General features: G+C 65.5%; 53 protein-coding genes, 3 tRNA genes and 2 pseudogenes (2 of these 58 running past the window's edge). 33 read left to right on the top strand and 25 right to left on the bottom strand.

The genetic code is table 11. From position 1 onward, the window contains the following. From flgL to BJP62_RS04615, 6 genes are all read left to right on the top strand, one after another. Positions 1-250 carry the final stretch of a flagellar hook-associated protein FlgL gene (gene flgL / locus BJP62_RS04640; RefSeq protein ID WP_083300705.1) on the top strand. Its footprint begins 1,082 nt before the window's first position, so the window shows 250 of its 1,332 coding nt (coding positions 1,083-1,332); its start codon lies off the left edge, out of view; the stop codon is at positions 248-250. 313 nt (positions 251-563) lie between these two features. Next, positions 564-1,925: a DNA repair protein RadA gene (radA, locus tag BJP62_RS04635; RefSeq protein WP_070527128.1), complete on the top strand. Its 1,362-nt coding sequence runs from the start codon at positions 564-566 to the stop codon at positions 1,923-1,925. 139 nt (positions 1,926-2,064) lie between these two features. Further along, complete coding sequence (gene trxA / locus BJP62_RS04630) at positions 2,065-2,391, top strand: thioredoxin TrxA (protein ID WP_070527125.1); 327 nt, start codon at positions 2,065-2,067, stop codon at positions 2,389-2,391. Positions 2,392-2,569: 178 nt separating this feature from the next. Continuing rightward, positions 2,570-3,826 (top strand): transcription termination factor Rho, encoded by a 1,257-nt coding sequence (gene rho, locus BJP62_RS04625; RefSeq protein ID WP_070527122.1) that lies wholly within the window; start codon positions 2,570-2,572, stop codon positions 3,824-3,826. 87 nt (positions 3,827-3,913) lie between these two features. Beyond that, entirely contained in the window at positions 3,914-4,171 is a 258-nt protein-coding gene (locus tag BJP62_RS04620) for a type B 50S ribosomal protein L31 (RefSeq protein WP_070527120.1), read from the top strand. Between the two features lie 171 nt (positions 4,172-4,342). Further along, positions 4,343-5,977, top strand: a complete 1,635-nt coding sequence (locus BJP62_RS04615) for a glycosyltransferase family 39 protein (RefSeq protein ID WP_070527117.1) — start codon at positions 4,343-4,345, stop codon at positions 5,975-5,977. On the opposite strand, the gene BJP62_RS04610 is transcribed toward BJP62_RS04615, so the two are convergent. The 8 genes from BJP62_RS04610 to argF all read right to left on the bottom strand — a co-directional run bounded on the left by BJP62_RS04610 (position 5,950) and on the right by argF (position 12,184). Next, a complete protein-coding gene (locus BJP62_RS04610) occupies positions 5,950-6,147 on the bottom strand; it encodes a DUF3149 domain-containing protein (RefSeq protein ID WP_070527114.1) in 198 nt (65 codons plus the stop codon). The genes BJP62_RS04615 and BJP62_RS04610 overlap by 28 nt on opposite strands. 63 nt (positions 6,148-6,210) lie before the next feature. After that, positions 6,211-8,094, bottom strand: coding sequence for a diguanylate cyclase (locus BJP62_RS04605; protein WP_070527111.1), 1,884 nt, complete (start codon positions 8,092-8,094; stop codon positions 6,211-6,213). 11 nt (positions 8,095-8,105) lie between these two features. Continuing rightward, on the bottom strand, positions 8,106-8,600 hold the full coding sequence (locus BJP62_RS04600) for a YajQ family cyclic di-GMP-binding protein (RefSeq protein WP_070527110.1): 495 nt from the start codon (positions 8,598-8,600) through the stop codon (positions 8,106-8,108). Between the two features lie 57 nt (positions 8,601-8,657). Continuing rightward, positions 8,658-8,975, bottom strand: coding sequence for a pyrimidine/purine nucleoside phosphorylase (locus BJP62_RS04595; protein ID WP_373295725.1), 318 nt, complete (start codon positions 8,973-8,975; stop codon positions 8,658-8,660). 11 nt (positions 8,976-8,986) lie between these two features. Further along, entirely contained in the window at positions 8,987-9,208 is a 222-nt protein-coding gene (locus tag BJP62_RS04590; RefSeq protein WP_236943662.1) for a DUF2788 domain-containing protein, read from the bottom strand. A 143-nt stretch (positions 9,209-9,351) separates the two neighbouring features. After that, entirely contained in the window at positions 9,352-10,569 is a 1,218-nt protein-coding gene (locus tag BJP62_RS04585) for an argininosuccinate synthase (RefSeq protein WP_070527104.1), read from the bottom strand. Between the two features lie 70 nt (positions 10,570-10,639). After that, positions 10,640-11,263, bottom strand: coding sequence for a leucine efflux protein LeuE (gene leuE / locus BJP62_RS04580; RefSeq protein ID WP_236943661.1), 624 nt, complete (start codon positions 11,261-11,263; stop codon positions 10,640-10,642). Positions 11,264-11,269: 6 nt separating this feature from the next. Further along, positions 11,270-12,184, bottom strand: coding sequence for an ornithine carbamoyltransferase (argF, locus tag BJP62_RS04575; RefSeq protein WP_070527101.1), 915 nt, complete (start codon positions 12,182-12,184; stop codon positions 11,270-11,272). Positions 12,185-12,396: 212 nt separating this feature from the next. On the opposite strand from argF, the pseudogene BJP62_RS04570 reads away from it, so the two are divergent. After that, positions 12,397-12,684, top strand: a pseudogene (locus BJP62_RS04570) (DUF3579 domain-containing protein); the annotation flags it as partial. Between the two features lie 147 nt (positions 12,685-12,831). Then, positions 12,832-13,572, top strand: coding sequence for a beta-ketoacyl-ACP reductase (locus BJP62_RS04565; protein ID WP_070527095.1), 741 nt, complete (start codon positions 12,832-12,834; stop codon positions 13,570-13,572). A gap of 55 nt (positions 13,573-13,627) precedes the next feature. On the opposite strand, the gene BJP62_RS04560 is transcribed toward BJP62_RS04565, so the two are convergent. Both BJP62_RS04560 and BJP62_RS04555 read right to left on the bottom strand, forming a co-directional pair. Further along, positions 13,628-14,752, bottom strand: a complete 1,125-nt coding sequence (locus tag BJP62_RS04560; protein ID WP_070527093.1) for a murein L,D-transpeptidase family protein — start codon at positions 14,750-14,752, stop codon at positions 13,628-13,630. Positions 14,753-14,766: 14 nt separating this feature from the next. Further along, positions 14,767-15,807, bottom strand: a complete 1,041-nt coding sequence (locus BJP62_RS04555) for a tetratricopeptide repeat protein (RefSeq protein ID WP_168163794.1) — start codon at positions 15,805-15,807, stop codon at positions 14,767-14,769. Between the two features lie 389 nt (positions 15,808-16,196). On the opposite strand from BJP62_RS04555, the gene upp reads away from it, so the two are divergent. Next, positions 16,197-16,823, top strand: coding sequence for a uracil phosphoribosyltransferase (gene upp, locus BJP62_RS04550; protein ID WP_070527088.1), 627 nt, complete (start codon positions 16,197-16,199; stop codon positions 16,821-16,823). Between the two features lie 96 nt (positions 16,824-16,919). Beyond that, the gene (locus BJP62_RS04545) at positions 16,920-18,161 is read left to right on the top strand and encodes a uracil-xanthine permease family protein (protein WP_070532299.1); all 1,242 of its coding nucleotides are present in this window, start codon (positions 16,920-16,922) and stop codon (positions 18,159-18,161) included. Between the two features lie 58 nt (positions 18,162-18,219). Here the strand turns inward: BJP62_RS04545 and BJP62_RS04540 are convergent, their stop codons facing one another. Further along, the gene (locus tag BJP62_RS04540; protein ID WP_070527085.1) at positions 18,220-18,789 is read right to left on the bottom strand and encodes a Yip1 family protein; all 570 of its coding nucleotides are present in this window, start codon (positions 18,787-18,789) and stop codon (positions 18,220-18,222) included. Positions 18,790-18,985: 196 nt separating this feature from the next. Here BJP62_RS04540 and BJP62_RS04535 point away from each other — a divergent pair, with 196 nt between their 5' ends. The 5 genes from BJP62_RS04535 (at position 18,986) to BJP62_RS04515 (ending at position 26,417) form a co-directional block, all read left to right on the top strand. Beyond that, on the top strand, positions 18,986-20,671 hold the full coding sequence (locus BJP62_RS04535) for a glutamine--tRNA ligase/YqeY domain fusion protein (protein WP_070527082.1): 1,686 nt from the start codon (positions 18,986-18,988) through the stop codon (positions 20,669-20,671). Beyond that, a complete protein-coding gene (locus tag BJP62_RS04530) occupies positions 20,671-21,063 on the top strand; it encodes a hypothetical protein (protein ID WP_070527079.1) in 393 nt (130 codons plus the stop codon). Before BJP62_RS04535 ends, BJP62_RS04530 begins: the two co-directional genes overlap by 1 nt. A 66-nt stretch (positions 21,064-21,129) precedes the next feature. Then, on the top strand, positions 21,130-22,851 hold the full coding sequence (locus BJP62_RS04525) for an ABC transporter ATP-binding protein/permease (RefSeq protein ID WP_070527076.1): 1,722 nt from the start codon (positions 21,130-21,132) through the stop codon (positions 22,849-22,851). 17 nt (positions 22,852-22,868) lie between these two features. Beyond that, positions 22,869-23,933, top strand: a complete 1,065-nt coding sequence (hemE, locus tag BJP62_RS04520; RefSeq protein WP_070527074.1) for a uroporphyrinogen decarboxylase — start codon at positions 22,869-22,871, stop codon at positions 23,931-23,933. Positions 23,934-24,236: 303 nt separating this feature from the next. Further along, positions 24,237-26,417, top strand: coding sequence for a primosomal protein N' (locus BJP62_RS04515; RefSeq protein WP_236943660.1), 2,181 nt, complete (start codon positions 24,237-24,239; stop codon positions 26,415-26,417). Between the two features lie 142 nt (positions 26,418-26,559). Here BJP62_RS04515 and BJP62_RS04510 read toward each other — a convergent pair whose 3' ends face one another. From BJP62_RS04510 to gspL, 4 genes are read right to left on the bottom strand one after another with little or no spacing between them, the layout of a single operon-like run. Beyond that, on the bottom strand, positions 26,560-26,898 hold the full coding sequence (locus BJP62_RS04510; protein ID WP_070527068.1) for a P-II family nitrogen regulator: 339 nt from the start codon (positions 26,896-26,898) through the stop codon (positions 26,560-26,562). A gap of 54 nt (positions 26,899-26,952) precedes the next feature. Beyond that, positions 26,953-27,678: a type II secretion system protein N gene (gene gspN, locus BJP62_RS04505; protein ID WP_070527066.1), complete on the bottom strand. Its 726-nt coding sequence runs from the start codon at positions 27,676-27,678 to the stop codon at positions 26,953-26,955. Continuing rightward, positions 27,675-28,142, bottom strand: a complete 468-nt coding sequence (gene gspM, locus BJP62_RS04500) for a type II secretion system protein GspM (RefSeq protein WP_168163793.1) — start codon at positions 28,140-28,142, stop codon at positions 27,675-27,677. The genes gspN and gspM overlap by 4 nt, the downstream gene beginning before the upstream one ends. A gap of 5 nt (positions 28,143-28,147) precedes the next feature. Next, a complete protein-coding gene (gspL, locus tag BJP62_RS04495) occupies positions 28,148-29,188 on the bottom strand; it encodes a type II secretion system protein GspL (protein ID WP_083300702.1) in 1,041 nt (346 codons plus the stop codon). Between the two features lie 207 nt (positions 29,189-29,395). Between gspL and BJP62_RS04490 the strand changes: the two genes are divergently transcribed. From BJP62_RS04490 to BJP62_RS04450, 9 genes are all read left to right on the top strand, one after another. Next, positions 29,396-29,480, top strand: a tRNA-Leu gene (locus BJP62_RS04490). Between the two features lie 99 nt (positions 29,481-29,579). Next, positions 29,580-30,887, top strand: a complete 1,308-nt coding sequence (gene tig / locus BJP62_RS04485) for a trigger factor (protein ID WP_070527058.1) — start codon at positions 29,580-29,582, stop codon at positions 30,885-30,887. A 124-nt stretch (positions 30,888-31,011) separates the two neighbouring features. Then, positions 31,012-31,638 carry an ATP-dependent Clp endopeptidase proteolytic subunit ClpP gene (gene clpP, locus BJP62_RS04480; RefSeq protein ID WP_070527055.1) on the top strand — a complete coding sequence of 209 codons (627 nt, stop codon included), beginning with the start codon at positions 31,012-31,014 and terminating at the stop codon, positions 31,636-31,638. 83 nt (positions 31,639-31,721) lie between these two features. Then, positions 31,722-33,008, top strand: a complete 1,287-nt coding sequence (clpX, locus tag BJP62_RS04475; protein ID WP_070527052.1) for an ATP-dependent protease ATP-binding subunit ClpX — start codon at positions 31,722-31,724, stop codon at positions 33,006-33,008. Between the two features lie 117 nt (positions 33,009-33,125). Next, positions 33,126-35,555, top strand: coding sequence for an endopeptidase La (lon, locus tag BJP62_RS04470; RefSeq protein WP_070527050.1), 2,430 nt, complete (start codon positions 33,126-33,128; stop codon positions 35,553-35,555). An 84-nt stretch (positions 35,556-35,639) separates the two neighbouring features. After that, entirely contained in the window at positions 35,640-35,912 is a 273-nt protein-coding gene (locus BJP62_RS04465; protein ID WP_070527047.1) for an HU family DNA-binding protein, read from the top strand. A gap of 38 nt (positions 35,913-35,950) precedes the next feature. Continuing rightward, positions 35,951-36,027, top strand: a tRNA-Val gene (locus BJP62_RS04460). A gap of 84 nt (positions 36,028-36,111) precedes the next feature. Further along, positions 36,112-36,188: transfer RNA gene (locus tag BJP62_RS04455), tRNA-Asp, on the top strand. 147 nt (positions 36,189-36,335) lie between these two features. Continuing rightward, the gene (locus tag BJP62_RS04450) at positions 36,336-38,177 is read left to right on the top strand and encodes a peptidylprolyl isomerase (protein ID WP_070527044.1); all 1,842 of its coding nucleotides are present in this window, start codon (positions 36,336-36,338) and stop codon (positions 38,175-38,177) included. 51 nt (positions 38,178-38,228) lie between these two features. Here BJP62_RS04450 and BJP62_RS04445 read toward each other — a convergent pair whose 3' ends face one another. Continuing rightward, the gene (locus tag BJP62_RS04445) at positions 38,229-39,017 is read right to left on the bottom strand and encodes an enoyl-CoA hydratase-related protein (protein ID WP_070527041.1); all 789 of its coding nucleotides are present in this window, start codon (positions 39,015-39,017) and stop codon (positions 38,229-38,231) included. A 483-nt stretch (positions 39,018-39,500) separates the two neighbouring features. Between BJP62_RS04445 and BJP62_RS04440 the strand changes: the two genes are divergently transcribed. Further along, on the top strand, positions 39,501-40,334 hold the full coding sequence (locus BJP62_RS04440) for a dienelactone hydrolase family protein (RefSeq protein WP_070527039.1): 834 nt from the start codon (positions 39,501-39,503) through the stop codon (positions 40,332-40,334). On the opposite strand, the gene BJP62_RS18970 is transcribed toward BJP62_RS04440, so the two are convergent. Together BJP62_RS18970 and BJP62_RS18965 are read right to left on the bottom strand one after the other, a co-directional pair. Continuing rightward, a complete protein-coding gene (locus BJP62_RS18970) occupies positions 40,288-41,307 on the bottom strand; it encodes an electron transfer flavoprotein subunit alpha/FixB family protein (protein ID WP_236943693.1) in 1,020 nt (339 codons plus the stop codon). The genes BJP62_RS04440 and BJP62_RS18970 overlap by 47 nt on opposite strands. Continuing rightward, positions 41,296-42,030, bottom strand: a pseudogene (locus tag BJP62_RS18965) (electron transfer flavoprotein subunit beta/FixA family protein); the annotation flags it as partial. The gene BJP62_RS18970 and the pseudogene BJP62_RS18965, both read right to left, overlap by 12 nt. A 60-nt stretch (positions 42,031-42,090) precedes the next feature. Between BJP62_RS18965 and BJP62_RS04430 the strand changes: the two are divergent. The 6 genes from BJP62_RS04430 (at position 42,091) to BJP62_RS04405 (ending at position 47,343) form a co-directional block, all read left to right on the top strand. Continuing rightward, positions 42,091-42,510: a MaoC family dehydratase gene (locus BJP62_RS04430; RefSeq protein WP_070527033.1), complete on the top strand. Its 420-nt coding sequence runs from the start codon at positions 42,091-42,093 to the stop codon at positions 42,508-42,510. Positions 42,511-42,611: 101 nt separating this feature from the next. Continuing rightward, the gene (locus BJP62_RS04425; protein ID WP_070527031.1) at positions 42,612-43,514 is read left to right on the top strand and encodes a D-hexose-6-phosphate mutarotase; all 903 of its coding nucleotides are present in this window, start codon (positions 42,612-42,614) and stop codon (positions 43,512-43,514) included. 93 nt (positions 43,515-43,607) lie between these two features. Continuing rightward, a complete protein-coding gene (gene ubiD / locus BJP62_RS04420; RefSeq protein WP_070527028.1) occupies positions 43,608-45,131 on the top strand; it encodes a 4-hydroxy-3-polyprenylbenzoate decarboxylase in 1,524 nt (507 codons plus the stop codon). An 11-nt stretch (positions 45,132-45,142) separates the two neighbouring features. Beyond that, complete coding sequence (locus BJP62_RS04415) at positions 45,143-45,520, top strand: DnaJ family domain-containing protein (RefSeq protein WP_070527026.1); 378 nt, start codon at positions 45,143-45,145, stop codon at positions 45,518-45,520. 15 nt (positions 45,521-45,535) lie between these two features. Then, positions 45,536-46,366, top strand: a complete 831-nt coding sequence (locus BJP62_RS04410; protein ID WP_070527023.1) for a CheR family methyltransferase — start codon at positions 45,536-45,538, stop codon at positions 46,364-46,366. Between the two features lie 341 nt (positions 46,367-46,707). Continuing rightward, on the top strand, positions 46,708-47,343 hold the full coding sequence (locus tag BJP62_RS04405; RefSeq protein WP_070527020.1) for a hypothetical protein: 636 nt from the start codon (positions 46,708-46,710) through the stop codon (positions 47,341-47,343). Positions 47,344-47,346: 3 nt separating this feature from the next. Here the strand turns inward: BJP62_RS04405 and BJP62_RS04400 are convergent, their stop codons facing one another. The 3 genes from BJP62_RS04400 to lysA all read right to left on the bottom strand — a co-directional run bounded on the left by BJP62_RS04400 (position 47,347) and on the right by lysA (position 50,639). Then, positions 47,347-47,901: a DJ-1 family glyoxalase III gene (locus BJP62_RS04400; protein ID WP_070527017.1), complete on the bottom strand. Its 555-nt coding sequence runs from the start codon at positions 47,899-47,901 to the stop codon at positions 47,347-47,349. Positions 47,902-48,090: 189 nt separating this feature from the next. Further along, on the bottom strand, positions 48,091-49,293 hold the full coding sequence (gltS, locus tag BJP62_RS04395; RefSeq protein WP_070527014.1) for a sodium/glutamate symporter: 1,203 nt from the start codon (positions 49,291-49,293) through the stop codon (positions 48,091-48,093). A gap of 110 nt (positions 49,294-49,403) precedes the next feature. After that, entirely contained in the window at positions 49,404-50,639 is a 1,236-nt protein-coding gene (gene lysA / locus BJP62_RS04390; protein WP_070527011.1) for a diaminopimelate decarboxylase, read from the bottom strand. Positions 50,640-50,733: 94 nt separating this feature from the next. Here lysA and BJP62_RS04385 point away from each other — a divergent pair, with 94 nt between their 5' ends. Beyond that, on the top strand, positions 50,734-51,630 hold the full coding sequence (locus tag BJP62_RS04385) for an ArgP/LysG family DNA-binding transcriptional regulator (RefSeq protein WP_070527010.1): 897 nt from the start codon (positions 50,734-50,736) through the stop codon (positions 51,628-51,630). After that, positions 51,624-52,577: a D-2-hydroxyacid dehydrogenase gene (locus BJP62_RS04380; RefSeq protein WP_374749749.1), complete on the top strand. Its 954-nt coding sequence runs from the start codon at positions 51,624-51,626 to the stop codon at positions 52,575-52,577. The genes BJP62_RS04385 and BJP62_RS04380 overlap by 7 nt, the downstream gene beginning before the upstream one ends. Before the next feature lie 56 nt (positions 52,578-52,633). Here the strand turns inward: BJP62_RS04380 and BJP62_RS04375 are convergent, their stop codons facing one another. The 4 genes from BJP62_RS04375 to BJP62_RS04360 all read right to left on the bottom strand — a co-directional run. Beyond that, positions 52,634-52,900, bottom strand: coding sequence for a hypothetical protein (locus BJP62_RS04375; RefSeq protein ID WP_070527004.1), 267 nt, complete (start codon positions 52,898-52,900; stop codon positions 52,634-52,636). A gap of 31 nt (positions 52,901-52,931) precedes the next feature. Next, positions 52,932-53,258, bottom strand: a complete 327-nt coding sequence (locus tag BJP62_RS04370; RefSeq protein WP_145927103.1) for a hypothetical protein — start codon at positions 53,256-53,258, stop codon at positions 52,932-52,934. Between the two features lie 73 nt (positions 53,259-53,331). After that, positions 53,332-54,741: a multidrug transporter subunit MdtD gene (gene mdtD / locus BJP62_RS04365; protein WP_070526999.1), complete on the bottom strand. Its 1,410-nt coding sequence runs from the start codon at positions 54,739-54,741 to the stop codon at positions 53,332-53,334. Then, positions 54,738-55,989: the 3' portion of a monovalent cation:proton antiporter-2 (CPA2) family protein gene (locus BJP62_RS04360; protein ID WP_070526996.1), read on the bottom strand. Its footprint extends 539 nt past the window's final position; only the last 1,252 of its 1,791 coding nucleotides appear in the window; its start codon lies off the right edge, out of view; the stop codon is at positions 54,738-54,740. Before BJP62_RS04360 ends, mdtD begins: the two co-directional genes overlap by 4 nt.

Genomic DNA, 55,989 nt, shown 5'->3' with positions numbered 1-55,989 from the left:
CCATCTCTCGAGCGCGCTCGACAACGTGCTGTCGACGCAGGCGTCGATCGGCGCGCGGATGAAGGAAACCGAGTCGGTCCGCGATACCAACGACGATCTGGCGCTGCAGTACAGCCAGACGCTGTCCGGCCTGCAGGACCTCGACTACACCAAGGCGATCAGCGATTTCGCGATGACGCAGACGCTGCTCGACGCGGCACGGGCGACGTTCTCGAAGGTGCAGGGAATGAGCCTGTTCAAATACCTCTGACCAACCTGCCTCATTGGCGCGGCTGACAGAACCCTGCTGGCGGCGTTGTACTTACTTGTCGTATGCCTTGCCAGCACCGTTGCACTGGGTTTTGTTCGCCGCTCTTAGGCGGCTGCGCCGGCGCATTTCGTCCCCGTCCGATGCTCGGACCCCCGCAAGGGGACTTCCGGCGGGCGCCCTCGCTTCGGGCGAGAACGAACCGCTCTGGCTCGCTCGCCTACCGAGGTAGGTTTTGCATGGCCGGCCCGCGAACGCGGGCCGCTTGCATTACGGCTGCTAGAATGGCGATCGATCGTTCGACTACGAAATCATCATGGCCAAGGAAAAATCCGTCTTTAGCTGCAGTGCCTGCGGCGCGCTCTCGCCGAAATGGCAGGGCCAGTGCCCGGGCTGCGGCGAGTGGAACACGCTGACCGAAACCGTTGCCGAAACCAAGCCGGGCAGCAGCGGCAACCGCTTTGCCGCGCTCGCCGCCGACGGCCAGGTCAGGCGGCTGGCCGATGTCGATGCCGAAGCCTTGCCGCGCACGCCGACCGGCATTGCCGAGCTCGACCGTGTGCTCGGCGGCGGCCTGGTGCCCGGTGGCGTGGTGCTGATCGGTGGCGATCCCGGCATCGGCAAGTCGACGCTGCTGCTGCAGGCGCTGACCCGGCTCGCCGATTCGGCCCGGGTGCTCTACGTCTCGGGCGAGGAATCGGCGCAGCAGATCGCGCTGCGTGCCAAGCGGCTCGATCTGGCCGACGCGCCGCTGTCGCTGTTCGCCGAGATCGGCCTCGAGCGCATCCTGACCATGCTCGACCGCGAAAAACCGCAGGTCGTCGTCATCGACTCGATCCAGACCATGTACACCGAGGCGCTGACCAGTGCGCCGGGCAGCGTCGCGCAGGTGCGCGAATGTGCGGCGCAGCTGACGCGTTTTGCCAAGCGCCACGGCACGACCATCCTGCTCGTTGGCCACGTGACCAAGGAGGGCGCGCTGGCCGGGCCGCGCGTGCTCGAGCACATCGTCGACGCGGTGCTGTACTTCGAGGGCGATACGCACTCGAGTTTCCGGCTGATCCGGGCGATCAAGAACCGTTTCGGCGCGGTCAACGAACTCGGCGTGTTCGCGATGACCGACAAAGGGCTCAAGGAGGTCACCAACCCGTCGGCGCTGTTCCTCAGCCAGCACAAGGAGCCGGTATCGGGCTCGTGCGTGCTGGTCACGCAGGAAGGTTCGCGGCCGATGCTGGTCGAGGTGCAGGCGCTGGTCGACGACGCGCATGCGCCGCAGGCGCGGCGGCTGGCGGTCGGCGTCGAGCAGAACCGGCTCGCCCTGCTGCTGGCGGTGCTGCACCGGCACGCCGGCATCGCCGCTTTCGACCAGGACGTGTTCATCAACGCCGTCGGCGGCGTGCGGATCAGCGAGCCGGCGGCCGACCTGGCGATGCTGCTCGCCATCGTCTCCAGTCTCAAGGACCGGCCGCTGCCGGCCAAGCTCGTCGTATTCGGCGAAGTCGGCCTCGCCGGCGAGGTGAGGCCGGTGCAGCGCGGCCAGGAGCGGCTGCGCGAAGCGGCCAAGCTCGGCTTTACCCACGCGATCGTCCCCAAGGCCAACCGGCCGCGCCAGCCCATCGACGGCATGACCGTCACCGCGGTCGACCGGCTGGCCGATGCCGTCGGCGCCGCGCTGTAAGCATCAAGCCTGCGGCTATCGCGGTGATTGAATCGTTTTTCCCGTCGCCCGGTTGAATGACGATAAAATGGCCCCATTGAATCGGTGAAGTCGCACTGGCGGCACATCGATCGACCAACACTACCAGCGGAGATTTTTCATGAGCGAACATATCGTGCAAGTTACCGACGCCAGCTTCGACGCCGACGTGCTGCAGGCACAGACCCCGGTCCTCGTCGACTACTGGGCCGAATGGTGCGGTCCTTGCAAGATGATCGCCCCGATCCTCGACGAAGTCGCCGGCGAGTACGCGGGCAAGCTCAAGATCGCCAAGCTCAACATCGACGAAAACCAGGCTACGCCGCCGAAGTTCGGCATCCGCGGCATTCCGACCCTGATGCTGTTTGTCGGCGGCGAAGTGAAGGCGACCAAGGTCGGCGCGCTGTCGAAGTCGCAACTGACCGCCTTCCTCGACAGCAATCTGTAATACCGGCCCGCCGACCGCGTCGGCTGGCCCAGGGCGGGTGATCGGTGGATCACCCGCCTTGACATTTCGTTTTGTAGGCATATACGCTTACAACTATTCTTTGCGCCGGGGTTCTCCCGCGCAGACCGTTCCCGCAGCCAGTCCCTGATCCCTCAGCCCTTATTACATCGGCCCCGCTATGCATTTGTCCGAACTGAAGCCCTTGCACGTTACCGAACTGGTCGAAATGGCCACCAAGTTCGAGATCGACGGTGCCAACCGCTTGCGCAAGCAAGACCTGATTTTCGCCCTGCTGAAAAATCAGGCCAAGAAGGGCGAGACCATCTTCGGCGACGGCACGCTGGAAGTGCTGCCGGACGGCTTCGGCTTCCTGCGCAGCCCGGATACCAGCTATCTGGCCGGCCCGGATGACATCTACGTCAGCCCGAGCCAGATTCGCCGCTTCAACCTGCATACCGGCGACAGCGTCGAAGGCGAAATCCGCACGCCGAAGGAAGGCGAGCGCTACGTCGCGCTGGTGAAGGTCGACAAGATCAACGGCGAGCCGCCGGAAGTCTCCAAGAACAAGATCCTGTTCGAGAACCTGACGCCGCTGTTCCCGAACAAGCGCCTCAACCTCGAGCGGGCGATCAAGGCCGAAGAAAACATCACCGGCCGGGTGATCGACCTGATCGCGCCGATCGGCAAGGGCCAGCGCGCGCTGCTGGTCGCGCCGCCGAAGACCGGCAAGACGGTGATGCTGCAGAACATCGCGCATGCGATCACCGCCAATCATCCGGACGTCGAACTGATCGTGCTGCTGATCGACGAGCGCCCCGAAGAAGTGACCGAAATGACGCGTTCGGTGCGCGGCGAAGTGATCAGTTCGACCTTCGACGAGCCGGCCACGCGTCACGTCCAGGTCGCCGAAATGGTGATCGAAAAGGCCAAGCGCCTGGTCGAGCACAAGAAGGATGTCGTCATCCTGCTCGACTCGATCACCCGGCTGGCGCGTGCGTACAACACCGTCGTCCCCGCGTCGGGCAAGGTGCTGACCGGTGGTGTCGATGCCAACGCGCTGCAGCGGCCGAAGCGCTTCTTCGGCGCGGCACGCAACATCGAGGAAGGCGGCAGCCTGACCATCATTGCCACCGCGCTGATCGACACCGGTTCGCGCATGGACGACGTGATCTACGAGGAATTCAAGGGCACCGGCAACAACGAGATCCATCTCGACCGCCGGATGGCCGAGAAGCGCCAGTTCCCGGCGATCAACATCAACCGTTCGGGTACCCGTCGCGAAGAGCTGCTGATTCCGCAGGAACAGTTGCAGAAGATCTGGGTGCTGCGCAAGCTGCTGTACCCGATGGACGATCTCGAGGCGATGGAATTCCTGCTCGACAAGATCAAGGCGACGAAGACGAACAACGACTTCTTCGATTCGATGCGCCGCTAAGCCCGGTCTTGCCGCCTGCGGCGCGATCTGGAATAATGCTGCGTCTTGCGCCGGCACAATCCCGGCGCGCAAACCCTAGGAAAAACCATGAAAGCCGATCTCCATCCCGAATACAACGAAGTCATCTTCTTCGACGCGAGCGTTGACTTCAAATTTCTGACCCGTTCGACCATGAAGCCGAAGGGCGGCGAAACCATGAAGTGGACCGACGGCAAGGACTACCCGGTCGTGCGTCTGGACGTGTCGTCGGAATCGCATCCGTTCTACACCGGCAAGCAGAAGATCGTCGACACCGCCGGCCGTATCGAGAAGTTCCGCAACAAGTACGCGATGTACAGCAAGTAAGCCGGAACCCGGTCAGACAAAAAAGGCAGCTTTACGGCTGCCTTTTTTGTCTTCTGCGTTTAGAGTGGCTAACTAATCCTGCTGGCAGTGTTGCACTGTGCCGGCCAGGAGGTGCCCCTGGGGGCATCGCCATCCTTTATTCTCCTTCATCCCGTTCCAGTCCGTGACCGTATGCTGACTTACCTGCCGCCTTCCGAGCGTGAAACGCCGGCACAACCGTTCGACAAACCCTGGCTGCTGCTGTTGCTGTGCGTGTTCTGGGTGCTGCCCGGCCTGGTCGGGCACGATCCGTGGAAGCCGGGCGAGCTTGAAACCGCGGCGGTGATCGGCCGTTTCCTGTCCGGCCAGCACTGGTCGCTGCCGTTCTTCGGCGAGCAGCCTTACCTGCTGGCCGGGCCGCTCTACTACTGGAGCGGGGCGCTGCTGGCGTGGCCGCTCGGCAAGCTCGGCATGCCGGTGCACGACGCCGCGCGCCTGGTCACCGGCCTCTGGACCGCCTTGGCGATGTGGGGTGTCGGGCTGGCGGGGCGCGAGCTGTTCGGCCGCCGCCAGGGCCGGGTCTGCGTGATGATCCTGATCGGTTCGATCGGTCTCGTGGTCTGGGGGCATCATCTGGCGCCGCCGGTGCTGACGCTGACCGCGTTCGCGTGGCTGGCGTATGCACTGGCCTATGCCCGCCGGCAGCCGCTGTTTGCCGGGCTGCTGCTCGGCCTCGTCTGGCTGGTGCTGCTGGCCGGGACCAATCTGGCACAGTTCGGCCTGGCGCTGCTGACCGCCGTCGCACTGGGCCTTGTCGGTCCGTGGCGGCGCCCCGCGTATCTGGTGACGTTGCTGGCCGCGCTGGTCGTCGCGCTGCCGATCGGCGCAATCTGGCTGATCGACCTGGCCCATTTCGATGCGGCAGCCTTCCAGCACTGGTACCGGCTGTTTGCGCTCGGGCCGTATGACGGCTTCGGCCATGTCGCCTGGTTCAGCGGTGCGAGTTATGTATTGTCGGTCCTGCCGTGGTTCGCCTGGCCGGCGCTGCCGCTGGCGTGCTGGGGGCTCTGGGTCAACCGTGCCGAGCTGCTGTCACAGCCGAAGTTGCTGCTGCCCTTGCTGATGGCGGGGCTGGGCCTGCTCTGGCTGATGCTGGCCGGCGATACGCGCGAGTCCGATCTGCTGGTGATGCTGCCGCCGCTGGCGCTGCTCGCCGGCGCCGGCATCGATACCCTGCGTCGTGGCGCGGCGGCGGCGCTCAACTGGTTCGGCGTGATGACCTTCGGTCTCGGTGGCGGCCTGCTGTGGCTGGGCTGGCTGGTGCTGCATGGCGGCAGCCCGGCCAGTTGGGCAAGTGCACTGCAGGCGGCGAGCCCGGCCTACCAGCTGTCCTGGCGCTGGGGCGGCCTGCTGTTCAGCATCACGATCACGGTGGTCTGGTGCTGGGTGCTGGCGCGCAAGCGCCCGCTGGGACGGCAGGCGGTGACCAACTGGGCCTGCGGCGTCACGCTGGTGTGGGGGGTGCTGATCGGCTTGTGGCAACCCTGGCTCGATGCATCGAAGAGCTACCGCGATGTCGTCGCGTCGCTACGGCTGAATCTGGCGGACCAGGCTCCCGGATGCATCGCCGGCGAGGTGTCGGCGTCGATGCTGGCATCGCTCGACTACTTCGGCGGGATCCGCCTCGTCAGCGGTCCCGAGGCGGATGAATGCCCGCTGGTTCTCAAGCAGGGCACGCCGCCGGTCGGTTCGCTGGTGCGCTGGGAAGGGCAGCGCGCCGGTGAAAGCCGCGAGCACTTCTACCTGATCGAGCTGCCGTTCGACTGAGCGGTCTGGTCGTCCGGCCCGGTCGTCCGTTCGGACGCTTCGGCGTTCAGCACGTTGCGGCGGACGAACCAGAACAGGTAGCCGGCCATCCCGCAGATGAAGACGATGGTGAAGAGGCTGAGCAGGCCGATATCCGACGTGAACAGCGCTTGCAGCGGGGTGTTTTCCATGATGAAGCTCCTTGGTGGAAGCTTCAATATGCCAACCGGGTCGTCAGGCCGTCTTGACCACGATCAAGGGCTGATCGTGTCGACGTTGTGCTGGCAGACCCGGTTGCGGCCGGTGTGTTTGGCCTGATAGAGCGCCAGATCGGCGCGTTTGAGCAGCGGGTCGATCAGGGTGTCGTCCGCGCTCAGGGCGGTGATGCCGATGCTGGTCGTAAAGCGCAGTACGTCGCCCCCCGGCGTGTGCAGCTCGTACGCCTCGATGCGCGCGCGCAGCCTTTCGGCGACGGCGGCGGCCATCGTCATCGACGTTTCCGGCAGCAGCGCGGCGAACTCCTCGCCGCCGAGCCGGCCGATCACGTCGGTGTCGCGCAGTGTGCTACGGCACAGCATCGCGATCGCGCGGATCGCCGCGTCCCCGGCATCGTGGCCGTACTCGTCATTGATGCGCTTGAAGTGGTCGATGTCGATCATCATCAGCGTCAGCGGCCGGCCGTAACGCTGTGCGCGCGCCAGCTCGTGGCCCGACACCTCCATGAAATGATTGCGGTTGGCGAGGCCCGAAAGTCCATCGGTGGTCGCCCGGCGCTGCAGCTCGGCTTCCAGCACCTTTTGCTGGGTGATGTCGGTGATGCCGATCAACAGCGTTGCGCCGGCGGTGCTGCCGGTCGCCAGCGTCATCGACAGGTGGCCCCAGAAGGTCTCGCCGTTGTGGCGCCGCAGCCGCACCTCGAGATTGCGGACCGGCAGCCCCTGGCGGACTTCGTCGAGCTGGTTGAGGAAGTCGAGCCGGTCCTGGTACAGCTGGAATACGCGCATCGACAGCGCAGCCGCCTGCGGCAGGCCGAACATCTGCGCCGCCTGCTGGTTGATGTAGGTGATGAAATGGTCGCCCGGGCGGCTCAGTACCAGTGCGACCGGCGTCGTCTCGATCATCTGCCGGAAGCGCGATTCGCTCGCGTCCAGGCGCTTTTCCTTGTGGCGCAGGTGTTCGGACAGTTGGCGTGACTGCCAGAAGAAATAGGTCATCAGCAGCGCCATCGACAGCAGCAGCAGTGCGCCGCCGAGGTAGTAGCGCGTTTCGGCGTGCCAGCGCGCCAGATAGTCGCCCGACGACAGGCTGATGGCGATGAAGAACGGCGTGTTGTCGATCTGCTGGTAGGCGGTCTGGCGGGTGATGCCGTCGATCCGGGTCTGCCGCAGCTGAATGCCGTGCAGGGAACCGTCGCGCAGCCCCCGCAGCGTGGCGGCGTCGGCTTCGAAACCGGTGGGCAGGCCGGCGGGATGGCTGGCGACGACGCCGAGGCGTTCGTCGACGAGCATGGCGACACCTTGCTGGCCGAGCGTCAGCGTGCCGAGCACACGATCGAAATACTGCGTCGTGATCGACGCGGCGATCCAGCCGTCGAGCCGGCCGGGGACGGGTTCGACCCGGCGGACGACGACCAGCCCGGGGCGTTGCGAACCGCCGTTGCCGTTCAGGCGGGCATAGTCGTATTCGACGAACGGATTGTTGATCATCCGCACCAGATCGTCCGGCCTGAGCGGCATGCCGCTGCCGGGGACATCCAGCGCCCGGTGCGTCATCGTGACCGCCGGGTTGAATACCGCCAGATTGTCGGCCTGGCGGATTTGTGCCAACTGATCGAGCAACAGGCCCTGGACGACCTTGTTGCGCTCCTCGCCCAGTTCGGCGCTGGCCAGGTCGGCGGGGTCGAGCCGCTGTACCAGCCCGTTGAGCACCAGATTGACCTCGCGCAGCGCCGAGCCCAGCTGGCCCTCGAGCACGCCGGCGAGATTTTGCGCCTCGTCACGTGCACGCTGGACCTCGGTGCGGTACGAGCTGTTGATCTGCAGGCTGATGATCAGGATCAGCCCGAGCGCAAACAGCACGGTGATGCCACCGGTCAGCAGGGACTGGCGGCTGGACCAGCGCAGGATGGCGGCGCGCATCGCGGCTAGAATCAGTCGCGGAAGTTCTGGTACTGCAGCGGGAAGTCGGTGATCGACTTGCGCATCAGCGCGATCACTTCCTGCAGCGTGTCGCGCTTGGCGCCGGTCACGCGGACCGCATCGCCCTGGATCGCGGTCTGCACCTTGAGCTTGGCGTCCTTGATCAACTTGATGATCTTCTTCGCCAGCTCCTGGTCGATACCGGCCTTGATCTTCAGCACCTGCTTGACCTTGTTGCCGGAGACCTTCTGCACGTCGGCGGCATCGAGGCGCTTGCTGCTGTCGGGCTCCTTCTTTTCCAGCGCCGGGAACAGCAGTTCCTTGATCTGGTCGAGCTGGAAGTCCGAATCGCCGTACAGCGTGATCGTTTCTTCCTTCTCGTTCAGTTCGACCTTGGCGCTGGTGCCCTTGAAGTCGTAGCGGTTGACGATCGCACGCTCGGCGATGTCGATCGCGTTCTTCATCGCGACCATATCGACTTCGGAGGTGATATCAAATGACGGCATGGTATTTCTCTGACGGGCTGAAAGTGGAAAGGGCGGCCTGCGCCGCCCGGGTCTGGCTCAGTCGAAGTGGCAGACGTAGTGCAGCGTCTCGGTGACCTCGATGTCGAAGCTCGAGTTGCCCGGCACGTTGAACGCCTGGCCACCGATGACCTCGACCGGATGCGCGCTGCCGGCGACCTTGACGACGCAATGGCCGTCTTCGATTTCCATCAGCTCCGGCGCGCCGGTGTTGAAGGTATAGGTGCCGGGCAGGATCACGCCGACGGTCTTCTTGCTGCCGTCGGACAGGATGATGGTGTGCGAGACGCACTTGCCGTCGAAGTAGACATTGGCTTTCTTGACGACGGCGACATTGTCGAACTGGGACACGGACAACTCCTTGGAGGTTATTTTTGCAGGACTTCGGTCAGCACCGTCTTGACGATGAAACCGAACATGCCGAAGCCGAGCACGAAGGCGAGCACGATGGTGCCGTAGCGGCCGGCCTTGGAGTCCTTGGCCAGCTTGTAGATGATGAAGCACATATAGGCGATCAGCGCCGTGCAGAGGATGGTCACCGAGAGCGTGGTGAACGTCTCTTCGTCCATGTTCAGGAAGGCTTCGAGCATCGGATTCGTTGTCTAGGAACAATCGGAGAAACGCAGCGAGCGGCACAATGGCAAGGCGCCGCGCAGCGCATCGACGGGACAGTACCGGAAGTACGGCCCGACGATGAGCGCACGCAACGCCGCCATTGGGCTGCGCAGCAAGTTTATCGGCCTTTCTTGCCGGCGATGCGCAGGCGCAGCGCGTTCAGCTTGATGAAGCCGCCGGCGTCGGCCTGATTGTAGGCGCCGCCGTCGTCGTCGAAGGTTGCGATCGTCTGGTCGAACAGCGTGTCCTTCGAGTCGCGCGCGACAACCGAAACGCTACCCTTGTACAGCTTGACGCGGACCCAGCCGTTGACGTTCTTCTGGGTATGGTCGATCAGCGTCTGCAGCGCGACGCGTTCCGGCGCCCACCAGTAGCCGTTGTACACCAGGCTGGCGTAACGCGGCATCAGGTCGTCCTTCAGGTGCGCCACTTCACGGTCGAGCGTGATCGACTCGATGCCGCGATGCGCCTTGAGCAGAATGGTGCCGCCCGGCGTTTCGTAGCAGCCGCGGCTCTTCATGCCGACATAGCGGTTCTCGACCAGGTCGAGCCGGCCGATGCCGTGCTTGCCGCCCAATTCATTGAGCTTGGCCAGCACTTCGTGCGCCTTCAGACGCGTGCCGTTGATGGCGACGACGTCACCGTTCTCGAACTCGAGATCGACGAATTCGGCGGCATCCGGCGCCGCTTCCGGCGACACAGTCCAGCGCCACATCGACTCTTCGGCCTCGGCCTTCGGGTCTTCGAGGTGACGGCCTTCGAAGCTGATGTGCAGCAGGTTGGCGTCCATCGAGTACGGTGCGCCGCCGTTCTTGTGCTTCATGTCGACTTCGATGCCGTTGGCTTCGGCATAGGCCATCAGCTTTTCGCGGCTCAGCAGATCCCATTCGCGCCACGGTGCGATCACCTTGACTTCCGGCATCAGCGCGTAGGCGCCGAGCTCGAAACGGACCTGATCGTTGCCCTTGCCGGTGGCGCCGTGGCTGATCGCATCAGCCTTGGTGTCGCGGGCGATCTCGATCAGGCGCTTGGCGATCAGCGGCCGGGCGATCGACGTGCCGAGCAGGTACTCGCCTTCGTACAGCGCGTTGGCGCGGAACATCGGGAACACGAAGTCGCGGACGAACTCTTCGCGGACGTCGTCGATATAGATGTTTTCCGGCTTGATGCCGAACTTCAGCGCCTTCTGGCGTGCCGGCTCCAGCTCTTCGCCCTGGCCGAGGTCGGCGGTGAAGGTCACGACCTCGCATTGATAGGTGTCCTGAAGCCACTTCAGGATCACGGACGTGTCCAGGCCGCCCGAATAGGCGAGGACGACTTTCTTTACATCAGACATGGAATTCCCCGGTCGGTGAGGGTGAAGCAGGTGACTGCGGCGACGCAATCACGATAAAGAAGGGGCGGCGTCAGCGCCCCAGTGCAAGCTTGGCGCCGAAGCTGACGAACAGCAGGCCGGTGAACCGGTTCAGCAGCGGCGCGATCCATCGTCGTCGCGCCAGCCGCTGCGCGATGCGCGAGCCGGCAAGGATCAGCAGCGTCAGGTAGCTGATGCTGGTGAGCTGGACGATCAGCCCGAGTGCGACGAAGGTCACCGCGACGTGCGGGTAGGACGGGTCGACAAACTGCGGGAAGAACGCCATGCAGAACAGGATGGCCTTGACGTTGACCAGCGAGATCGACAGCGCCTGCTTGTAGATATGTTGCGCCGGCACGTCGACCTGCGTCGTTTCTCTGCGGCGGCGGCCGAACACCAGCTTGAGGCCGAGCCAGCCCAGGTATGCCGCGCCGGCGTAGCGGACGACGTCGAACGCGACCGGATAGGCTTTCATCAGCGACGCGACGCCGAGCGCCGCGGCAAGCATCAGCACGAAGTCGCCGGTGACGATGCCGGCGGCGGCGGCAAAGCCGGCACGCGGGCCACGCTTGGCGGCGACCGACAGCGCGAACAGCGAGTTCGGCCCCGGCATCAGGATGATGGCCACGGTGCCGACCAGATAGGTCGCGATGTCGGTGATGCCCAGAATCGACATGCCCGATCAGTCCTCGATCCTGCCCAGCAGCAGGTATTCGATCACGGCCTTCTGCGTGTGCATGCGGTTCTCGGCCTCGTCCCAGACGACCGATTGCGGGCCGTCGATCACCTCGGGGTCGACTTCCTCGCCGCGGTGCGCCGGCAGGCAGTGCATGAACAGGGCGTTGGCCTTGGCCTGCATCAACAGCTTTTCCGATACCTTGTAGTTGATGAAGTCCTTCTTGCGCTGCAGCGTCTCGCGCTCGTAGCCCATCGACACGCTGACGTCGGTGGCGACGATGTCTGCGTCGCGCGCGGCCTGGTAGGGGTCATGGAACTGCTCGAAAATGTCGCTGCCATAGGTCTGGCCATCGAGCACGGTCATCTCGTAGCCGCGCGGGCAGGCGAGGTTGAGCTTGAAGTTGAAGACCTTGGCCGCCTGCAGCCAGGTGCGGCTGACGTTGTTGCTGTCGCCGATCCACGCAACCGTCTTGCCCTCGATCGAGCCGAAGCGCTCGATATAGGTGTAGATGTCGGCCATGATCTGGCACGGGTGGTACTCGTTGGTCAGGCCGTTGATCACCGGCACCTGCGAATTCTCGGCAAAGCGCTCGATGATGCTCTGCTCGTAGGTGCGCACCATGACGATGTTGACCATCCGGCTGATGACCTGCGCGACGTCCTCGATCGGCTCGCCGCGGCCGAGCTGCGTATCCTTGCTCTGCATGAACATGGCGTGGCCGCCGAACTGTGCCATGCCTGCCTCGAACGACACGCGGGTGCGCGTCGACGACTTCTCGAAGATCATCCCCAGTACCTTGCCGACAAAGGGCTGGTACAGCTCGCCGGCTTTCAGGCGATCCTTGATGATCTTGGTCCGCGCGAACAGGTAGTCGTACTCGTCGCGGGTGAAGTCGGAAAATTGCAGGTAGTGACGCATCGGCAGGCCTTTGTCGTCGCGAGCAATCGCGCGCGTTTTTTCTGATAAAACGGTCATTATTCAGCGGTTTGCCCGTGACTGGCAAGATCGCCGGCCCGCCTTGGGGGAGAACCGGATGGCCGGACGCGTTCGTTCGCTGGCGCGCGGTGGTACAATTCGCCCCGAGCAATGCTTGCGCGAAATACCCTGTATCTCCATTCAGCTGAACGCCAATGATCTGTAATCCATACGAAATCATCATCCAGGGCATCACCAGCAGCGGCCGGGAGTTCCGGCCCAGCGACTGGGCGGAACGGCTTTCGGGGATACTCTCGACCTTCGGTTTCGATCAGAAGCTCTCGTATGCACCCTACGTCCGGCCGATGGTGCACGAAAACATCCGCTGCGTTGCCGTCGACAAGCAGCTCGAGAAAATCGACCCGCGCGTGTTCGAGTTCATCATGACGTTCGCGCGCGACAACGATCTGCGCATCGTCGACTGCCGCACGCTGATCGACCAGTACAACGCGGTTCCGCCAGGCAGGGCGCCGTCCGCCTGACCGCCACGCCGGCCGGCATTTCTCCTGTTGTTGCAATGCACAATACTGGCTATCCTGCAGCCGTGAACCCGGAAGCGGGATGATTTTGCGATGCAAGAGGTGAGTAAGATGAGACTGAAGGGCAAGGTAGCCATCATCACCGGTGGCGCCAGTGGGATCGGCTATGCGACGGCGAAGAAGTTCGCCGCCGAAGGGGCGAGCGTCGCGGTCTGCGACGTCAACCAGCAGGGGGTCGACGATGTCGTGTCCGAGCTGGTTGCCGGCGGTGCGCAGGCGCGCGGTTATCTCGTCGACGTGACCAACCGCGAGCAGATCGCCGGGATGGTCGCTGGCGTCAAGGACAGCTTCGGCCGGATCGACGTGCTGGTGAACAACGCCGGCATCGTGCTTGACGCGCAGCTGGTGAAGATGACCGACGAGCAGTTCGACCAGGTGATCGACATCAATCTCAAGGGTGTCTACAACTGCACCCGCGCAGTGGTCGAGACCATGGTCGCACAGGGCGGTGGCGTGATCCTCAACGCCTCGTCGGTCGTCGGCATCTACGGCAACTTCGGCCAGACCAACTACGCAGCGAGCAAGTTCGGGGTGATCGGCTTCGTCAAGACCTGGGCGAAGGAGCTCGGCAAGAAGGGCATCCGTGCCAATGCCGTGTGCCCGGGCTTTGTCGCAACGCCGATTCTCAAGAGCATGCCCGAGAAGGTGATCGCAGCGCTCGAAGAGCGTGTGCCGATGCGCCGTCTGGCGCAGCCCGAGGAAATCGCCAATGTCTACGCCTTCCTGGCCAGCGACGAAGCCAGCTACATCAATGGCGCGGCGATCGAGGTCACCGGCGGCTTGACGCTGTAAGCGCCAGCCGGCAAAAAGCCCGTCCTCGGACGGGCTTTTTTCATGTCCGGCTTCCCTAGCCGGCCTTGGCCGGGCCGTCCCAGATGACGCGCCAGTCGTTGTCGCTTCGTTGCCAGTACTGACGCCGAACGCCGCCGGGCGCCTGGGCATCGTCGAACGTCGCCACGCGCTGCTCGGCGGCGACGTCGCCGGCGAACACGCTGAGGCCGCCCGGTGACGGACGTCCCTGCTCGATCATCGCGAGCGCGGCCTGGCGCTGCTGTTGCCAGGCGTTGCGCGGCAGCCAGCTGATCTTGCGGACGATGACGACCGGCGTGACGCCGATCTGCAGGTTCGACGACAGCGTCTGCATGTCCTCGTTGCCGAGGGCGACGCAACCGTTCGACGACCACGGCGAGCGTGCGTAGGTGTCGTACGGCACGCCGTGGAGCCAGATGCCGTGGCCGGTGCGGCCCTGCTGGCGGTCGAGCTCGTTCGGGTACGAGATCGGCCAGGCACCGACGCCGTACAGCTCGGCGTTCTTGCCGAGCATGGCGTCAAGCTGCGCCCGGGGCATTTCGCCGGTGACGAAGTAGACGCCGAGCGGTGTGCGCTGGTCGCCTTCCCTGAACTTGTCGACACCGAGCTTGCCGATGGTCGTGTAGAAGTCGGTGATGCGGTGCGGCACGCCCTGGTCGTTGCGGAACAGGTAGACGCGCGAGGTATCGGCCTCGACCATGACCACGTTCTTCTGTTTCGGCGACAGGACCAGCAGGTTCGCCGGCAGTGCATCGGCAGGCGGCGGATTTCGGCTGGCCTTCAGCCGCGCCAGCGCCTCGTGGCGCAGGCCTGCGAGCAGGTCGGCCGGGCCGCTGGCTGCGCCGCCGATCGCGCGCAGCGGGGCGCTGCGCATCGCGTAGAGGTCGGCCGACAGCAGGTGGGCGAGCCGGTAATCGGGTTCGCGGGCCAGCAGCGCGTCGACCGTCGCCCGCGCGTCGGCCATGTGGCCGGCGGCGATCGCGTCGAGCGCGGCAACGATCATCTGTTCGGGTGAGCCGCTTGCCGCCTTGCCGGCACGCGACGGCGCTTGCAGGCCTTGCGGCTGCAGCGGGGCGGCAAACTTGGGCTGGGCGGCCGGTGCCAGCACCAGCAGCAGAAGGACGGCGGCGAGGCGGCGCGCCCGGGGTAGCTTGGACGACATGACGATTCAGCCTGTCAGCGACCCGAGCGTTCTTCTCGGATCAGCCAGTCGCCGCCAGTCTTTTCCAGAATCAGCGTCTTGCCGGTGGTGCTGGTCAGCCGGTCAGAACGGTAGCTCTGCCGCAGCCTGACCTTGGCGGTCTTGTCGTCGCTGAAGTCGACGCGGATGTCGGACAGCTTGACCTCGATCGACTTCGGTGCCGACACGCGCTCGCGGCGCTCCTTCGCCCAGGCGGCATGGTTCTGGCCGGCCGGCGCGTAGTCTCTGGCGTACGAATCCAGATAGCCTCCGACGTTCTGCCGCTCCCAGGCCTGTGCCCAGCGCTGGACTGCGGCAACGACGTCCTGCTGGCGCGCGTCGACCTTGGGTGCCGGAGCCGGGGTTGGTGCAGGCGTCGGCGACGGAGAGGGCTTCGGCGTTGGCGCCGGTGTCGGAGCAGGGGTCGGTGCCGGTGTCGGGGAGGGTTTCGGCGTCGCGACCGGCTTGACCTGTGCCGCGGCAACGGCGACCGGCGTCGGTACGACCTTTACCGGCGCAGCAGCCGGCCGGGCCGGTACGGCGTTGCGGGTGAAGAGTTCGTTGACGAGCTTGAGCTTGGTCTGCGCCGACCCCTTGTTGCCGTCGAGTTGCAAGGCCTTGTCGTAGGCCTGCGACGCGAGCCTTGCGTACAGGTCGCCGAGGTTTTCCTGTGCGGTCGCGTAGCTCGGATTGGTCTGGATCGCCATCTGCAGCGCGGTGCGCGCCTTCTCGTACTGGTTTTGCTGTGCGTACAGCACCGCAAGGTTGTTGTACGGCTCGGGCAGTTGCGGGTAGTCCTCGGACAGGCTGACGAAGGACTTGATCGCTTCGTCGCTGCGGCCGAGTTCGGTCAGCGCCAGCCCGCGCATGAAACGGATCTGCGGGTCTTTCGGATTCTTGGCGAGCACCTTGTCGGCACGCTCGAGCGCCGGCGCGTACTGGCGCGTCTGCAGCAACTGCTGGATGTCTTCCTTGTCGCCGGCCTGGGCGGTTCCGGCAAGCAGCAGCAGGGCAAGGGAGAGACGACGCAAGCGCATGAGCATAATTCCTGTTTTCGGCGCGATCCGGCCGACGTAGACTGCGGCGATTCTACCAAAACCCGGCTACCGGTTGCGGATCATGCCCCTGCTTGTTGGATTGCAGGCCATCCCGTCGCGGTCGTCGGCGGCCGGATCGGCGGCATGCGTTCCCGCCGGCGCAGCTCGGGCACGTTCAGGTAACGGTCCGCGGCCGGTTTTTCGTACCCGTCGCTTTATTTATATGCCGCCCGTTGTTCAGGCCGGACTCTGTCCGGGCCGGGTAGTCGCTGGCCGGCGGGGGCCGTGTCATGTGCCGCGGCCGAACGGCGACCCTGGTGTTTCGTCAATGGCGCGTGCGCTGCGGGCGGATACAATCAATCCATACTTTCAATCTGTCGAGATTCACCATGCATATCCACGTCGTCGACCACCCGCTGGTGCAGCACAAGCTTTCCCTGCTGCGCGCCGCCGAGATCAGCACCAACAAGTTCCGCATGCTGACCGACGAGCTGGCCCGGTTGCTGGCGTACGAGGCAACCCGTGACCTTCCGCTCGAACCGGTGACCATCGACGGCTGGTGCGGCCCGGTCGACGTCCAGCAGATCAAGGGCAAGAAGATGACCGTGGTGCCGATCCTGCGCGCCGGCATCGGCATGCTCAACGGCGTGCTCGATCTGGTGCCGTCGGCCAAGATCAGCGTCGTCGGTCTGGCCCGCAACGAGGAAACGCTGCAGCCCGAGCCGTATTTCGAGAAATTCGTCGGCGATCTGGATGACCGGCTGGCATTGATCATCGACCCGATGCTCGCCACCGGCGGCTCGTTGGTCGCGACGATCGACATGCTCAAGCGCAAGGGCTGCAAGGAGATCAAGGCCATCGTCATGGTCGCGGCGCCCGAAGGCGTCAAGCTCGTCAACGAGGCACATCCGGACGTGCAGATCTACGCGGCGTCGCTCGATTCGCACCTGAACGAGCAGGGCTACATCATTCCGGGTCTCGGCGACGCCGGCGACAAGATTTTCGGGACGCGCTGAGCGGCCTGAAACCCGAAACGGGCGCCGGAAGGCGCCCGTTTCGTGCGTCCGCGGCGGCCCGCCGCTCCCCCGTATAAAACCAACACAGGGATGACCATGTTCTCTACTGTCAAACAAGCGATCTCGGGCGCGCAGATCCTGTTCGTCGCTTTCGGCGCGCTGGTGCTGGTGCCGCTGCTGACCGGGCTCAACCCGGCGCTGGCGCTGCTCGGCGCCGGCATCGGCACCTTGATGTTCCAGGTGGTGACCAAACGGCAGGTACCGCTGTTTCTCGGTTCGTCGTTTGCCTTCATCGGCCCGATCATCTTCTCGATCCAGACCTGGGGCCAGGCGGCAACGCAGTTCGGCCTGTTCGCCGCCGGTTTCATGTACTTCCTCGTTGCCGGGCTGATCCGCTGGCGCGGCATTGCCTTCATCCACAAGCTGTTGCCGCCGGTGGTGATCGGCCCGGTGATCATGGTGATCGGCCTGTCGGTCGCGGTTGCAGCGTCGGGCATGGCGATGGGCCAGGGCGGCGGCAAGCAGCTGATTCCGTACCAGACGGCGATCCTGCTGGCGGCGATTTCGCTGGCGACGACGATCGTCGTCGCGGTGTTCGCCGGCGGCATGCTGCGGCTGGTGCCGATCCTGTCGGGCGTGTTCGTCGGCTACGCGGCAGCGGCGCTGATGGGCGTCGTCGACTTCGCGCCGATCGCCGCGGCGCCGTGGTTCGCGCTGCCGCACGTGGTTTCGCCGGAAATCAGCTGGGCCGCGGCGCTGTTCATGATGCCGGTGGCGATCGCGCCGGCGATCGAGCACATCGGTGGCGTGATGGCGATCGGCGGTGTCACCGGCAAGGACTACACCGCATCGCCCGGCCTGCACCGGACGCTGGCCGGCGACGGTCTCGGCGTGTGCTTTGCCGGCCTCGTCGGCGGTCCGCCGATCACGACCTATGGCGAGGTCACCGGCGCGCTGATGATCACCAAGAACTTCAACCCGGTGATCATGACCTGGGCGGCGGTGCTGGCGGTGCTGCTGGCGTTCTTCGGCAAGTTCAACGCGATCCTGCAGTCGATTCCGCTGCCGGTGATGGGCGGCATCATGGTGCTGCTGTTCGGCACGATCGCCTCGATCGGGCTGAAGACGCTGATCGACGCCAAGGTCGACCTGATGGCGCCGCGCAACCTCGTCATCGTTTCGGTGGTGCTGACTTGCGGTGTCGGCGGGCTGACGCTGCAGCTGGGCAATCTGCACCTCGTCGGCGTCGGCCTGGTGAGCCTGCTGGCGATCGTGCTCAACTTGGCGTTGCCGCAGGACCGGCACCATGAAGGCATTGTCGAGGGACAGGACGTTTGAGCGTTCCCTCAGCAAGAAAAGGCGGCCCGGGGGCCGCTTTTTCATGGCCGGTGCAGCCTCAGAAGAACAGCGGCACCAGCACGATCGCGCACAGCAGCGCCCATGCGGCCGCACCGACCGACATCACCAGATAGGCGACGTCCTGCGCCTCGATGTCCTCGCTGGTACCGAGCAGCGACGGTACGCCGTGATAGAGCAGGCAGAACGATGCGCCGAGTCCGACCATGCCGCAGAACGCGTTGAACGCGATGCTCGGCACGAACAGCGTCAGTGCCGACAACCACAGCGGCACCGCGCCGAGCGCGGCGAGCAGGTAGGCGCTGTCGCGGTCGGTCGAGAAGTCGCGTATCGCGGCGATCTGGCGGATCACCGTCGCCATCAGCGACACCGTGATGATCTCGGCGCAGAAGAAGATCACCGAAACGGCGATCCAGCGCGAGAACGGTGCGTCGGGCGCGTAGTAGGCGCCATTGATGCCGCCGGCGTAGAGGATCATCGCCGCCGGCAGCAGCGACAGCGGAATCACCAGTGACAGCAGGATCCGCAGGCTGGCCGGATGGCGGGCTTTCAGCTCGTCCCAGCCCTTGTGGTAGGACGTCAGCATGTGGGGGTAATCGCTTACTTTCATGGCCGATCTCCTCGTACACGACGGCACGCCGGGCGCGCACCCTGCCTTCAGCTTAGACTCATCCGGGCCGGGCGATTTCCGCCGTTCGGCGTCCGGGTCCGGCACGCGGCGGCGGCGGCGTAAAAACCGCGCATCCAAGCCGGCAGGGCTTTCCGCTACAATCGGTGGTTTGAGCCATTCGACAGCCCCATCGAGCATGAGCAACGAGCTTCCGGTCAGCAACTTCATCCGCCACATCATCGATACCGATCTCGCCAGCGGCAAGCGCAGCGCCGTGCAGACGCGTTTTCCGCCCGAGCCCAACGGCTATCTGCATATCGGCCACGCCAAGGCGATCACCGTCAATTTCGGCATCGCCCAGGATTACCAGGGCCTGTGCAACCTGCGCATGGACGACACCAATCCGGAGAAGGAAGAGGACGAGTACGTCCACGCGATCCAGGATGACGTGCGCTGGCTCGGCTTCGAGTGGAGCGGCGAGACGCGCTATGCATCGAACTACTTCCAGCAGCTGTACGACTACGCCGAGGAGCTGATCCAGAACGGCAAGGCCTTTGTCTGCGACCTGACACCGGAAGAAATGCGCGAATACCGCGGCAACTTCGAGGTGCCGGGCCGTGAAAGCCCGTACCGCTCGCGCTCGGCCGAGGAAAACCTCGACCTGTTCCGGCGCATGAAGGCCGGCGAGTTCGCCGACGGCAGCAAGACGCTGCGGCTGAAGATCGACATGCAGAGCCCGAACCTGAACATGCGCGATCCGGTGATCTACCGGATCAAGCGGGCCGAACACCACCGCACCGGCAATGACTGGTGCATCTACCCGATGTACGACTACACGCACTGCATTTCGGACGCGATCGAAGGCATAACGCATTCCCTGTGCACGCTCGAATTCGAAGACCACCGGCCGCTGTACGACTGGGTGCTCGACAACATCAGCATCGGCAACCATCCGCAGCAGATCGAGTTTTCGCGGCTGGAAACGCTCTACGTCGTCACCTCGAAGCGCAAGCTCAAGCAACTCGTCGACGAAAAGCTGGTCACCGGCTGGAACGATCCGCGCATGCCGACGATTTCGGGCATGCGCCGCCGCGGCTACAGCCCCGAGGGTGTACGGCTGTTCGCGCAGCGCGCCGGCGTGTCGAAGACGCCGAACGTCGTCGACTTTTCGTCGCTCGAAGGCGCCGTGCGCGAGACGCTGGAAGAAGCCAGCCCGCGCGTGATGGCGGTGCTCGATCCGATCAAGGTGACGCTGACCAATTTCGACCCGGCGACCACCGGTTCGCGCAGCGCGCCGTTCCATCCGCACCACGAGGAGTTCGGCGAGCGCCTGGTGCCGATCGCGCGCGAGCTCTACATCGAACGCGACGACTTCGCCGAAGTGCCGCCGCCGAAATGGCAGCGGCTGACGCCGGGCGGCGAGGTCCGCCTGCGCTACAGCTACGTGATCAAGTGCGATGACGTGGTCAGGGATGCCGACGGCAAGGTGGTCGAACTGAAGTGCTCGATCGACCCGGATACGCTGGGCCAGAACCCGGTCGGCCGCAAGGTCAAGGGCGTGATCCACTGGGTGTCGGCCGAGCACGCCGTCGAGGCCGAAGTGCGCCTGTACGACCGGCTGTTCACCGAGGCGCGTCCGGATGCGGTGCGCGGCGATGACGGCCAGTACGTCGACTTCAAGCAGTTCATCAATGCCGACTCGCTCAAGGTCGTCACCGGCTATGTCGAAGCCTGCGTCAAGGATGCGGCGCCGGAAACGCGCTACCAGTTCGAACGCCTCGGTTATTTCGTCACCGACAGTCACGACCACCAGCCCGGCGGCAAGCCGGTGTTCAACCGGACCGTGACGCTGCGCGATTCGTGGGCGAAGGAAAACGGCTGATGCGCGCATTGCTGCTCGCCGTGGCGCTGGGCTTCGGCGGCACGGCCTTTGCTGCCGATGCGCCGGCGAAGGCCGCTGCGCCGATCTATACCGGCAAGCCCGGCCATGCGCCGGTCGAGGTGGTGTTCGACTACCTGAAGGACCGGATCGCTGACGAGTACGGGCTGTCCGAGTACCGGAACCTGACGATCGTCCAGCAGGGCAAGGGCGGCGAGATTCCCGACCATGTGTCGCTGAAGGTCGAAATGCAGGGCCTGCTCGACGATGCCGTCGCCACGCAGCGCTATGCGTTCGCGCTGCGCTTCGACGACGTCTGGAAGATCGATGCGGTCAGGCAGGACTGGCTGTGCCGCCGCGGCCAGAAGGGCTGGACACAACGTCCCTGCCCGTAACGACGCAGATCCCCGCGGGCGAGCCGGTCTCGCCCGTTTTTGCTTAAGCCCCGAGGCCCCGACGCGATGCAGGCATCCGCACCCGCCAATGTACCTACAGTCCGACACCTGTTCCGGCAGTTCTGGCGGCTCGCCAGGCCGTTCTGGACCAGCGAGGAGAAGTGGAAGGCCTACGGCCTGCTCGCCGTTGTCGTCGGGCTGAACCTCGGTTCGGTCTACATGAACGTGTTGTTCAACAGCTGGTACAACACCTTCTACAACACGTTGCAGAACCTCGATGCCGGCGGCTTCAAGGCGGCGATCGTCAAATTCAGCTGGCTGGCGGCGATCTGGATCTTCATCAGCGTCTACCGCTTCTATCTGCAGCAGATGCTCGAGATCAAGTGGCGGCGCTGGTTTGCCGCGCACATGTCGCGACGCTGGCTCGAGCACCAGGGCTATTACCGCCTGCAGCTGACCGACCGCCAGACCGACAACCCGGACCAGCGGATTGCCGAAGACACGCAGATGTTCGTGACCAGCACGCTCGGGCTGGCGCTCGGGCTGATGAACTCGCTGGTGACGTTCTTCTCCTTCGTCACCATCCTGTGGACGCTGTCGGGGCCGCTGCATTTCACGCTCGGCGGTCACGAGTTCAACATTCCCGGCTACATGGTCTGGGTTGCGCTGATCTATGCGCTGGTCGGCTCGGTCGTGACCGTGCTGGTCGGCCGGCCGCTGGTCAAGCTCAACTTCGAACAGCAGCGCCGCGAGGCCGACTTCCGTTTCGGCCTCGTCCGGGTGCGCGAGAACGCCGAATCGGTTGCGCTGTATCACGGCGAAGTCGGTGAAACCCGCACGCTGCGCGCGCGAATCGATGCCTTCGTCGCCAATTACTGGGCGCTGATCCGCCGGCAGAAGAAACTGATCTGGTTCACGTCGTTCTGGGGGCAACTGGCGATCATTTTCCCGATCATCGTTGCGGCGCCGCGTTACTTCGCCAAGGAGATCCAGCTTGGCGGGCTGATGCAGATCAACAGCGCCTTCGGGCAGGTTTACGGCGCGCTCGACTTCGTCATCGGCAGTTTTTCGTCGCTGGCGAACTGGAAAGCGATCATCGACCGGCTGATCACCTTCGAGGACAGCCTGAGCAAGGCCGATGCGCTGCCGGTTGCGCGTCCGGCGACATCGGCCGAAGGGCTGCGCATCGACGGCCTGAACGTCCACAAGCCCGACGGCACGCCGCTGTTCGCCGACCTGAAGCTCGAACTCAAGGCGGGCGATCGTCTGCTGGTACAGGGCCCGTCGGGCAGCGGCAAATCGACCCTGCTGCGTACGCTGGCCGGCATCTGGCCGTATTCACAGGGCGAGATGGCCTACGTCAAGGAGCGGGGCGTGCTGTTCCTGGCGCAGAAGCCGTATCTGCCGCTCGGCACGCTGCGCGAGGTGCTGTGCTACCCGGCACAGCCGTTGCGCGATGACGCCGAACTCGACGCCTTGCTCGCCGCGGTCCGGCTCGAGCATCTGGTCGGCCGGCTCGACGACGTCGACAACTGGTCGCACATCCTCAGCCTCGGCGAGCAGCAGCGTATCGCCTTCGCGCGCGCGCTGTTCATCCGTCCGGCCGTGCTGATGATGGACGAGGCGAGCTCGGCGCTCGACGAAGCCAACGAAGCCATTCTGTACCAGCTGGTCGAAGACCGGCTGCCCGACAGCATCATCGTCAGCGTCGGCCACCGTTCGACGCTGCGCACCTTCCACAACCATCATCTGGAAACACTCGGCGACGGCAGCTGGCAGCTTGCCTGATCCGGGATTGACGACTCATGACCCAACTGCAAAACGATACCTTCCTGCGCGCGCTGCTGCGTCAGCCTGTCGATTACACCCCGGTCTGGCTGATGCGCCAGGCCGGCCGCTATCTGCCGGAATACTGCGCGACGCGCAAGCAGGCCGGCTCCTTCCTGCAGCTGTGCAAGAACACCGAACTGGCAACCGAGGTCACCTTGCAGCCACTCGAGCGCTTCCCGCTCGACGCGGCGATCCTGTTCTCGGACATCCTCACCGTCCCCGACGCGATGGGTCTGGGGCTGTACTTCGCCGAAGGCGAGGGACCGAAGTTCGAACGGCCGCTGCAGCATGAGGCCGACATCCGCAAGCTGGCGGTGCCCGATCTGTCCGAGCTGCAGTACGTGTTCGATGCAGTTTCGTCGATCCGCAAGGCGCTGGACGGCCGCGTGCCGCTGATCGGTTTCTCGGGCAGCCCGTTCACGCTGGCCTGCTACATGATCGAAGGCGGCAGCTCGAGCGACTTCCGCCGCATCAAGACGATGATGTACGACCGGCCCGAACTGCTGCACCACATCCTCGAGGTGAACGCGCAGACGGTCACCGCCTACTTGAATGCGCAGATCGACGCCGGTGCACAGGCGGTGCAGATTTTCGACACCTGGGGCGGGGCGCTGGCCTACGGCAAGTATCAGGAATTCTCGCTCGCCTACATGCGCCGCATCGTCGCCGGCCTGAAACGCGAGGCCGACGGCCGCCGCGTTCCGGTGATCCTGTTCACCAAGGGTGGCGGGCTGTGGCTCGAGGATCTGGCCGGCACCGGCTGCGATGCACTCGGCCTCGACTGGACCGTCGACCTGGCCGAAGCGCGCCGTCGCGTTGGCGACCGGGTCGCGCTGCAGGGCAATTTCGACCCGAACGCGCTGTTTGCCAAACCGGCGGCGATCGAGGCCGAGGTCGGGCGCTTGCTGGCGTCCTATGGTGACGGCAGCGGCCACGTCTTCAACCTCGGCCACGGCATCAATCAGTTCACCCCGCCCGAGCATGTTGCCGCACTGGTCGATACCGTGCACAAGCTTTCACGGCAACGTCATGTTGCATAGCAAAATCTCAAATATGACAAGGCTTTAGCCGGAACCCGTCAGAAATTACGCTGATGTTGAACGTAAGTTATTAACAAAGCTAGGCCGTGGCCGACAAGGCTTGTCAAGCCCGATCTGCAGATATTTCAGCATCGCATAATTTTGCTAAGTCTTTGATTTATAACGAAATAGGAATTCGGTTTAAAATTTGTGCAACCTAGCTGAATCAAGAGTGATACTGGCTTTGGGGCACATCCGCAGCAGCTGTTCACAAAGTTATCCACATAATTTGTGGGTAGTTTTCTCGAGCGGCAATATTCCGTCTTGAACCAACCCAGAATGCCGTACGTCTACCTCTCGGTCGCTCTTGATCTTCCCTTGCCGCGCTGTTTCGACTACCGCGCGCCGGCCGGAGCGGCCGGGGTCGGCGAGCGGGTGATCGTGCCGTTCGGACGCCAGACCCTGTCCGGCATCGTGCTGGCGGCCGGCGATGTCCCGCCCGATTTTCCCAATCTCAAGGACATCGCCGACGCGCCCGCCGACCTGCCCGCGCTGCCGGCCGACGTGCTCGCGCTGTGCCGGTTCTGCGCCGACTACTACGCCGCACCGCTGGGCATGGTGCTTGCTGCCGCCTTGCCGGCGGCGCTGCGACAGCCCAGACCATGGAGCGGCGACGGGACGAACTGGCGCTGGCAGGCCGCCAATGCCGATGCCCTGCTGGCGCGGCTGTCGCCGCGGGCGAAGAAGCAGCGCCAGCTCGCCGAGCTGCTGCGCACGCCGCAATCGCGCGAAGCCGTACGCGACGTCGCGGGTGACGCGCTGCGCTGGCTGGCCGACTGGCAGGCTGCCGGCGAGGTCGTCGCCGTCGCGCCGGACCGGGCCGGCGGCGCACCGCGGCAGGCGGCGTTGCCGGCCCTCAACGCGGCGCAGGCGGCCGCGGTGGCCGCCGTGGATGCCGCCGACGGCTTTGCCGCCTTCCTGCTCTACGGCGTGACCGGCTCGGGCAAGACCGAGGTCTATCTGCGCACGATCGCCCAACGGCTGGCGCGCGACGAGCAGGTGCTGGTGCTGGTGCCCGAGATCAACCTGACACCGCAACTCGAGGCGCGGTTTCGCGCCCGCTTTCCCGACGAGGCCATCGTCAGCCTGCACAGCGGTCTCGCCGACGGCGAGCGCACGCGCAACTGGCTGCAGGCGGCGCGCGGCGAAGCGCGCATCGTCCTCGGTACGCGGCTGGCGGTGTTCACGCCGCTGCCGAGGCTGGGGCTGATCGTCGTCGACGAAGAGCACGACGGCTCGTACCGGCAACAGGAGGGCGTGCGCTATTCGGCGCGCGATCTCGCCGTCTGGCGTGCGCGCGACCGCAAGCTGCCGGTGCTGCTCGGCTCGGCGACGCCAAGCATCGAAACGTGGAAGAACGCCAGCGAAGGCCGCTACGCGCGGCTCGACCTGCCGCTGCGCGCCGTTGCCGGCGCGGTGGCGCCGACGCTCGAGGTGCTGCCGACCGGCCGGATCGCGCTGCAGGACGGCATCCATCCACTGGCGCTCGAGCGCTTGCGCGCGACGCTGGCGCGCGGCGGCCAGGCGCTGGTGTTCATCAATCGCCGCGGTTATGCGCCGGTGCTGGCGTGCAACGAGTGCGGCTGGGTCAGCAACTGCAGGCGCTGCGAGGCCAGGCTGGTGCTGCACCTCGGCGATCGCCGGCTGCGCTGCCACCACTGCGGCTTCGAGTGCGCGATTCCGGCCGAGTGTCCGGACTGCGGCAACGCCGACCTCAAGCCGCTGGGGCAGGGCACGCAGCGGATCGAGGACGCGCTCGCCGCACGCTTTCCCGATACGCCGCCCTTGCGCATCGACCGCGACAACACCCGCCGCAAGGGCAGCCTCGAGGCGATGCTGGCGCAGGTGCACGACGGCGAGATCCGGCTGCTCGTCGGCACGCAGATGCTCGCCAAGGGCCACGATTTCGCCAATCTGCAGCTTGTCGTCGTGCTCAACGCCGACGCCGGCCTGTTCAGCGTCGACTTCCGCGCCGAGGAGCGGCTGTTCGCACAACTGCTGCAGGTGGCCGGCCGCGCCGGCCGCGCCGGCCAGCCGGGGCAGGTGCTGATCCAGACGCGCTATCCCGAGCACCCGTTCTATGCGGCGCTGCTGGCCGGCGACTACGCGGCGTTTGCCGACGCGCAGCTGGCGGCGCGGCGCGAACTGATGCTGCCACCGTGCGCCGCCTGGCTGATGGTCCGTGCCGAAGCCAAGCGCATCGACACCGCGCTGGCCTTCCTGAATGCGCTGCGTGGCGCGCTGGCCGGGCAGGACGTGCAGGCGATGAGCCCGATCGCGGCGACGATGAGCCGCAAGGCCGGCTGGGAAAGGGCGCAACTGCTCGTGACCGCGCCGACGCGCGGCCCGGTCGTCGCGGCGGCCGCCCATCTGGCCGGACTGCTCGCGGCCAAGCCGCCGAAGGGCGTGCGCTGGGTGATCGACGTCGATCCGCAGGATGTCTAGTGCGGCAGGTTGCCGTCCGGTCCGGCCGTCGCAGTGAAATGCGGCTCGATCCGGCGGGGCGACGCTGGCCGCTGCCGGACGGGGCGTGCTCGGCGGGCATGAAAAAGCCCGGCGGCGCCGGGCTTCGTCGCGGTAGCGGGGCTTACAGTGCCTGCTCGTTGATTTCGCCGGTGCGGATGCGCACGACATGCTCGACCGGCGAGACGAAGATCTTGCCGTCGCCGATCTTGCCGGTGTTCGCAGCCTTGACGATCGCCTCGATCGCCGCGTCGACCTGATCATCGGCCAGCACGACCTCGACCTTGGCCTTGGGCAGGAAGTCGACGACGTACTCGGCGCCGCGGTACAGCTCGGTGTGGCCCTTCTGGCGGCCGAAACCCTTGACCTCGGTGACGGTCAGGCCGGAAATGCCCAGGTCGGACAGCGCTTCGCGTACTTCGTCGAGCTTGAACGGTTTGATGATCGCTTCGATCTTTTTCATGTCGGTATCCTGTCGGGTTCGGCGGAAACCGCGATTATAAGCGGCTTGCGCCGCTCACGGCGCGCCGAGCTGCAGCGTCCGCGCGCGGGCATCGCCGGGCAGCCTGTCGAGCAGCGGTGCGAACAGCGCGGCCTGGCCGTCGGCCGGTCGCAGCGTCAGCGTGCCCTGCGGCCCTGCCGGGCCGACGCTGCCGTCGCCGGCGACGTCCAGGCGACCGCCGAGCGGCGCCATGCGCCAGTTCAGCCGCTGCCCGTCACGGCTCAGGTCCAGCTTGTAGCTGCCGAACGGGTTGGCCTGCGGCGTGATCGGCGAGCTTGCATCGAGCCACTGCACCTGGGCGGCGCTCAGCGCATCGCGGCCGATCTCGCCGGCGCGGATCGCCAGCGTGCCGCCGAGCTGGAACGGCGCCAGTGGCTTGGCCAGGGCCAGCAGCGGCGCCGCCGGCAGCCGGGCGTCGAAATTGCGCAGGCCGATGCCGGTCGGGCCGGCGTGAAGTTCGGCCGAGAGCGGGGTTGCCGGATCGCCGCGGAGCGACCAGCCCAGCTCGCCGCGCAGCAGCGCGGCAGGGCGCCATTGCCACGACAGTCCGCGCACCAGTTCCTGGCCGTTGATGCCGACCTGCGCAGCGCGACCGCTCCAGAGCGTGCCGCTGACGCTGCCCAGCTGCAGCGGCGCCGGCACCAGACCGGCAAACAGGCTTGCCGGCAGGCGACCGATGACCGCGGCGGCCAGGCAGGCCGAGAACACGATCAGCAGGCGCCGATTACCGAGGGGCTTCATGGCTGCACCTGCAATTCGGCCTGGACCGTGCCTTTGTCGCCGCGGATATCGGCGCGGACGATGCGCAGGCCCTGATCGTTTTCCAGTGCGCCGAGCAGCGCCAGCACCTGGCCGAACGCGACGCTGCTCAGGTTGATCTTCAGCTGCTCGCCCGGCAGCGCCTGCAGCTCGGCGTTGATCTGGTGCGCATCGAGCGCGGCCTGTACATGCTGGCGCAACTCGCCCGGCTTGGGCGCCGTGGCGGTGGGCGCGCCCGAGCGTCTGAATTCCGCCACACCGCGCTGCAGCTCGGCCAGCTCCGACTCGAGCCTGGGCAGTTGCCGTGCCAGCCTGGCCGACGTGTCCGACAGCGATTGCCAGCTGCCGACATAAAGCGCGGCAACGGCCACGCAGGCGCCGCCGGCCAGCATCGCCCGCTCGCGCGGCATGCGTCCTTGCCACCAGTTCCGTAACGACTTGAGCATGGGGTTCACCATTGCAGCCGGACGCGGCCGTCGCCGGCCGGTTCGCGCTTGGGAGTAATGCCGTTGGCGGCAAGCCGGGCCGAGATCGCATCGGCTGCGGCCGGCGTCAGTTCCACTGCCAGCTCGCCGTTGCGGTAGTCGATCCGGCCGATTGCACCCGCGGCGACATCGCTACTGTCGATTTGCTGCAGGCGCGCGAGCAGGCCGGTATCGCCGCCACGCTGGCGTAGCTTGCTAGCGAGCTGCAGTGCCGGGTCGACGACCGGTTCGCCGGGGAAGGCCGCGGCATAGCTTTGCCGCAAGCCGCGTTTCAGTGCATCGACGTCGTGGCGCAACTCCCACCAGCGCGCAATCTGGCCGATCAGCAGCAGGGTCAGCAGCACGCCGGCCAGCAGCCCGGTGCGGCGCCATTGCCGCCAGTCGAGGCGTGGCGTCGCGCGCGGCGCAAATTCCCCCTGCAGCACGTTGACGTGACACGGCCCGAGCGCGAGCTCGTCGATGTCGAACTGCTCCGGCGGCTTGTCGCCGGCGATAACGCCGGCCAGCGCCGCGTCGTCGAGCCAGCCGGCCTCGCTGCCGGCGGTACGCAGCAGCACGCCGCCACCGAGCGGCAATTGTGCATCGCCGGCCGGCAGCAGGTCGGCCAGTGCCCAGGCCGCTGCCGGCGGACGTGCGGTAAAGCGCTGGCGCCAGCTGTCGAGCCAGGTGCGGTCGACGCTGCGGACCGCGACCCGGCCGTCGTTCTCGCGTTGCATCGCCAAGTGCAGCCCGGCGACCGGCGCGAGCAGCTCGTCCTCGAGCGCGTGCGGCAGCAGTGTGCGCAGCCTGGCCGGCGACTGGCGCGGCAGCGTCAGCGCGTGCACGCCGGCGTGGGCAGGGTGGATCAGCCATTCAAGCTGCCCGGCCGCCGGCAGGGCGTCAACGGGGCAGACACCGGCTTCGGTCATGCCGTCGGCATGACGGCCCCACCAGCGCAACGGGCCGGTCGTCGCCGGATCGCCTTCGATCAGAACCCGAAGCAGGGAGTAAGGGGGAAGGGCGTGCATGACGGTGGGCAGGGAAGGGTTCGGGGCCGGCGGTTTGGGTCGAAGGCCGGGCTTCGGGCGGAAGCCGGCTTTCGTCGCGAGTATGACACAGCCGTGTTGCGGCCAGACTGTAGCGGCGCGGTTTGTTTTTTGCCGGCGCTTTCCCCTATAATCGTCGGCTTGTCTGCAGGCTGCCGCGCATTGTGCGGTTTCAAAGTCTTCGGCGTTGCGAGCGTGGCGGAATTGGTAGACGCACTGGATTTAGGTTCCAGCGTCGTAAGACGTGAGAGTTCGAGTCTCTCCGCTCGCACCATTGGCGGCAAGGCGCTGACTTGCCGCCGGAAAGACCAGCCCCGAACTCTGATCGCGGCCTGCCGCCGCGAGCGACACTCAAATTCCAAGGAAGGTTACGATGCAAGCACAACTGGAAACCCTGAACGGGCTTGAGCGCCGTCTCAGCTTCTCCGTCCCGCGTGAAGAAATCGGCAAGCAGGTCGATGCCCGCCTGAAGCGTGTCGCCAAGACCGCCAAGATCGCCGGTTTCCGTCCGGGCAAGGCGCCGATCAAGATCGTCGCGCAGCAGTACGGTTTCCGCGTTCAGGAAGAAGTGCTCGGCGAAACCGTCGAGCGCTCGTTCGGCCAGGCCGTGCAGGAACAGAAGCTGCAAGTGGCAGGCTACCCGCGCTTCGAGCCGAAGGCCGACGCTGCCGAAGACGGCGACTTCCAGTTCATCGCGACCTTCGAAGTCTACCCGGAAGTCGTGATCGGCGATTTCGCCGGCAAGGAAATCGAAAAGCCGGCGCTGACCATCGGCGACGCGGAAATTGACAAGACCGTCGACATCCTGCGCAAGCAGCGCACCCGCTACGAGCGCGTCGAGCGCGCCGCAGCCGATGAAGACCGCGTCATCATCGACTTCAAGGGCACCATCGACGGCGAAGCCTTCGACGGCGGTTCGGCCGACAACTACGCCTTCCTGCTCGGCAAGGGCCAGATGCTGCCCGAGTTCGAAGCCGGCATCCGCGGCATGAAGGAAGACGAGACCAAGGATGTCGAGGTCAACTTCCCGGCCGACTACCACGGCAAGGACGTGGCCGGTAAGACCGCAGTGTTCGCGATCACCGTCAAGAACGTTGCTGCTGCTCAACTGCCGGAAGTCAACGAAGACTTCGCCAAGGCCATGGGCATCGCCGACGGCGACGTCGCCAAAATGCGCGACGAAGTGAAGAAGAACCTTGAGCGCGAAGTGCGTTTCCGCCTGAAGGCCCGCGCCAAGGAAAACGTCATGACCGCGCTGATCGAAGCGGCGCCGGTCGATCTGCCGAAGTCGCTGGTCGGCCTGGAAATCGGTCGTCTGGCCGAACAGGCTCAGGCTGACTTGAAACAACGCGGCATCGACCCCAAGTTGGTACCGTTCTCGCCGGCGATGTTCGAAGCGCAAGCGCAGCGTCGCGTGCACCTCGGCCTGGTGCTGGCCGAACTGGTGAAGGCCAATGGCCTGGAAGCCAAGCCGGAACAGATCAAGGCAATCATCGCGGATCTGGCAGAGAATTACGAAGATCCGGCCGACGTGATCGCCTGGTATTACGAAGACCGCCAGCGTCTGGCCGGTCCGGAATCGATGGCGCTCGAAGACAACGTCGTCGACTACGTGCTGTCCAAGGCCAAGGCCGTTGAAAAGCCGATCGGCTTTGACGAGCTGATGGGCCAGCAGGGCTAAGCGCCTTACTGCTGGAGCGGCCGGCCTGGGCTGCGGTGAGGCGTTCAGGGATGAGCGCCATACCGCTGCCGGCCGGCCGTCGTCGTCTTGTCGGGCTGAAAACAAACCACCATGAGAGGTGATCATGCAACGATCGGAGTTTGACCCGCAGAACCTCGGCTACGTGCCGATGGTGATCGAACAGAGTGGCCGCGGCGAGCGTGCCTATGACATCTATTCGCGCCTGCTGCGCGAACGGGTGATCTTTCTGGTGGGGCCGGTCAACGACGCCACCGCGAACGTGATCGTCGCGCAGCTCCTGTTCCTCGAAAGCGAGAACCCGGACAAGGACATCCACCTCTACATCAACTCGCCCGGCGGTTCGGTCACGGCCGGCCTGGCGATCTATGACACGATGCAGTTCATCAAGCCCAAGGTGTCGACGCTGTGCAACGGCCTGGCGGCATCGATGGGCGCCTTCCTGCTCGCAGCCGGTGCCGAGGGTAAGCGTTTCGCGCTGCCGAACTCGCGCATCATGATCCACCAGCCGCTGATCGGCGGTCTGGCCGGTCAGGCGTCGGATATCGAAATTCATGCGCGCGAGCTGATCAAGACCAAGCGTTCGCTGAACGAAATGCTTGCCAAGCACACCGGTCAGCCGATCGATACGATCGAGCGTGATACCGACCGCGACAATTTCATGAGCGCGGCCGAAGCCAAGACCTACGGTCTGATCGACGACGTGCTGGTGTCGCGCCAGGCGTCGGCATAGGACCGAACCTGCCCGGTGCCCGGCACCGGGTTCCGACCACCCGTGCTATCCGCCCCGATGCGTAACCTCAAGGAGGGGGGACGATGACCGACAAATCAAACGAAAAACTGCTGTACTGCTCGTTCTGCGGCAAGAGCCAGCACGAGGTCAAGAAACTGATCGCCGGTCCGCAGGTCTTCATCTGCAACGAGTGCATCGAGCTGTGCACCGACATCCTCAAGGATGAAGCCGTCCAGCAGTTGCCGGGCGCCGAAGCGGCCGGCGGCGACGGCAAGAAGCTGCCGGTGCCGACCGAGATCCGCGGCACGCTCGACCAGTACGTGATCGGCCAGGAAAGGGCGAAGAAGATTCTCGCCGTCGCGGTCTACAACCACTTCAAGCGCCTGTCGACCAAGGGCGGCAAGTCCGCCGCCGGCGTCGAGCTCGCCAAGTCGAACATCCTCCTGATTGGGCCGACCGGTTCGGGCAAGACCTTGCTGGCGCAGACGCTGGCCAAGCTCCTGGACGTGCCGTTCGTGATCGCCGATGCGACCACGCTGACCGAAGCCGGCTATGTCGGCGAGGACGTCGAGCACATCATCGCCAAGCTGCTGGCGCAGTGCGACTTCGACGTCGAGAAGGCGCAGCGCGGCATCGTCTACATCGACGAGATCGACAAGATCGCCCGCAAGTCCGAGAACCCGTCGATCACCCGCGACGTGTCGGGCGAGGGCGTCCAGCAGGCGCTGCTCAAGCTTGTCGAAGGCACGGTCGCCTCGGTGCCGCCGCACGGCGGCCGCAAGCATCCTAACCACGAGATGCCGCAGGTCGATACGACCAACATCCTGTTCATCTGCGGCGGCGCGTTCGAGGGGCTGGCCAAGATCATCCGCAACCGCTCGGTCAAGGGCGGGATCGGCTTCGGTGCCGAAGTCGTCAGCAAGGACGAACAGGCCGGGCTCGGTACGGTGCTGCATGACGTCGAACCCGACGATCTGGTGCGCTTCGGCCTGATCCCGGAGTTTGTCGGCCGCTTGCCGGTGATCGCGACGCTCGACGAACTCGACGAGGCCGCGCTGGTCAACATCCTCACCGAGCCGAAGAACGCGCTGCTCAAGCAGTACCAGGCGCTGTTCGACATGGAAGGCGTCGAGCTCGACATCGAGGGCGATGCGCTGGCGGCGATCGCCAAGAAGGCGATGGAGCGCCGTACCGGTGCGCGCGGCCTGCGCTCGATTCTTGAAGGCACCCTGCTCGATACGATGTACGAGCTGCCGGCGCTCGAAGGGGTGTCCAAGGTCATCGTCGACAAGGCGGTGATCGACAGTGACAAGCCGCCACAACTGGTCTACGGCACCGCGGCCGAACCCGATCAACCGGAAGCCGCCTGACCGAACCGCCCGCCTCGTGCGGGCGGCGCATTTTTGGCAGGATGGCGGCGTTGAATTTCCGCCCGCCAGACCACATTATTCGAACAACGCTTAGCAACCTCATTCAAGGCAAACGATATGTCCGAGTCGCACGCGCTGCAGACCGAATCCGCCGTGTACCCGATGTTGCCGCTCCGGGACGTGGTGGTGTTCCCCCACATGGTGATCCCGCTGTTCGTCGGCCGCCCGAAGTCGATCAAGGCGCTCGAAGCGGCGATGGAAGCCGGTCGCCACATCCTGCTCGTCGCGCAGAAGAATGCCCAGAAGGACGAACCGGTCCTGGCCGACATCTATCCGGTCGGCACGATTGCAACCGTGCTGCAACTGCTGAAGCTGCCCGACGGCACCGTCAAGGTGCTGGTCGAGGGTGTCCAGCGCGCCAACGTCGGCGATCTCGTCGACGAGGACGGCTATTTCCACGCCGAGGCCACGCCGTTTGCCGGTGACGAGCATGAAGGCCACGAGGTCGAGGCGATGCGCCGCGCCCTGCTGGCGCAGTTCGACCAGTACGTCAAACTCAACAAGAAGATCCCGCCGGAAATCCTCACCTCGCTGTCGGGAATCGAATCGGCCGGGCGCCTTGCCGACACCGTCGCCGCGCACCTGCCGCTCAAGCTCGAGCAGAAGCAGGCGATCCTCGAGATGCCGGACGTGGGCCGGCGGATGGATCACCTGCTCAAGCAGCTCGAGAACGAGCTCGACATCCTGCAGGTCGAAAAGCGCATCCGTGGCCGCGTGAAGCGGCAGATGGAAAAGAGCCAGCGCGAGTATTACCTGAACGAACAGGTCAAGGCGATCCAGAAAGAGCTCGGCGAACTCGACGAGAACGCCGATCTGGAGGAGCTGGAAAAGAAGATCAAGCTCGCCGGCATGAGCAAGGAAGGCCGCGAGAAGGCCGAGGGCGAGCTCAAGAAGCTCAAGATGATGTCGCCGATGAGCGCCGAAGCGGCGGTCGTGCGCAACTACATCGACACCCTGCTCGGCGTGCCGTGGAAGAAGAAGACCAAGATCAGCAAGGATCTGGTCGGTGCCGAAGAGGTGCTCGATATCGACCACTACGGTCTCGAGAAGGTCAAGGAACGCATCGTCGAGTACCTCGCGGTGCAGACCCGCGTTGACAAGCTCAAGGCACCGATCCTGTGCCTCGTCGGCCCGCCTGGCGTCGGCAAGACCTCGCTCGGCGAAAGCATCGCCCGCGCGACCGGCCGCAAGTTCGTCCGGATGGCGCTGGGTGGCGTGCGCGACGAAGCGGAAATCCGCGGTCACCGCCGGACTTACATCGGCTCGATGCCGGGCAAGATCGTCCAGAGCATGACCAAGGTCGGCGTCAAGAACCCGCTGTTCCTGCTCGACGAAGTCGACAAGCTCGGCCAGGATTTCCGCGGCGACCCGTCGTCGGCGCTGCTCGAGGTGCTCGACCCCGAACAGAACCATGCGTTCAGCGACCACTATCTCGAAGTCGATTACGACCTCTCCGACGTGATGTTCGTCGCGACCGCCAACACCCTGAACATTCCGCCGGCGCTGCTCGACCGGATGGAAGTGATCCGGCTGTCCGGCTACACCGAGGACGAGAAGGTCAATATCGCGCTCAAGTACCTGGTGCCGAAGCAGACCAAGAACAACGGCGTTGCCGACGGCGAACTGGACATTTCCGAAGCCGCGGTCCGCGACATCGTCCGCTACTACACCCGCGAAGCCGGGGTGCGTTCGCTCGACCGCGAGATCGCCAAGATCTGCCGCAAGGTCGTCAAGAACCTGATGCTCAAGCCGCAGGCCAGGAAGGTGCTGGTGACGCCGAAGACGCTGGAAAAATACCTCGGCGTGCAGCGCTACGAGTACGGTGTTGCCGAGCAGCAGAACCAGGTCGGTCAGGTCACCGGTCTTGCATGGACCGAGGTCGGTGGCGAGCTGCTGACGATCGAGGCGGTGACGATGCCGGGCAAAGGCAATATTACCCGGACCGGTACGCTGGGCGACGTGATGAAGGAGTCGATCGAAGCCGCGCGCTCGGTCGTGCGCAGCCGCGCCGAGCGGCTCGGCATCGCCGGCGACGCTTTCGAGAAGAAGGACATCCATGTCCACCTGCCCGAAGGTGCAACGCCGAAGGACGGCCCGAGCGCCGGTATTGCCTTGGCAACGGCGCTGGTGTCGGTGCTGACCGATATCCCGGTCCGCTGCGATGTGGCGATGACCGGCGAGATCACCCTGCGCGGCGAAGTGCTGCCGATTGGCGGCCTGAAGGAAAAGCTGCTTGCCGCACATCGCGGCGGCATCAAGCAGGTGCTGATTCCCGAAGGCAACGTCAAAGACTTGTCGGAAATTCCTGACAATGTGAAACGGGGTCTTGTTATTCATCCCGTGAAATGGTTTGATCAAGTGCTCGGTTACGCGCTGGAAAAGCAACCCGTTGCACTTGAGACAAGCACTGAAAAATCAAACGAAATTGTCAGCCAGAATGCGGTTGTTGAGGGGGATCATCCACCCCGGCATCCGACGAAACACTAGTTGACACGTATTTTTGCTGCTTGCTATAACCTCTCTAGCAATCGGCCCGCCGGACCTAACCAACCAGAATGAAAGGGGACGTAAGTGAACAAATCTGAACTGATCGACGCTATCGCTGAATCTGCCGGCCTGTCCAAGGCTGCTGCTGGCAAGTCGCTCGACGCTGCTGTTGAAGCCATTTCCAAGGCACTGCAGGCTGGCGACGAAGTGACGCTGGTCGGCTTCGGTACCTTCTATGTTGCCGAGCGTGAAGCACGCAGCGGCCGCAATCCGCGTACCGGTGAAACGATCGAAATCGCTGCAGCGAAGCAGCCCAAATTTAGGGCTGGCAAATCGCTGAAAGATGCAGTACAATGATGTTCTTTCGTTGCTGCTGATGCGGTGACGAAACGGTTGGGTGGTTAGCTCAGTTGGTTAGAGCACCTGCTTCACACGCAGGGGGTCGGTGGTTCGAATCCACTACTACCCACCAATAAAGCGAAAGTTGGTGGTCAGTAAATAAAGCAAAAAATAGTTTGCAAGTTTTCTGAAACACGATATAATCGCTTTCTCTTCTGGAGCGGTAGTTCAGTTGGTTAGAATACCGGCCTGTCACGCCGGGGGTCGCGGGTTCGAGTCCCGTCCGCTCCGCCAGAATAGAAGAAAAAAGCCAAGCGAAAGCTTGGCTTTTTTCGTTTCTGCCCGTTCCGTTTCAAATGGTTCTCCGATTACCGCCATTCGAGACAGTATTGGTCGGTTCTGGCATCATACGACGCGAATTCTCCGCGGAGTTGAGTATCCATGTTTGATCTTGTCCAGAAGAACAAAACGGCCGTCCAGGTCGTGCTCGGCCTGGTTGCGCTGGGGCTGGTCGTCGGTTTCGGCGTATCCGGCTACAGCGCGATGCAGGACGGGGACGATTTTTACGCCAAGGTCGGCGGCAGCCGCATCACCGAACGCGACGTGGCCCTGGCGACCGAAGGGCAGGCGGTCTCCAACGAGATGAAGCCGATGGTCGTCGAGCAGCTGATTCGCCAGAAGCTGCTGCTGCAAGCCGCGGCCAAGCAGGGTTTTGCCGCGACCGATGCCGAGATGCAGAAAGTCATCATGGCGGTGCCGGCATTCCAGGAGAACGGCCAGTTCAGCGCCAAGCGCTACCAGGAGATGCTGGCGGCACAACAGATGACCGTCGCCCAGTTCGAGCAGCGGGTGCGCGACGACATCGCCTTGCGTCAGTTGCTGTCGTCATTCGTGTCCGGCAATTTCCAGTCGCAGAAGACCATGGATCGCATGGCGGCACTGCTTGGCGAGAAGCGCGCCGTTGCCGCCGCGCTGCTCAGGCCGGAGGCCTATCTGGATCAGGTCAGCGTCAGCGAAGCCGAAATCAAGCAGTACTACGACAAGCATAAGGACGAGCTCAAGGCGCCGGAGATGGTGAAGCTTGCCTATGTGGTGCTGTCGCAGGACGAGCTGGCCAACGCGCAGACCGTCAGCGATGCCGAGGTGCAGCAGTATTTCGACCAGCACAAATCGGAGCTCGGCAAGGAAGAACGCCGTGCTGCGCATATCCTGATTACCGTCGCCAAGGATGCCAGCGCCGAGCAGCGCGCGGCAGCCAAGACCAAGGCCGAAGGCATTCTCAAGGAAGTGCGTGCGAATCCGGCCCGCTTTGCGGAACTGGCCAAGCAGTACTCCCAGGATCCGGGCTCGGCGCAGCAGGGGGGCGAGCTCGGCTGGTTCGGCCGCGGCGCGATGGTCAAGCCGTTTGACGATACGGTGTTCAAGCTCGACAAGGGTCAGATCAGCGACGTGGTGCAGACCGATTTCGGCTATCACGTGATCAAGCTCGAGGACGCCCGCAGCCCGGCGCTGGCCGACCTCAAGCCGACGATCGAGCAAAAACTCAAGCTGCAGAAGGCGCAGGCGGCGTTCCAGAGCCAGCTGGCCAAGTTCAACGAGGTCGTCTACCAGCAGGGCAGCAGCCTGCAGCCGGCGGCCGACCAGTTCAAGTTGCAGGTCCAGCAGAGCGGCTGGGTTACCCGCAAGGGAGCGCAGGATCCGGCGCTGAACAACCCCAAGCTGTTCGACGCGGTGTTTAGCGATGACGTGCTCAAGGGCAAGCACAATACCGAAGCGATCGAGGTCGCCCCGGGCAAGGTGGTGTCGGCGCGCATCGTTGAACACAAGCCGGCTGAGGTGCCTGCGCTGGCGACTGTCGCGTCGGAGCTGTCGGCCAAGCTCAAGCAGGAGAAGGCGCTGAAGCTGGCGCAGGAAGACGGTGCCAGGAAGCTGGCCGCGCTGCAAAAGGGCGAGGCGGTGAGCGCCGAGTGGATGCCGGCCATCGACGTCAGCCGCAGCATGCAGTCCGGCGTCGATGCGCAGACGCTGAATGCGATGTTCCGCGCCCCGGCCGACAAGCTGCCGGCCTATGTCGGCAATGTGGTTCCGGAGCAGGGCTATGTGCTGTACCGGGTCGAGACGTCGACACCGGCGCCGAAACTCGATGCGCAGACGCAGCAGCGGATGCGCGACGGGCTGGCGAAGATGTATGGCGAGGTCGAGATCTCCAACTACATCGACAGCCTGCGCAAGTCGGCGAAGATCGAGTATGGCAGGGCCATGCAGGCCAAGCCTGCGGAGTAAGCGCGGGACGCAGTGCAGAAGCGGCGGGGATGTTCCCCGCCGTTTTTTTTGTCAGGACGAATGCCAGCGTGGCGGGCGGGATTCCAGTTGCGCGTGGATGCCCTCGTGCGCTTCCGGGTGGCGATGCAGGTGCGCGATCCGGTGGGCCAGGTCCGAAATCATTGCATCGTCGATCGGCCGGTGCGCGACCGACGCGATCAGCCGCTTGGCGGTAAGCAGTGCGTGTGGACCGTTGCGCAGCACCGCGGCCAGCCAGTTGCCGGTCCAGGCGTCCAGCGTGGCGTCGTCGTCGCCGATCTCGTGGACGAGGCCGATCGTCCGGGCCGTTTCGGCGTCGAAGCTCTCGCCGGTCAGCAGGTAGCGCCGTGCGGCGCTGACGCCGATCTGCGTGACCAGATACGGGCCGATCATCGCCGGAACGAGGCCGGCGCGGACTTCGGGTATCGCAAAGCTGCTGTCGCGATGGGCGACGGTCAGATCGCAGCAGGCGATCAGCCCGACGCCGATGCCGATCGCCTGGCCGTGGACACGGGCGATCGTCGGGACCGGCATCCGGTCGACGAGCTGCAGGAGCCGGGCCAGACCCAGCGCCTCGTCGAAATGGCCGTCCTGATCGTGATCGAGCATTCGCGCCCGCCAGCGTGCATCCTGACCGGTGCAGAAATCGCTGCCGTCGGCGCGGATCACCAGCGCCCTGAGCCGCGGGTTCTGCGACAGCGCGGCGAGGCACGCTGTCAGCTCGGCAATGAGGATCTCGTTGACGGTGGCGATGCCGTCCTCGTGCAGCGTGACGGTGGCGACACCGTTGTCGGCAAGTTCGTAGCGCAGCGTGTCACTCATGATCGGCTCAAGGTTGACGGTATCAGCATGCTACCAGCATCGACGGCGAAGTAACGCACGCTTGTCAGAACCTGTTTACGATCTTTTCGCGACCGCGCCGAGCCGGAAAAAGCACAGCCACTAGGCGTGCGACGCCGGCAATAACCGGTTATTGGCAAGGAGCACAACACAGTGAACGTGTTTTTTCCGGCTCGGCCCTTCGGGTTTCGGGCATTGCCGGTGGATGGCCGCGTTGCAAACCGCTTGCGGTACCCGTAGCGCGGCGCGGCCTGTGACCGAAGGAAATCCCCGCGGGACGCCTTGCCCTCCCTCCGGCACGGCCCGAAATGCGGCCGTGAAAAGATCGTAAACAGGTTCTCGGGAAAGACCGGGCGGTTTGGGGGCGCTGCGGCGCTGTGTTACATTGCGACGTTTTTCGGGCCCGCTGGGCCCGGGTGCACGACCCATCGGGATGATCGAGTGCGTGATGTTTTCAAAGCCCTGATGCTCTGGGGGCTCCTGCTGGTGGCGCCAGCGTATGCAGTGCCGGTCGCGTTTGGCGGCGCCAGCGGCAACATGCTGAGCGGCGAGTACTTTCCGCCGCCCAACGGTGCGCAGCGCGCGCCGGCGATGCTGCTGCTGCACGGCTGTGGCGGCTTGTGGAGCCGGCCCGGCGTGCTGACGGTCAGGCATGCACGGATGGCCAGCCTGTTGCAGGAACTCGGTTATGGCGTGCTGTTGCTCGACAGCTTCAGCAACCGTGGCCTGCGCGAACAGTGCTCGGTGCCGGCGAGCGAGCGGCGTGTCAACGTTGCCCAGCGCGTCGATGACGCCCAGGTTGCGGTGAACTGGCTCAAGCTGCGGCGCGAGATCGACGCCAACCGCGTCGGTGCGCTGGGCTGGTCCAACGGTGCGACGACGCTGCTCAATCTGGTTGCCAGGGACAAGCCCGGCATCAAGGTCGCCGTGGCCTTCTACCCGGGGTGTGCCGCGCTGGCCAAGCGGGCCCGCTACACGGCGGCGGTGCCGACGCTGCTGCTGATGGGCGAGAACGACGACTGGACCCCGGTCGCGCCTTGCCAGCGGCTGGCCGAGAAGGCCGCCGACGATACCTTCCATCTGGTGAGCTATCCGGATGCCGACCACGACTTCGACGTGCCCGGCAGCGATGGCCGGTTGCGCAAGGATGCCTCGGCCGCGGCGCAGGGTACCGGCCCCAACCAGGCGGCGACCGACGACGCCTATCGCCGCGTGTTCAAGTGGATCGGCCGCTGGCTCGATCCGGACCGGCTCAAGCCGGTCCGCAACGACTATAGTCCGGCGCTGCGCCTGCAATAGTGACGCCACGGGCGTCGAGCGCGGCGCACAGCGCCGGTACCGCGTCGAACAGGTCGGCCTGCCAGGCGATGTCGGCCAGCTTCATCATCGGCGCATCGGGGTCGGTGTTGATCGCGACGATCAGCCCGCTGTCGCGCATGCCGGCAACGTGCTGCGCCGCGCCGGAGATGCCGGCGGCGACATAGACGCCGGGGGCGACGATCTGTCCGGTCTGGCCGACCTGCCAGCTGTTCGGCGCATAGCCGGCGTCGACGGCGGCGCGCGATGCCGCCAGCGTGCCGCGCAGGCGCTCGGCCAGCGGCCCGAGCACCGCGGCGAAGCGCTCGGCCGAACCGAGCGGCCGTCCGCCGGCGACCAGCGCGCGGGCATCCTTCAGTGTTTCTCCGCCCTGCGCCTGCCGTCCGAGCACGCGGACTCTGGACGCTCCGGTGGCCGGGCCGGCCTGGTCTATCCGCAGCGGATGGGCGCCGGCGATCGCACGGAACGCCGTGGCGCGTACCGTCATCCATAGCCGGGGCTGCCGGTTCCGGACGGTTTCGATCAGGTCGCCGGCGTAGATCGCCCGCAGCAGGGTATCGGCGCCGGCGATGCCGATCACGTCGCTGAACGCTTGGGCGCCGTCGAGTGCTGCCGCGCGCGGCAGCCAGTCCTTGCCGCCGCTGTCGGCAGCAGCGATCACGCAGTCATAGTCGCGTGCCAGCGCGGCGATCCAGTCGGCAAGTGCGTCGATCGAGGGGGCAGGCGCCGCACAGCACAGGCGTCGCGCCGCGCCGGCGAGCAGTCCATCCGGTCGGAGACCGTCGTCGAGCACGTCGACATGGCCGGCGAGCCGGGCCGCTGCGGCGACCAGCCCCGGCAGTTCGCCGTCCTGCGCATTCAGCCCGACGACCAGCGCCCGGGCGGCCGGCGCGAAGGGGGGCGGTGCGGTGGCCTTCACCGGATTGTGGCCACCCAGCGCGCCGCGCTCGACCATGGCGGCGACGCAGGCCGCGGCCGAATCGACGCGGATGCCGGCGGGCCGTGCCGGCGGACGGGCAACCGACAGGCGGTGGGTCAGCGTGGCGATGTCGATGCCGAGTGCGGCCGGCACGAGCGACTCGACCGTCTTGCGCCTCGCTGCCATCACGGCCGGAAGCTTCACATAGCGCGGTGTGTTGAGGCGCAGGTCGGCGCTGATCACCGCCGGCAGCTCGAACTCGACCGTTTCGATCCCGCCGTCGACCTCGCGCTCGACCTGCCAGCGCGCGCCGACGCGAATTTTCGATGCAAAGCACGCCTGCGGCCAGGCGAGCAGCCCAGCGCACATCTGCGCAACCTGGTTGGCGTCGTCGTCGATCGCCTGCTTGCCGAGCAGCAGCAGGTCGACCCGTTCGCTGCGCGCCAGCGCTGCCAGCAGCCGGGCGACCTGCAGCGGCTCGGGGGAGGCCGGCACGTCGATGCGCAGCGCACGGTCGGCGCCGAGCGCCAGCGCCTGGCGCAGCGTTTCGTCGGCGTCGGCCGGGCCGATGCTGACCGCGACGATCTCGCCGGCGTAGCCGGCCTCCTTGAGCCGTACCGCCTCCTCGAGCGCGATCGCGTCGAACGGGTTCATCGCCATCCGTACGCCGGCGAGGTCGACGTCGAGCCCGTCGCTGCGCGGCGAAACCCGGACCGCGTAGTCGACGACCCTTTTGACCGGTACCAGTACCTTGAACATTGTTTTGTCACAGCGTATGCATAACGTTGTTCCAATTCTAACGGTTGCGCAGAGGTGCACATGCAATACGGTTTTGAAGACCTGTCGATCGGCCTGACCGCTGAATACCGCAAGACGATGACCGAGACCGACGTCGTGCTGTTCGCCGGCTTGTCGGGCGACAACAATCCGATGCACATCGACGAGGAGTTCGCCCGCGAGACACGTTTCGGCAGCCGCATCATTCACGGCATGCTCACCGCGTCCTTGCTGTCGACGGTGATCGGCACGCGGATGCCGGGTCCAGGGGTGATCTACATGGCGCAGAACCTGCGCTTCCTGAAACCGGTGAAGATCGGCGACACGGTGACCGCCACGGCGACGGTCAGCGAACTGATCCCCGAGAAGCAGCGCGCCCGGCTGCTGACGACATGCACGGTCCGCGGCGAAACGGTGATCGACGGCGACGCGCTGGTCTGGGTGCCGCTGCGCAGAAATTAACGCTTGTGTCAGCTAATTTAGCCGGTTTTGCGGATAGCGCCACATCCGGTCCGGCCGCTGCCGCTTTGGTCTAGAATCGGCGTTTTACCCGGGATGACACCATGACTTCGCTCTCTGCCTTCGATTCGCGCCTGACTGACGTAGCCGGCGTCTCCATCGTTTCGTCGTCGTCGGTCTATGGCGGCGAGAGCGAACTGCCGCTGCTGGCGGTGGAAAACGCGCAGGGCAAGGCGCTGATTGCCCTGCAGGGCGCGCATCTGGTGTCCTTCGTGCCGGCCGGCGGCGGCGATCTGCTGTGGCTGTCGCCGAAGGTGGTGTTTACCGAAGGCAAGGCGATTCGCGGTGGCATTCCGCTGTGCCTGCCATGGTTTGGCGGTCATCCGGGCGGCAAGCCGGCGCACGGCTTTGCGCGGATCAGCAACTGGCAGATCGCCGGTGCGGAGGTGCTGGACGACGACAGCAGCAGCGTCACGTTGGTGCTGACGCCGAACGCGCTTTCGCAAGCGCTGTGGGGCGACGATTTCCGCGCGACGCTGATCGTGACGGTGGGGCGTGTACTGACGCTCGATTTGCGCTTTGAACACCGTGGCGCCAAGCCGGTGAGCTTTAGCCAGGCTTTCCACACCTATTTTGCCGTCAGCGACGTGACGCAGGCGAAGATCGACGGACTCGACGGCACGACCTTCATCAACACCGTCGGCGGTGCCAATACCCGCAATCCGCAGACCGGGACGCTGCAGCTCGCCGATCCGACCGATCGCGTCTATGTCAGCGTGCCGGCGGTGCAGACGATCGCCACGCCGGCCCGGACGATCCGCATCGACAGCGATACCCGGAGCGCCGTGGTCTGGAACCCGTGGGCCGAGTCTGCGGCAAAAATGGCCGACATCGGCGATGCGTGGCGCGAGTATGTCTGCCTCGAGCGCGGCGATGTCTTCGACAATGCGGTCGAACTGGCACCGGGCGCAACGTATCGTGTGGCCATGACGCTGTCGCTCGCGTAAGCCGCGCAGTAGCAAACGACGACGCCCGGCCGAGCCGGGCGTCGTCGTTTTGTGGTTCAATATCGCTTTGTTTTCAGACCGTTTTCCGCCGCGATGAAATACCAGGATCTGCGCGATTTTTTCTCCCAGCTCGAGACACTGGGCGAAGCCCGCCGTGTCCGGATACCGGTGTCGCCGGTGCTGGAAATGACCGAAATCTGCGACCGCACGCTGCGCGCGCAAGGCCCGGCAATCCTGTTCGAGAATGTTCCCGGCTACACGATGCCGGTGCTCGGCAACCTGTTCGGTACGCCCAGGCGCGTTGCGCTCGGCATGGGCGCGCAGGAGGTCGGTGCACTGCGCGAGATCGGCAAGACGCTGGCCTACCTGAAAGAGCCCGAGCCGCCCAAGGGGTTCAGGGACGCGTGGGACAAGCTGCCGCTGCTCAAGCAGGTGCTGTCGATGGCGCCGAAGGACGTGAAGAAGGGCGCCGTGCAACAGAACGTGATCGAAGGCCCGGACGTCGACCTGGCAACGATTCCGGTCCAGCATTGCTGGCCCGGCGATGTGGCGCCGCTGATCACTTGGGGACTCGTCGTCACGCGCGGGCCGAACAAAAAGCGCCAGAACCTCGGCATCTACCGCCAGCAAGTCATCGGCAAGAACCAGGTGATCATGCGCTGGCTGGCGCACCGCGGCGGCGCGCTGGATTTCCGTGAGCACGCCAAGCAGCATCCGGGTACGCCGTTCCCGATTGCCGTGGTGCTCGGCTGCGACCCGGCGACCATTCTCGGTGCGGTGACGCCGGTGCCCGATACCTTGTCCGAGTACCAGTTCGCCGGACTGCTGCGCGGCAGCAAGACCGAACTGACGCAATGCGTCGGCAGCGACCTGCAGGTGCCGGCAACGGCCGAGATCGTGCTCGAGGGCGCGATCAAACCGTGCGCGCCGAGGTTCGAGGGCGTGTCCGAGCACGGCGTGCCGGTCAAGGAGATCGGCGGCCACCTGCACGCGCTTGAAGGCCCGTACGGCGACCATACCGGCTACTACAACGAGCAGGACTGGTTTCCGGTGTTCGAGATCGACCGGATCACCCATCGCGACAACCCGGTCTACCACAGCACCTACACCGGCAAGCCGCCGGACGAGCCGGCCATGCTCGGCGTGGCGCTGAACGAAGTGTTCGTGCCGATCCTGCAGAAGCAGTTTCCCGAAATCGTCGACTTCTACCTGCCGGCCGAGGGCTGCAGCTACCGGATGGCGATCGTCTCGATCAAAAAGCAGTACCCGGGCCACGCCAAGCGCGTGCTGTTCGGCGTCTGGTCCTTCCTGCGCCAGTTCATGTACACCAAGTACATCGTCGTCGTCGACGACGATGTCGATACCCGGGACTGGAAGGAAGTGATCTGGGCGATCACCACGCGGATGGACCCGGTGCGCGACACGGTGCTGGTCGAGAACACGCCGATCGACTATCTCGACTTCGCCAGCCCGGTCTCGGGCCTGGGCGGCAAGATGGGGCTCGACGCGACCAACAAGTGGCCCGGCGAAACCAGCCGCGAGTGGGGCAGGGTGATCGAGCGCCAGCCCGATGTCGTCGCCCGCGTCGACGCGATCTGGACCGAGCTGGGGCTGTAGGAGGAAGGGCGATGTGGTTCCTGACCGAACTGGCCGAACGGCGGATCGCGCAGGCGCGCGACGCCGGCGAGCTCGACGACCTGCCGGGCGCCGGCCAGCCCCTGCCCGACGACATCGACCCGCTGGTGCCCGAGCACCAGCGCATTGCCTACCGTGTACTGAAGAACGCCGGCTACCTGCCGCCCGAGCTGGACCTGCACAAGGAAGCGGTCGGGCTGGCGCTGCAGCTGGCCGCGATGGAAGTCGAAGGGGCCGACGAGGCGAAAAAGGCCCAATTGGCCGACCGGCTGGGCCGGCTTAACCTGCTGCTGGCCGAGACCGGACAGCGTCAGCTTGTCGTGCCGCCCGACTATGCGTCGCGGCTGGCGACACACCTGGCACGTCATTGAGAATCGAGGATTACCATGTTCACTTCACCGTCCCGCGAGTTTCCGTTCTCGACGCAGGATTTCGACAAGATCCGCAAGATGATCTACGACTACGCCGGCATTGCGCTGGCGCCGGGCAAGGAGGACATGGTCTACGGCCGGCTGGCACGGCGGCTGCGCGCGCTCGGGCTGAGCAGCTTCGGCGACTACCTGCACCGGATCGAATCGGGTGATACGCGCGAGTTCGAGCTGTTCACCAACTCGCTGACGACCAACCTGACGTCGTTTTTCCGCGAGTCGCACCATTTTCCGGCGCTGATCGACCAGTTGCGCGTACAACGCGAGCGCGGCGGCACGCTGCAGCTCTGGTGTTCGGCCAGCAGTACCGGCGAAGAGGCGTGGAGCATGGCGATTTCCGCCTGCGAGGCGTTCGATACCCTGACACCGCCGGTACAGATCACCGCGACCGACCTCGACACCCACGTGCTCGAAACCGGCCGCACCGGCATCTACAGCGCCGACGACGTCGAGAAGCTCGATCCGGCGCGGGTGCGGCGTTTCTTCGTCCGCCAATCCGACGGCCGCTACCAGATCCGTCCCGAGCTGAAGTCGCTGGTCACGTTCCGGCAACTGAACCTGATTGCGCCGAGCTGGATCGTTCGCGGTCCGTTCGACGCGATTTTCTGCCGCAACGTGATGATCTACTTCGACAAGCCGACGCAGGCGCGCATCCTGCAGCGCTTTGCGCCGCTGCTCAAGCCCGACGGCCTGCTCTTCGTCGGCCATTCGGAAAACCTCTACCACTCTGCAGACCTGTTCAAGCTGCGCGGCAAGACCATTTACCAGCTCGCCAGTGCCGGCCGATAAGTTCCGCTGATTCCGACGGAAGGCCGCGCGTTTGCTTGGGCTCCCTTCGGCCCGTTGTATAGCTTGGAAAGGCAAGCTGACAATCCCGAAGGGTGAAGATCATGAGCAAAACGGTGCGGTCGGGTCTGACATGGTTGTTTGTCGGGGCGTTGCTGGCCTCCTGCGGCGGCGGTGGGGGCGGCGGCGGTGGCGGTGGTTCGGGCGGCACCGGGAGCGATACCGGGACAGGCGGGGCTGGTACCGGCGGAACGGGTACGGATGGGACCGGTGGCGGAGCGTCGGGTGGCGGGACGTCGGGAGGGGCCGGCGCGGCGACCGGCACCCGCAGCGCCGCCGAAGGGATGTGGACCGGTTCGACGAGCAGCAGCCGGACGGTCACCGGTTTCGTGCTCGACGACGGCAGCTACTGGTTCCTGTACTCGCTGCCCAATACGTCGGCGACGCTGGCCGGTGTACTGCAGGGCAGGTTCACCGCGGCGAACGGCGTCCTGAGTACGGCCAGCACGGTGGACCTGAATGCGCTGGGCAATACCCGCTCGGAGCCGGCGGTGGCCGGCAGCTACCAGACCAAAAAAACGCTGACGCTGAACGGCGCCGCAGGCGGCACCTTCAATACCAGCTACTCGTCGCAATACGAGGGCACGCCGAGCCTGGACAAGCTTGCCGGCGTGTTCAAGGGCACGTATGCGACGCGAACGACGTCCGATACCGTGTCGTTCAGCATCAACGCCAGCGGCACCGTCGTCGGCACCAGCACCAGTTGTACCTTCTCGGGCAAGTTCAGCCCGCGCCCGACGGCGAATCTGTACGACATGGTGCTGACGCTAACGGGTACCGCGTGCATCGGTGGCGGCGGCAGCGTCGATCTGAACGGCATCGCCTATCTGGATGCGGCGGGAACGACGCTGTACACGGTCGGCCTTGAGGGCAACCGCGACCGCGGCATGATCTTCAACGGGCTGCGGGTCCAGCAGTAGCGGTCAGAGGTAGAGCATTGCCCGGCCGACTTCGAGCGCCCTGGCGTCGCCGGCCAGCAGCCGCAGCACCTCGAGCGCGAACAGCCCGCTGGTGCCGGCAGCGCGCGACGTCGTCACCAGCCCGTCGGTGACGACCTGGTAGGTGCTGACCGTGGCGCCGTGCTCTGCCAGCACCGGTTCGCAGCCGGGGAAGCATGTTGCCGCCTTGCCGTCGAGCACGCCGGCCCGGGCGAGCACCGTCGGGGCGGCGCAGACCGCGGCCAGGCGGCGGCCCGCGGCCAAGTGCACGCGCAAGCGGTCGGCGAGGCCGGCGCTGGCGGCGAGCGCCTGGGTGCCGGGGCCGCCCCCGGGCAGCACGATCGCGTCGGCCAGTTCGCCGTCGACGGCCGAGAACGGCAAATCGGCCCGGATCACGATGCCGTGCGCGCCTTCGACCGCCAGTTCGTCGTCGAGCGCGATGGTCGACACGAACACGCCGCCGCGCCGCAGCACGTCGACGATGCTGACGAATTCGACTTCCTCGAAGCCCGGGGCAAGGTAGACGTGCGCGGTGGCCATATCGGTTTCCTTCAGCGTGGGGGCCCGTCCCAGTAGGCGAGCGAGCCAAAGCAGTTTGTCGCCGCCCGAAGCACAGGAACCGGAATGGACGTGAAGTCCATGAGGACGACCCGAAGGTAGTCCCCTTGCGGGGTTCCGAGCATCGGACGGGGGCAAAATGTGACGGCGCAGCCGCCTAATGGGATGGGATCAGCCGTAGATGGGCAGGAGAAGGAATAGTTTAATCACGATCGCATTGGCGATGTCGATGAAGAACGCCCCGACCATCGGCACGACGAGGAAGGCGACGTGCGACGGGCCGAAGCGGTCGGTGATCGCCTGCATGTTCGCGATGGCCGTCGGCGTGGCACCGAGGCCGAAGCCGCAATGGCCGGCCGCCAGCACTGCGGCATCGTAGTTCCTGCCCATGACGCGGAAGGTGACGAACATCGCGTACAGCGCCATCGCAATCGCCTGCACGCTCAAAATCGCCAGCATCGGCAGCGCCAGCGACGCCAGCTCCCACAGCTTCAGGCTCATCAGCGCCATCGCCAGGAACAGCGACAGGCTGACGTTGCCGAGCACCGACACCGCGCGGTCGAACACGTGGTACCAGCCGAGCATGCCCAGGCCGTTGCGCAGCACGACGCCGACGAAGAGCACGCAGACGAAGGTCGGCAGCTCGAGCCAGGTGCCCGTGAGCGCGGCGGCGATCGTCTGGCCGCCGGCCAGGCAGACGACGATCAGTGCCAGCGTTTCGATGAACGACTGCGCGGTGATCAGCCGGACCGCCTTCGGCTGCTCGAACGCCATCGGGTGCGAGGTATCGGCCGCTTCGCCGGTGGGCAGCGCCACTTTCTTGACCAGATGCCGCGCCACCGGGCCGCCGATCAGGCCGCCGAGCACGAGGCCGAATGTTGCGCAGGCGATGGCGACCTCGGTCGCCGACGCCAGGCCATAGGTCTGCGTGAATACGCTGCTCCACGCCGCACCGGTGCCGTGGCCGCCCGACAGCGTGATCGAGCCGGCCAGCAGCCCCATCAGCGGGTTCAGCCCGAGCGCACTGGCCATGGCGATGCCGATGGTGTTCTGCACCAGCAGCAGGCCGAGCACGACGAAGAGGAAGATCGCGACGGTCTTGCCGCCTTTCTTCAGGCTGGCGAGGTCGGCACCAAGGCCGAGGCTGGCGAAGAAGGCGAGCATCAGCGGCGTTTGCAGGCTGGTATCGAACTGGACCTGCACGTCGGCGGTGACGCGGGCCAGCAGCAGCAGCAGCGCGATCAGCAAGCCGCCGGCCACGGGCTCGGGGATGCTGTATGCGCGCAGTGGCGGGGTGACGGCGACAATCTTGCGCCCGAACAGCAGCACAAGCGAGGCGGCAACGAGCGTGCCGTAGGTATCGAGTGCGAGCATCGATTCTCCCGAAGTTATTGGAATGACAGCGGCCCCGGTACTGATGGCGGGGCCGTTAACATTCTAGCAGCGGGAGTTCAAGTGACCCTTTGTACAAGGTCACCTTGTCTTTATACCGCCTCGAGTGCTAGCAGCTCTGCCACGGTCTGGCGGCGGCGGATCAGCCGGACGTCGCCGCCGTCGATCAGCACCTCGGGAATCAGCGGCCGGGTGTTGTAGTTGCTCGACATGCTCGCGCCGTAGGCGCCGCCGTCGTGGAAGACCAGCCAGTCGCCGACTTCGGCCGGCGGCAGCTGCCGCGGTGTTACGGTGCCGCCTTCGCCCTGCGTGAACACATCGCCCGACTCGCACAGCGGGCCGGCGATCACGCTGGGGCGCTCGCCGCCCAGCCTGACCGCGCCGGCGGCGTCGAGCAGCGAGACTTCGTGGTAGCTGCCGTACATCGCCGGGCGCATCAGGTCGTTGAAACCGGCGTCGCAGAAGACGAAATGGTTGCTGCCGACGTCCTTCATCGCGCGCACTTCGGCGACGAGTTTGCCCGATTCGGCGACGAGGAAACGGCCCGGCTCGATTTCCAGCGTGACCGGATGGCCCAGATGCGCTTCGATTTCCTTGCGTGCTGCGTCCCACAGGCTGAAGTAGTGCGCGGTGTCGATGCGCTCGCCGCCGGCCTTGTACGGGATCGACAGGCCGCCGCCGGCCGAGATCGCCTTCAGGTCGCGGCCCGACGCCTTCACTTCCTTGATCATTGCGCCGCAGACGTTGCCGAGGTGTTCGTAATCGACGCCCGAACCGATGTGCATGTGCAGGCCGACCAGATCGAGCCCGTACTGGTCGATCAGCGCGTAGGCCTCGTCCAGATGCTCGAACCAGATGCCGTGCTTGCTGGTCTCGCCGCCGGTATTGGTCTTCTGGCTGTGGCCGTGGCCGAAGCCGGGGTTGATGCGCAGCCAGACGCGGTGGCCCGGGCTGACGCGGCCGAGCTGTTCGAGCATCTGCGGGCTGCCGGCGTTGACCGGAATGCCGTGCTCGACCACGGCGGCCAGCGTTGCCTCGTCGAGCAGGTCGGCGGTGAAGACGATGCCCGGATGCTCGCCCTTGGCGTCGTAGCCGGCGGCCAGCGCACGCTCGATCTCGCCGAGCGAGACCGAATCGACCCTGACGCCCTGTTCGCGCATCAGCCTGAGGATGTGCGTGTTCGAGCAGGCTTTCTGCGCGAAGCGGATCACGTCGAAAGCGCGCAGCTGGTCGATGCGCTCGCGGATCACCGCCGCATCGTAAGTCCAGAGCGGGGTGCCGTACTGGCGGGCGAGGGCGACGAGTTGCGGGCCGTTGACGGGTTTCATGCTGTGCCTGTGGGAAATGGGTGTCGCTGCCTATTCAATCAGCGTTGCCCGGCGTGGTAAAACGGTCTTTTCTAATCGCCGATCAGCGCCGCTAATGCTCGACTACAAGCTTCTCGAAGCACTCGATATGGTTGCCCGTGCCGGCAGTTTCGACGGCGCCGCGCGCCGGCTGCACCTGACGCAGTCGGCGGTGTCGCAACGGATTCGCCAGCTCGAGGAAAAGCACGGCTGCGTGCTGCTGTCGCGCGATCCGGTCGCGCCGACGGCCGAAGGCGAGCGGCTGCTCGCGCATGTGCGGCGGGTGCAGCAGCTCGAGGCCGAATTGGTGCACGATGCCGACGCGGCGAACGCGTGGCGCAGCGTGGCGATCGGCGTCAACGCCGACAGCCTGGCCGTCGGCCTGATCGGCGCAATCGCGCCGGCGCTCGCCAGGCAGCACATCCTGCTCGACTGCGTGATCGACGACGAGGCGTACACGCTCGAATCGCTGCGCCGCGGCGCCGTCGTCGGCTGCATCGCCAGCGAGGCGGCCGCGGTGCCCGGCTGCGCGGTGCGGCCACTCGGCGGGCTCGATTACCTGCCCGTGGCGACCAAGGGCTTTGCCGAACGCTACTTCGCCGCCGGGCTGACCGCGGCGACGCTTGCTGCCGCGCCGGCTGCGGTATTCGCCCACCGCGACAGCCTGCACCGGCGCTGGCTGCGCGAGGCGCACGGCCTGATCGAGGGCAGCTATCCGGCGCATGTGATCCCCGAATCGAACGCGCTCTACGCCGCCGCGCTGGCCGGCATCGCCTACGCGGTCGTGCCGCGGGCGCAGGCGGCCGGCGAGATCGCGGCCGGGCGGCTCGTCGGGCTGGGAGCGACGATGCTGACGGTGCCGCTCTACTGGCACCACTGGACAAAACAATCGCCGGTTGCGGAGCAAATCGCCGCGGCGCTGGTCGAATTCGCAGCAGGCCATTTCAACCCCTTGCCCGGAGAGCCATCATGAGCCCCGAAATCGTCTTTCTCGATCGCGAAACCCTGCCCGCAACGGTGCGCCGGCCCGAGACGCCGCACAGCTGGATCGAATACGCCCAGTCCAGCACCGACGAGGCGAGGGAGCGCTTGAGGACGGCGACGGTGGCGATCAGCAACAAGGTGCCGATCAGCGCCGAGGTGATCGCCGCGGCACCCGAGCTCAAGCTCGTCGCGGTGGCGGCCACCGGCTACAACATCGTCGATCTGGCCGCGTGCCGCGACCGCGGCATCACCGTGTGCAACATCCGCGACTACGCCACGGCCGGCGTGCCCGAGCACGCGCTGATGCTGATGCTGGCGCTCAAGCGCCAGTTGCTGGCCTACCGGCGCGATCTGGCCGGCGGCGCCTGGCAGCGCGCAGCCGGTTTCTGCCACTTCGGCGCACCCTTGCACGATCTGGCCGGCGGCGTGCTGACCATCGTCGGCAGCGGCGCGCTCGGCCAGGCGCTCGGCAAGCTGGCGCGCGCGCTCGGCATGCAGGTGATCTTCGCCGAGAAGAAAGAGGCGACCAGCCTGCGCCCCGGCTACGTGCCGTTCGATCAGGCGATCGCGCAGGGCGACGTGATCAGCCTGCACTGCCCGCTGAACGAGCGCACCCGCAACATGATCGGCGCGCGCGAGCTGGGCCTGATGAAACCCGACGCGGTGCTGATCAATACCGCGCGCGGCGGGCTGATCGACGAGGCCGCGCTGCTCGATGCCCTGCAGGCCGGCCGCATCGGCGGCGCCGGGCTCGACGTGCTGGTCGAGGAACCGCCGCGGGGCGGCAACCCGCTGCTCGACGTCGACCTGCCCAACCTGATCATCACGCCGCACGTCGCCTGGGCCGGTGCCGAGACGATGCAGCGGCTGGCCGACCAACTGATCGACAACGTCGACGCCTTCCTGCGCGGCGAGCCGCGCAACGTGGTGGCGTGAACCGCCTGCCGCAAACGACAACGCCGCCCGAGGGCGGCGTTTTTCATGGTGGGCGTTCAGAGTTGCGAGCGCCACAGCGTGTTCTTGCACTTGGTGCACAGGTGCTGGCGGCGGTAGTCGGTGACGCGCAGCAGGCCAACGTCGAGTGTTTCGCCGCAGCAGCAATGGCCGCAATGCAGCGCGCCGGTCTGGCCGGTACGGGCGCGGTACTCGGCCTCGGTCGGCAAACGCTCCCAAGCCTTCTGCGCCCACGGATTGTAGGTGAGCAAGTAAAACGCACCGCCCATAAGGGCAAGCAGACCGATGAAACCCAGGACTTCCATATCAAATCCTTCGTGTTGGAATCGTGCCCATCTACTGCGAAATCGTCGTCAGCAGCGTGAAGCTAGCTAGGCAGATGGCAATCAACAGTACGGCTGCCAAGTCACGCACGCCGTTGTAGGTGGCGCTGGATTTCAGTACGCCCGCGTTCAGGCGGCGTTCGCACCACTGCAGTGCGTTGACGACAAGAAAAAAAATGCCCAAATATGCAAAAAACATGATGAGGGCCATCGCGCAGCGGCTGGACGCGGAGAGCGCTTCGGGCATGCCGGAGAGCCGTTTCAGGAAGATAGGTACCGGATAACTCAGGCAAACGGCCACAGCAATAAGCCAGCGGCTTGATGGGGAAGGAATTGGCATGACAACCGTTAACGTAAACCGATGCTATTGATTTTGAAATTATAAAGAAATATTTTCGTCAGCAAGTTTGATCTTATTCAAGCTCGGGCTGTACGGCCTCGTCGCACTCGCGGTCATTCGGATCGAGTTGCCAGAAAATCCACGCGCTGATTGCGGTGATGACGCCGACGCAGGCGAAGGTCACCTGGAAGGCGCGCAGCGCGGTGCCGGCCTCGGCACGGCCGAAGTAGTCGCTGAACGCGCCGAGCATGGCGCCGGCGGCGGCGACGCCGAGGCTCATCGACAGCTGCATGATCATCGACAACAGGCCGTTGCCCTCGGACGCCTGCGCGGTCTCGAGATCCTTCAGCGCCAGCGTGTTCATTGCGGTGAACTGGATCGAGTTGACCGCGCCGAAGACGGCAAGCTGGACGATGCGCAGCCACAGCGGCTCGTGCGGCGAGAACAGCGCGAAGCTCATGATCATCAGCCCGGTCAGGAAGGTGTTGGCGACCAGCACCCGACGGTAGCCGAAGCGCCGGATCAGCGGCGAGACCCAGCCCTTGGCGGCAAGGCCGGCCAGCGCCGTCGGCAGCATCATCAGCCCGGCCTCGAGCGGCGAGAAGCCGAGGCTGACCTGCAGCATCAGCGGGATCAGGAAGGGCACGGCGCCGGCGCCGATCCGCGCGAACAGATTGCCCCAGACGCCGATCGTATAGCTGCGGACGCGGAACAGCGTCAGGCTGAACAGCGGCTTCTCGTTGCGGCCGGCGTGCAGCACGTAGACGCAGATCGCCGCCAGCCCTGCAACCAGCAGCAGCGTGACGACGACGGTTTTCAGCCCGAGCTCGGCCAGCCCGTCGAGCGAGACCGAGATCGTCACCATCGCGAACGCCAGCAGCAGGTAGCCGGCGGTGTCGAAACGCTGGCGCTCGGCGCCGAAGAAGGCCGGCATGAAGCGCCAGGTGGCGATGGCGCCGACGATGCCGATCGGGATGTTGATCAGGAAGATCCAGTGCCACGAGGCGTAGACCACCAGCCAGCCGCCCAGCGTCGGGCCGATCAGCGGGCCGACGAGGCCGGGGATGGTGACGAAGCTCATCGCCGCGAGGAACTGCTCGCGCGGAAAGGCGCGCAGCACCGCGAGCCGGCCGACCGGCAGCAGCATCGCACCGCCGATGCCCTGGACGACGCGGGCGGCAACGAGCTGCCACAGCGTATGCGCCTGCGCGCAGGCGAGCGAGCCGATCGTGAACAGCACAATCGCGGCAAGGTAAACGCGCCGGGTGCCGAAACGGTCGGACAGCCAGCCCGACGCCGGCATCAGCAGCGCAACGGTGAGCATGTAGCTGATCACTACCGACTGCATGCGCAGCGGGCTTTCACCGAGGTTGGCCGCCATTGACGGCAGCGCGGTGTTGACGATGGTCGCGTCGAGCGTCTGCATGAAAAAGCCGATCGCAACCAGCCACAGCAGCAGCCGGTGTTCCCGCGTTTCGCTCATGCTTCGTCCTCCTTGTCGACGGCCTTGCTGTCCGATTCGAACAGGCTTTCGAGTTCGCGCATCGCGTCCTTCGTCGCCTGGATCATCTGTTGTTCGTCGTGCGAGACCGCGTGCTGGCGCTGCAGCAGCGCTTCGTCGTTGGCGCGGAACAGCGCCAGCGTGCGGTCGCGGCGTGCATCGCTGAGCCCCAGCCCGGTCAGCACCTGCCCGGCAAGCTCGAGGCTGTCGAGGAAGGTTTCGCGCTGCAGCGCGGTGACGCCGAGGTCCATCAGCCGGTAGGCGTGGAAACGGTTGCGGGCACGCGCGTAGACCTTCAGGTTGGGGAAATGCTCGCGGACCATTTCGGCGGTCTTGAGCGATGCTTCGACATCGTCGATCGCCAGCACGAAGACCCTGGCCTCGTCGGCGCGCGCGGCGCGCAGCAGGTCGAGCCGGGACGCGTCGCCGTAGAACACCTTGTTGCCGAAGCGGCGGACGAAGTCGACCTGGTCGGCGCTGGCTTCGAGCGCGGTAAAACCGATCTTCTTCAGCCGCAGCACCCGGCCGACGATCTGGCCGAAGCGGCCGAAGCCGGCGATGATCACCGGCGTCGCGTGTTCGGGTGCGATGACGTCGAACTCGCGCCGGGGCTTGCGATCGAGCCTGGGCGCCAGCCAGTGTTCGTGGATGTAGACGATGAACGGCGTGGCGACCATCGACAGCGTGACGACGATGACGAGCAGGTCGGCCAGCGGCTGGTCCATCACCTTCTGCTGCACGGCGAGGTTGAACAGCACGAAGGCGAATTCGCCGCCCTGCGCCAGCGCAACGCCGAGCCGGCGGGCGTGATAGTCGCCGGCCTTGCTGACCCGGCCGATCAGGTAGAGCACGGCGAACTTGACCGCGACGAGGCCGGCGATCAGCCCGGCGATGACGAAGAACTGCGTCGACAGCAGCCCGAGGTTGGTCGACATGCCGACGGCGATGAAGAACAGCCCGAGCAGCAGCCCCTTGAACGGCTCGATGTTCGCTTCGAGCTCGTGCCGGTATTCCGAATCGGCGAGCAGCACGCCAGCGAGGAAGGCGCCGAGCGACATCGACAGCCCGGCGTGCTCCATCAGGATCGCGGTACCGAGCGCGACCAGCAGCGTCGCGGCGGTGAAGACCTCCGGGTTGCCCGAACGGGCCACCAGCCGCAGCACCGGGCGCAGCAGCAGCCGGCCGGCGACGATGACGCCGACGACGATGCCGGTGACGCGCAGCGCGCCG

Source organism: Jeongeupia sp. USM3 (assembly GCF_001808185.1).
In the GTDB taxonomy this organism is placed as follows: Bacteria; Pseudomonadota; Gammaproteobacteria; order Burkholderiales; family Chitinibacteraceae; genus Jeongeupia.
The sequence above is the reverse complement of the archived record's forward strand: the minus strand, read 5'-3'. Positions and strand labels throughout refer to the sequence as shown.

Bases quoted from the DNA above. Each gene is read 5' to 3' on its own strand.
- radA (WP_070527128.1), top strand. From the start codon at position 564: ATGGCCAAGGAAAAATCCGTCTTTAGCTGCAGTGCCTGCGGCGCGCTC.
- trxA (WP_070527125.1), top strand. From the start codon at position 2,065: ATGAGCGAACATATCGTGCAAGTTACCGACGCCAGCTTCGACGCCGAC.
- rho (WP_070527122.1), top strand. From the start codon at position 2,570: ATGCATTTGTCCGAACTGAAGCCCTTGCACGTTACCGAACTGGTCGAA.
- BJP62_RS04620 (WP_070527120.1), top strand. From the start codon at position 3,914: ATGAAAGCCGATCTCCATCCCGAATACAACGAAGTCATCTTCTTCGAC.
- BJP62_RS04615 (WP_070527117.1), top strand. From the start codon at position 4,343: ATGCTGACTTACCTGCCGCCTTCCGAGCGTGAAACGCCGGCACAACCG.
- BJP62_RS04610 (WP_070527114.1), bottom strand. From the start codon at position 6,147: ATGGAAAACACCCCGCTGCAAGCGCTGTTCACGTCGGATATCGGCCTG.
- BJP62_RS04605 (WP_070527111.1), bottom strand. From the start codon at position 8,094: ATGCGCGCCGCCATCCTGCGCTGGTCCAGCCGCCAGTCCCTGCTGACC.
- BJP62_RS04600 (WP_070527110.1), bottom strand. From the start codon at position 8,600: ATGCCGTCATTTGATATCACCTCCGAAGTCGATATGGTCGCGATGAAG.
- BJP62_RS04590 (WP_236943662.1), bottom strand. From the start codon at position 9,208: ATGCTCGAAGCCTTCCTGAACATGGACGAAGAGACGTTCACCACGCTC.
- BJP62_RS04585 (WP_070527104.1), bottom strand. From the start codon at position 10,569: ATGTCTGATGTAAAGAAAGTCGTCCTCGCCTATTCGGGCGGCCTGGAC.
- leuE (WP_236943661.1), bottom strand. From the start codon at position 11,263: ATGTCGATTCTGGGCATCACCGACATCGCGACCTATCTGGTCGGCACC.
- argF (WP_070527101.1), bottom strand. From the start codon at position 12,184: ATGCGTCACTACCTGCAATTTTCCGACTTCACCCGCGACGAGTACGAC.
- BJP62_RS04565 (WP_070527095.1), top strand. From the start codon at position 12,832: ATGAGACTGAAGGGCAAGGTAGCCATCATCACCGGTGGCGCCAGTGGG.
- BJP62_RS04560 (WP_070527093.1), bottom strand. From the start codon at position 14,752: ATGTCGTCCAAGCTACCCCGGGCGCGCCGCCTCGCCGCCGTCCTTCTG.
- BJP62_RS04555 (WP_168163794.1), bottom strand. From the start codon at position 15,807: ATGCGCTTGCGTCGTCTCTCCCTTGCCCTGCTGCTGCTTGCCGGAACC.
- upp (WP_070527088.1), top strand. From the start codon at position 16,197: ATGCATATCCACGTCGTCGACCACCCGCTGGTGCAGCACAAGCTTTCC.
- BJP62_RS04545 (WP_070532299.1), top strand. From the start codon at position 16,920: ATGTTCTCTACTGTCAAACAAGCGATCTCGGGCGCGCAGATCCTGTTC.
- BJP62_RS04540 (WP_070527085.1), bottom strand. From the start codon at position 18,789: ATGAAAGTAAGCGATTACCCCCACATGCTGACGTCCTACCACAAGGGC.
- BJP62_RS04535 (WP_070527082.1), top strand. From the start codon at position 18,986: ATGAGCAACGAGCTTCCGGTCAGCAACTTCATCCGCCACATCATCGAT.
- BJP62_RS04530 (WP_070527079.1), top strand. From the start codon at position 20,671: ATGCGCGCATTGCTGCTCGCCGTGGCGCTGGGCTTCGGCGGCACGGCC.
- BJP62_RS04525 (WP_070527076.1), top strand. From the start codon at position 21,130: ATGCAGGCATCCGCACCCGCCAATGTACCTACAGTCCGACACCTGTTC.
- hemE (WP_070527074.1), top strand. From the start codon at position 22,869: ATGACCCAACTGCAAAACGATACCTTCCTGCGCGCGCTGCTGCGTCAG.
- BJP62_RS04510 (WP_070527068.1), bottom strand. From the start codon at position 26,898: ATGAAAAAGATCGAAGCGATCATCAAACCGTTCAAGCTCGACGAAGTA.
- gspN (WP_070527066.1), bottom strand. From the start codon at position 27,678: ATGAAGCCCCTCGGTAATCGGCGCCTGCTGATCGTGTTCTCGGCCTGC.
- gspM (WP_168163793.1), bottom strand. From the start codon at position 28,142: ATGCTCAAGTCGTTACGGAACTGGTGGCAAGGACGCATGCCGCGCGAG.
- gspL (WP_083300702.1), bottom strand. From the start codon at position 29,188: ATGCACGCCCTTCCCCCTTACTCCCTGCTTCGGGTTCTGATCGAAGGC.
- tig (WP_070527058.1), top strand. From the start codon at position 29,580: ATGCAAGCACAACTGGAAACCCTGAACGGGCTTGAGCGCCGTCTCAGC.
- clpP (WP_070527055.1), top strand. From the start codon at position 31,012: ATGCAACGATCGGAGTTTGACCCGCAGAACCTCGGCTACGTGCCGATG.
- clpX (WP_070527052.1), top strand. From the start codon at position 31,722: ATGACCGACAAATCAAACGAAAAACTGCTGTACTGCTCGTTCTGCGGC.
- lon (WP_070527050.1), top strand. From the start codon at position 33,126: ATGTCCGAGTCGCACGCGCTGCAGACCGAATCCGCCGTGTACCCGATG.
- BJP62_RS04450 (WP_070527044.1), top strand. From the start codon at position 36,336: ATGTTTGATCTTGTCCAGAAGAACAAAACGGCCGTCCAGGTCGTGCTC.
- BJP62_RS04445 (WP_070527041.1), bottom strand. From the start codon at position 39,017: ATGAGTGACACGCTGCGCTACGAACTTGCCGACAACGGTGTCGCCACC.
- BJP62_RS04440 (WP_070527039.1), top strand. From the start codon at position 39,501: ATGCTCTGGGGGCTCCTGCTGGTGGCGCCAGCGTATGCAGTGCCGGTC.
- BJP62_RS18970 (WP_236943693.1), bottom strand. From the start codon at position 41,307: ATGGTCGAGCGCGGCGCGCTGGGTGGCCACAATCCGGTGAAGGCCACC.
- BJP62_RS04430 (WP_070527033.1), top strand. From the start codon at position 42,091: ATGCAATACGGTTTTGAAGACCTGTCGATCGGCCTGACCGCTGAATAC.
- BJP62_RS04425 (WP_070527031.1), top strand. From the start codon at position 42,612: ATGACTTCGCTCTCTGCCTTCGATTCGCGCCTGACTGACGTAGCCGGC.
- ubiD (WP_070527028.1), top strand. From the start codon at position 43,608: ATGAAATACCAGGATCTGCGCGATTTTTTCTCCCAGCTCGAGACACTG.
- BJP62_RS04415 (WP_070527026.1), top strand. From the start codon at position 45,143: ATGTGGTTCCTGACCGAACTGGCCGAACGGCGGATCGCGCAGGCGCGC.
- BJP62_RS04410 (WP_070527023.1), top strand. From the start codon at position 45,536: ATGTTCACTTCACCGTCCCGCGAGTTTCCGTTCTCGACGCAGGATTTC.
- BJP62_RS04405 (WP_070527020.1), top strand. From the start codon at position 46,708: ATGTGGACCGGTTCGACGAGCAGCAGCCGGACGGTCACCGGTTTCGTG.
- BJP62_RS04400 (WP_070527017.1), bottom strand. From the start codon at position 47,901: ATGGCCACCGCGCACGTCTACCTTGCCCCGGGCTTCGAGGAAGTCGAA.
- gltS (WP_070527014.1), bottom strand. From the start codon at position 49,293: ATGCTCGCACTCGATACCTACGGCACGCTCGTTGCCGCCTCGCTTGTG.
- lysA (WP_070527011.1), bottom strand. From the start codon at position 50,639: ATGAAACCCGTCAACGGCCCGCAACTCGTCGCCCTCGCCCGCCAGTAC.
- BJP62_RS04385 (WP_070527010.1), top strand. From the start codon at position 50,734: ATGCTCGACTACAAGCTTCTCGAAGCACTCGATATGGTTGCCCGTGCC.
- BJP62_RS04375 (WP_070527004.1), bottom strand. From the start codon at position 52,900: ATGGAAGTCCTGGGTTTCATCGGTCTGCTTGCCCTTATGGGCGGTGCG.
- BJP62_RS04370 (WP_145927103.1), bottom strand. From the start codon at position 53,258: ATGCCAATTCCTTCCCCATCAAGCCGCTGGCTTATTGCTGTGGCCGTT.
- mdtD (WP_070526999.1), bottom strand. From the start codon at position 54,741: ATGAGCGAAACGCGGGAACACCGGCTGCTGCTGTGGCTGGTTGCGATC.